Raw genomic sequence first — 45,743 nt, forward strand, 5'->3', positions numbered from 1 at the left:
CGCAGATACGGGACCGCCGAGTGCGGGCCGTAGGCGTTGGACTCGATGTCGCGCGCCACGGCGGCGCCTTCCACACCCCCGTCCCAGCCGTACAGCGCGACCAGTGCGCTGCTCAGCCCCTCGGCCGTGCGTGCGAGGGCCCAGTCGGGCCCCGACGAGGCGAACGGGCTCTGTGCGTCCGCGACCGCGTGGCCGCCCTCCCGGACCACCGCTCCCTCGGGCGCCTCGACCCGGTGCACCCGGATCTCCCACGGGCCGTGCAGCACACTCGTCGTCTCGATGCGGTAGGCGTGCTCGTCACCCGGCAGCCGTGCCGCCGACCACGAGGACGCGACGCGGTCCTCGCAGCGCAGCGGATGGATCCGGCGGCGCCGGGAAGGGGCGCCGTCCGGGGCGATCAGTGCCAGATGGCCGTCGACGGTGCGGGCCAGGGCGTGCGCAGCGGACTCGGGTGCCGTCGCCGTCGAGTAGGCGAACTTCGCGTAGTGCGGATCGTCCTCGCCCGCGTCCTCGTCCGGATCGGCGCCCGCGTCGAGGTCCGCGGGGCCGGGCGAATTGTGGTCGCTGCCGTGGTTGACGAGTCGGACGATGCCGTCGTGCCGGGTGCCGTGCAGCAGCCAGCCGGGTGCGGGCAGCGCGGTGTAGGTATCGGACTCCTCGACGGGCAGGGGGAGTTCGCGCGCGGTCCACACCTCGTGGTCCGGGGGAAGCAGCAGGCCGAGGAATCCCTTGCTCGCCCAGTACGGGGACGCGGGACCGGAGTACGGCTGGGTGGACGGCAGGAAGGTGCCGTACCAGCCGAGTGTCAGCAGTCCACGTTCGTCCGGTACCCCGCGCTCCGCGAAGTGCCGCAGCGTGCCGGAGGCGAGCCGGCGGGTCAGACCGGGCGCGAGCGGGGTGCAGTCGGACAGCGCGCCCATCCACACCGGGCCGAGCGCGGCGAACCTGTAGGCGAGGGAACGGCCCTGGTGGACGGGGGCGCCGTCGGCGCCGAAGAAGTACTGGTAGTCCTCCAGGTAGCGGCCGAGCCGCTGCCGGTAGACAGCGGACCGGCCGCCGTCGCCGTCCGGACCCGCGATCCGGGCCCACAGCAGCGGGTACAGATGCATGGCCCAGCCGATGTAGTAGTCGAAGTTGCGGCCGTCCCCGTCGGTGTACCAGCCGTCACCGACGTACCAGTCCTCGATCCTGTCCAGCCCCTCGTCGATGTCCGAGGCGCTGTACGGGGCGCCCACCGAGGCGAGGAACTGCTCGGACACCACTTGGAAGAGCCGCCAGTTGTTGTCCCAGGTACGGCCGCCGACGAATCCGGAGAGCCAGTCGACGACCCGCTCCTGGACCTTCGCGTCCAGCCGGTCCCAGATCCACGGCCGGGTCTCGTGCAGCGCGACGGCGACCGACGCCGCCTCCACCATCTGCTGCGAACAGTCCGTCAGACGCGGCCAGGCCTCGCCGCTCGCGGGGTTCGTGCCGGCCGCGAGGCCGGCCGCGTACCGCTCCGTCAGTGCGGGGTCGACCGCCCCGCCCGCGCCCGCGATCCGGCAGGCGGCGAGCAGGAACGACCGGGCGAACCCCTCCAGCCCGTCGGAGACGATCCCGGACCAGCTGCCCCGGCCGGGCAGCCGGTACTGCGCGAACCCGGGGGTCGCGTAAGGCGTCAGCGCGTCCAGCATCCGGTCGGCGGTCGCCTCCCAGTGGGCCCGGGTCCAGCCGGTACGAGACGACAGGATCCGGTCGGTCGGCGGCAGGTGCAGATGCGGGGCGACGGACATGGTGGTGCTGCTCCAAGGAATCGGTGTGGGTGGTTACCGGACGAGTTCGGCGCGGTGCGTATGGCCCCGGGACCCGCCGACGGCGACGGTGAGGACGGTCCCGGGTCCGGCGGCGAGAGCCACGGTGTCGTCGGACGACGCCATGGACCGCACACGGAAGGGAAGTTCGACCGACACCACGGCCTGGGTCCGGCCCGGGTCGGCGACCGCGACGGAGACGTGCGCGCCTCGCCGCCGCACGAGGACAGTCGCCGGACCGGAGGAGGCGATCCCGGCCGCCGAACCGGCGCCCCAGAAGTGCACGGCGGTCAGTCCGCTCCTGCGGTCCTCCACAGCCTGCACGGTGGCGTCGTTCGCGACGATCCGCACCGGCTGGGAGTGCGACCACACCGCGGTGGCCGCCGCCGACGCGCCGGGCAGCAGCACGTAGGCGTATCCCGCGTCGGTGGGGGAGATCCCGTGGTCCACCCAGAGAGTGACGTAGCGCCGGGTGACCGGATCGGTGCTGCCCCCGGTGTCCGCACCGGTGTTGATCGACCGCCAGGTGCCGGTGCGCTGCTCGCGCAGGGTGCGCAGGGCGGTCGTGCCGGGGAAGACGTAGCCGCCGGTGCCGTCGAGATGCGCCCATCGGGCCCGGTCGAATACGGCCGCCCGGCCCTGCTCCACGGGCTGCGGCACGCCGTCGACCAGCAGACGGTGGCGACCGTCCGCGCCGAGGCTGCGGTTCTCGACGACCGTCTCGACCGTCCGGCCGTCGCTCGCGGTGATGCCCGACCCGAGGGCGACCACCGCGTTGTCGAGGAGGAACCACGCCTTTCCGGTCCGCAGGGTGCTGCCCTCGGCACCCGCCACCTCCATCGCGGCTGCCGTGTGTCTGCCGTCCAGCACGGCACCGCCCGCGACGGCGTTGGCCGGCCGGTAGGTGGAGGTGCCGCCGCCCGTGCCGAGATCGGCCCTCTCACGCGTGTCGACCGTGGTGCCGGGGAGCCGGTACGGGTCGACGGTCGGCCAGAAGCCGTCGTTGAACTGCCCCAGGCCGTCGCCGTCGTACAGGTATGTCATGCCGTCGCCGGTGTACCAGCCGTGCAGGTTCTCGCCGTTGCCCGCCTCGTACGCGGAGATGCGCCTGGACGAGAGCGACAGGGCGAACGCCCAGCCGGGGCGGCGGTGCACCACTCGGTCCATGTCGGCGAAGACGAAGCTGCCTGTCGTGCGGGCCCCGGCCGGGATATCCGGGTCGTTCAGTACGGCCTTGGCCAGGGCGAGTTGGGGGAGGGTGGCCAGGGCGGCGAACGGGGTGGTGCGGTTGCGGGTAAGCCAGCCCCTGGCCAGGGCGCGCCAGCGGTCCGCCCGGTCCGCCGGTGCGCCCGAGGCCAGGAGCAGGATCGCCGCGACGGCTGCCGCGCCGTCCCGGTGGTCACCCGCGCGCTCCCGGGACACGGCACGCCCGCGCACCGCGTCCATCATCAGCCCGTCGAAGATCACCGGGGCGAAGCTCCGCTCCACGGCGTCGTACATCACCGAGACCTTCGGGTCGGCGACGGCCCACGGAGAGCCTGCGAGGAGGGACAACAGGTAGGCGGCGCCGCCGAGCAGCACGGTGCCGTACGAGCCGGTGTACGCGACCACGTCGTGCTGGACGAACGAGCCGTCCTCGTAGAACCCGTCGCCCGAACTCGTGAGACGGAAAAGGCTGTTGCGTCCGGCGTCGCGCACGTCGGACAGTGCGTCGCGGGCGGACCCCACCTTGGTGGCGTCCTGGCCCAGCAGCCCCCGCAGCGCGACGATCACGGCCTTGTCGGTGCGGTTGGCACCGGTCTCGGACAGGTTGGGGGAGTTGGTGCGGCGGTCGGCGTCCGGGCAGAAGCGGTCGACGACCGTCAGATAGTCCGCGAGGTCGCCGGCCGCCAGCCGCCCGCGCAGCAGGACGCAGGTGTCCATCAGCGCACGCGGCGCACCGATCTCCCAGAACCACCAGTTGCCGCTCTCCCGGGCCGCCGGATGGTAGGCGGTGTCGTAGGTGAACCGCAGTGCGGAGACGACGGCGTCCGCCGCCTCCGTACTGCCCGAAAGCGAGGTGCCGGGCGTGGCCCATGCAGTCGCGAGCGTGCGGAGCCGTGTATAGCTCTGCCCGAAGTTCCCCGGAGCGGTGAGGGGGGCGAGATCGGTCCAGAGCGCGGTGCGGCCGGCGCTGCGGTCCAGGGTGTCCCAGAGCCCCTTCGCCGTGCCGTCCAGTGCGGCCACCCCGGCGGCGAAGTCGGGGTCCGACGGGTCGAACGCGCCCCCGGTCAGGAGGGCTTCGGCCCGGGCCAGCAGACCGTCGAAATCCAACTCGGTGTCCTGAGAGGGGTGTTCCGGCTCCACGGCCCGCGCCCCGCCCGCCGTCAGGACTCCGGACACGGTGGCGCCGCCCGCGGCCAGGAGGGTCCTTCTGCTCAGCTGCATGGTGACTCCTTCTTCGTGCTCGGTCAGTCGCTGAGGGTGCTCGGGTCGACGGGCGGCTGCGGCAGGTTGAGGGCCGCGAGTTCGGCCCTGCCGACGGCGTCCACCGGGAACGCCCAGGTGTTCACGAAGAAGTCGGTCAGGTCGTGGCCCGCGATCCGGCTGGAGTAGGTGGCCAGCGCCCGGTACCGCTTGGCGTTCTCCGTGTAGTCGGACTGTGGGTTCTCCTCCCGCACCAGCTTGTGCAGCCGGGGCCAGAAGTCGTCCCCGAAGGCGAGCTCCAGCTGACGCAGCGGCACGAGCTTCTCGTACGCGCCGAAGGACTTCTCGTACGTCAGCCCAGCGGTGCCGAACTTCGCCCGGGAGGTCTGGAAGGCGGTGAGTCCGGTCGCCGGGTCGACGGTGAGCAGATTGGACGGCTGCTTGAGCGTGCGCTGGGCGGCCAACGAGTAGATGTTGACCGTGACCTCGGTCATGCCACCCGCCTTGTACGCCATCTGCTGGTGCAGGTGGCCGAGTTCGTGGTAGAGCCCCCAGCCGCGCGTACGCAGTCCCTCCACGGTGGTGGCCCGGTCGAGATAGGCCCTCGGGAAGCCGTTGTAGCCGTGTGTGGCATAGGCCCCGACGCCGGTGGGCACCTTGCTGACCTCGGTGAAGTGGTACGGCCCCGCCTTGCGCCGGTGCACCGGCTTCGAGCCGTCCAGCCCGCTGATCCGGGCATGCGAGTCGATGATCGTCTCGACCAGCCGGAGCAGTGCGGCGTGGTCCTCGCCGCGGTACAGCAGCGCGCCCTCGCGGGTCAGCGTCATGATGGTGTTCGGGCCGTGGAGCTCCACCCAGGGCGAGGTGGTCAGGGTGTCGAGCTGCTCCTGGTACCCGGCCTCCGTGGTGCTGCCCAGGGTGAAGACCGGCATGGGGACGGTGCCGGAACGGAACAGCACGCCCGCACGCTCACCCCGCCCGGTGAGCGTCAGATAGACCGGGCCGCCGTGCGGGTCGGTCACGGTGTTGGCGCCGACGGTGAGCGGGTAGCTGCGCGGCTCGGTGATCTCGCCGTAGTAGTCCCACGCACCGATCCAGAGGGTGGGAACCAGACCGTCGTACGGCTGGACGGTGAGTGAGAGCGGGGTGCCGGCGGGTGCGTACAGGCCGGTCGGCCGGAACTCCGAGCCGCGCAGGGCCTGCGCCAGCCGCAGCCGTTCGGCTTCGGCTGCGGGGCGGGCGGTGACGGTCAGCGAGACCGGGCGGACGCCGGGGCGGCGCGCCGCCGCCCGAGCGGTGGTGGCGGTGGCGCCGAGTGCGACCACCGCTCCGGCACCCGCGCCCGCGGCGAGGACGGCGCGGCGGCCGACCGAGGGGGAAACCGGGCTGGAGGAGGTGAACTTGCGCATGCGGAACTCTCCCTGCAGAAACGAATGAGGGGCGGAAGCGTGCGGAGTGGGACGGTGCGTTCCGTCAGCATGTAAGCGGTTGCTGTCGAGCCGCAAGAGGAGTCGGGAAGTTACTGTCATTTACTATGGCCAACTGCGGACAGGCAGGAAGTAACCGGTCACATACGGCTGGACCTGCCGGCCCGGGGTGCCACGGAATCGCGTACCACGATGTGGGTGCCGAGCCGCAGCGCGCCCGTCGTCGGCTCGCGCCAGTCGTCCTCGTCCCCGCCCGAGACGGCGAGCCGTACGGCCTGGCGGCCCATTTCCTCCAGGGGTACGTGGACGGTGGTCAGCCGGGGGCGAAGCTCCTGGGCGACGGGGATGTCGTCGTACCCCACCAGCGAGATGTCCTTGGGTACCCGCACACCGGCCTCCTCCAGTGCCTGGGCGGCACCGGCGGCGACCACGTCGTTGGCCGCGAAGACAGCGGTGAACTCCGGTCCGTCCCGCAATAGTTCGGCCATCCGCCGATAGCCGAAGTTACGGCTGAAGGCGCCCGGCTGGACCAGGTCGGGATCGACGGCGACGCCCCGCAGCTCCAGGGCGCGCCGGTGGCCGGCCAGCCGGTCACGGGTGGTGGAGAGCTTGGGCGGGCCGCCGAGGTAGAGGATCCGCTCGTGCCCCTGCATCAGCAGGTGGTCGGTGATGGCGAAGGCGCCGCCCTCGTTGTCGTACTCGACCGCCGCGGTGGGCGCTGCCTCGCCCAGGGGCGGCCGTCCGCACAGCACCAGCTTGGAGCCGCCCGCGTCCAGTTCGCGGGCCCGGCGGGCCAGCTCGGAGGTGTAGCCGCGGTCGGCGATCGATCCGCCGACCACCACCACCGCGTCCGCCCTGCGCTCGTGCATGAGGTCGATGAAGGCCAGCTCGCGCTGGGGGTCGCCCTGGGTGCAGCAGACCAGGCAGAGCCGTCCGCCGAGCGCCGCCTCCCGTTCCACACCCCGTGCGATGTAGGCGTAGAAGGGGTCGATGACCTCGTTGACGATGATGCCGACGGTGCGGTTGGAGACACCTGCCAGCGCGCGGGCGTGCGCGTTGACCACGTAGCCGAGCTCGCGCATGGCCGACTCGACCCGTTCCCGGGTCGCCTCCGCGACGGGGTAGTTGCGGTTCAGGACGCGCGAGACGGTGGCCGTCGAGACGCCTGCGCGCCGTGCGACGTCGGTGACCGTCGCTCGCCGCGGTCCGTCCGCGGCCGTGCTCTGCCGGCGCATCCGGCTCACCCCCTGGTGGCTGTTGTGTGACGCCGAGCCTAGAGCCTGTCGAGGGTCGGCGTTCATGCGATCCGCCCCAGGTCGGCCCGGTGCACCGGGTGGCCGAAGGGTTCACCCCGCGCGTACCGCGCCAGTTCGTCGACGGCGAGTGCTCCGAGCCTGCCCACCTCGTTGCCCTGGGCGCCCGCGAGATGCGGGGTGAGGAAGACGTTGGGCAGGTCCCACAACGGGTGTCCGGCGGGCAGGGGCTCGGGAGACGTGACGTCCAGGACCGCGTCGAGCCGCCCGCTGACCAGGTGGCCGGTCAGAGCCTCGGTGTCCACCAGGGTGCCGCGTGCCGTGTTGACGAGCAGGGTGCCGGGGCGCATCAGGCCGATCCGGCGCGCGTCGATGATGCCCCGCGTCTCCGGGGTGTCCGGGGCATGGACGGTCACCACGTCGCTGGTCGCCACGAGGGTGTCCAGGTCCACGCGGGTCACCCCGAGGAGCTCGGCCCCGGCGGCGCTCACGTAGGGGTCGTACAGCAACACCTGGGCGTCCAGGACCCGCAGCAGTTCGATCACCCGGCGGCCGATCCGGGACGCGCCCACGACTCCGACGGTCAGGCCGTGGGTACCGAGCCAGTGCTGCCGGTCGAGGTCGGCCCCGGTGCGGTGGGTGCGGCGGGCACGGTAGAGCCCCGCCAGCGGGAACACCCGCTTCGCGCCCATGATGATCGCGGCCAGGGTGAACTCCGCCACCGGCACGGCGTTGGCCGCGGCGGCCGAGGAGACCACGATCCCCCGGTCGAACGCCGACGGTGACAGAAACGTTTTCACCGTGCCGGCCGCATGGATCACGGCCCGCAGCCGCGGTGTCCGGTCCAGCAGGCCGGCGTCCACCGGCGGGCACCCCCAGCCGGTGAGCAGTACCTCCGCCTCGGCCAGTGCCCGCACGGCGCCGGGGGAGTCGAACTCGCTGATCAGGGACGGATCGAGGAGCTCCGCGGTCTCCTCGAGACGCGCCCGGACAGAGGGCGGGAAGACGTCGTCCAGCAGCCCGTGGCTCATGACCAGGACCGTGCGCGGGCGCCTTTCGGGCGGGGCCGCAGCATCGGTACCGGAACGAGCCGGCGCCTCTTCGGTGGTTCGCACCCTGCCTCCGGACAGTAATCGCGTTCTATGGAATGACCAGCACGCTAAGGAGCCTGGAGGGCGACCGTCAAGCTCTCCTCCTGGAGAACAGCCGTATTTATGCCGGTATGCAGGCTATCGAAGGCTCGGATCTCCCCTCCAGGGCATCGCGTAACAAAGACGTTCGCCCGGATCTCTTGACGCTGGGGTTAACCGCTTACTAACTTGCGGCCGCAGAAGGCTCACCACGCGCCACCCAGCCGAACAGGACGCACCATGGCTGACACAGCACCCCCGCTGCCGCGGGAAAAGCGGCGAAAGCGGGCCGAAGAACCCGCCCCGCCGGCCGAGCCGGCCGTCGTCGCCCCACGCCGGCTGACACTCGGGCAGCGGATCAAGCGCGACCGGGTGATGCTGCTGCTCACCCTGCCCGGCCTGCTCTACTTCGTCGTCTTCCACTACGTCCCGCTGCTCGGGTACGTGGTGGCGTTCCAGGACTACCAGCCGTACCTCGGATACATGCACAGCGTCTGGGTGGGCTTCGCCAACTTCTCCGCGGCGTTCACCGAACCGGCCTTCTGGAGCGCGACGTTCAACACGCTGGAGATCGCACTCGTCCAGCTGGTCTTCTTCTTCCCGGTGCCGATCGCCCTGGCCCTACTGCTGAACAGCATCGCCAGCGACCGCATCAGGCGCTTCGTGCAGAGCGTCGTCTATCTGCCGCACTTCATCGGCTGGGTCATCATCGTCTCGATCTTCCAGCAGATCCTGGGCGGCGCGGGGGTGCTGCCCGACCTCCTCGGCAGCATGGGCCTCCCGCGCTACGACATGATGAGCGACCCCGACGCCTTCCCCTGGCTGCTGACCCTCCAGGTGGCCTGGAAGGACGCCGGCTGGGGCACGATCATCATCCTTGCCGCACTGCTCAACATCGACCGGCAGCAGTACGAGGCCGCCGCGATCGACGGCGCCGGCCCCCGGCGCCGCCTGTGGCACGTGACGCTGCCGGGCATCGCCCCCGTCCTCATCCTGCTGCTGATCCTCAACCTCGGGCAGATCCTCTCCGTCGGCTTCGAGCAGATCCTGCTCCAGCGCGACGCGGTCGGCCCGGACGCCGGTGAAGTCCTCGACACCTACGTCTACTACCACGGCATCAAGGACAACGACTGGGGCGTCGCCGCCGCCGTCGGACTCGTCAAGGCGGTCATCGGCACCGCACTCGTGCTGGGCGCGAACAAGTTCGCCCACCGGCTCGGCCACGAAGGGGTGTACCGCGGTGCTGACCGCTGAGAAGACACGCGCCAGGAACCGGAGTACCGCACCGGCGCCCCGCCCCGCTCCCGTACGCAAGTCCGACGGCCGGCCCCCCTGGATGGAGCGGCCGACGCGCATCGGCCAGACCGCCAAGGCGGCAGCCGTCGTGGTGGTCGTCCTCGCCGTCGCCTACCCGCTCGTGGGTGTCATCGGCACGAGCTTCGCCTCGCAGACCGACATCATCAAGAGCTCCGGCCTCGTCCTGTGGCCGGACCACCCCACCCTGGACGCCTACCGCACGATCTTCACCGGGGGCGTCGTCACCCGGGCGCTGCTGGTCTCCGTGGGCATCACCGTGTTCGGCACCCTCGCCAGCCTGCTCGTCACCGTCGGCATGGCGTACGGTCTCTCCCGCCGCGACGTCACCGGGTCCCGCTTCATCCTGATGACCGCCCTGTTCACGATGCTGTTCAACGCGGGCATCATCCCGAACTTCCTGCTGGTCAAGGGGCTCGGCCTGTACGACACGTACGCGGCGCTCGTCATGCCCACCCTGGTCAGCGCCTTCAACCTGGTCGTCCTGCGGTCCTTCTTCATGAACCTGCCGGATGAGCTGTACGACGCGGCGAAGGTCGACGGTGCCGGTGACTTCCGCATCCTGGTGCGGATCGTCCTGCCGCTGTCCAAGGCCGTACTCGCCGTGATCAGCCTCTTCTACGCGGTGACGTACTGGAACGCCTTCTTCAACTCGCTCCTGTACCTCAACGACTCCGACAAATGGCCGCTGCCCATGGTGCTGCGCACCTACGTCCTCCAGGGCCAGAGCCTGAGCGCCGCATCCGCCGGCGAGGTGCTCGCCCCGCAGCAGGCCGTCCAGATGGCGGTTCTCGTGATCGCCGTCGTCCCGATCCTCTGCGTCTACCCCTTCCTCCAGCGCTACTTCACCAAGGGCGTGCTCACGGGCGCCGTCAAGGGCTGAGCGCAGCCACCGCCCCCCACTCCTTCCTCCCCTCTCCCACTTCCAAGGAGATTCAGGTGTCGAGCTCCACTCCCATCAATCGCAGAGCACTGTTCCGCATGGGTGCGGGCGTCGGTCTTGGACTGGCCGCCGCTCCGCTGCTCGCCGCCTGCGGCGACGGCGGCACGACGGCCAAGGCGGAGGCCAAGAGCGCCTCGCTGCTCCCGGACTCCGCGGTCCGCAACATCGGCCTCGAGCCCGATCTGGCCGGGACGGCCACCGGCGTCCCGCAGGGATTCTTCAGCTACCCGGCCAAGCCGCTGCGCGCCACCGGCAACACCCCGCTCAAGGGGGCGAAGCCGATCAGCGCGACGATGGAGACCTTCTCCCCGCCGCCGCCCTCGCGGGGGAAGAACGCCGCCTGGCAGGAGATCGAGAAGCTCCTGGGCGGACAGGTGGACATCACCGCCGTGCCCGCCGACGACTACGGCACCAAGTTCTCCACCATGGTCGCGAGCGACAGCCTTCCCGACCTCTTCATGTACCCCGAGGTCGGTGGCGTCGACAACAAGTCCGGGTTCCTCCAGGCCACGTGCGCCGACCTGACCCCGTACCTCGCCGGCGACAAGGTCAAGGACTACCCGAACCTGGCCGCGATACCGAAGGGCGCCTGGCAGGCCGCGATCTTCGGCGGAAAACTCTTCGGCATCCCGATCGCGCGCACGGGCACCGGCGGTGCCGGCTTCTACCGGCACGACCTGTTCGAGGAGATCGGCATCACGAGCCTCGACCAGATCACCGGCCTCGACCGGTTCGTCGAGGCGTGCAAGGAGCTGACCCGGCCCAAGAAGGACCAGTACGCGATCATCGCGGGTGTCACCAACGTCCTCGCCATGTCGGCCGGCGCACCGTACTCATGGCGGATGGACGCCAGGACCGGGAAGTTCACCAGCGACCTGGAGACCCCGGAGTTCCGCAAGGCGGTCGAGACGGCGCGGTCGCTCTACGAGGCGGGCTGTTTCTACCCGGGCACCCTCCAGATGTCCGGGGCGCAGAAGGCCCAGTACACGGACATGTTCAAGAACGGCAAGGGCGCCTACGTCTACGACGGCATGCCCACCTATCTGGCACCCGGTGTCGGCTACATCGCAGCCATGAAGGCGATCGACGAGAAGTACGACCCGAGGCCCTTCGTGCCGTTCGGCTCCGCGCCCGTCGCCTGGATGGACAACGTCAAGCTGGAGAACACCCACGTCAAGAAGGCGTCCGATGAGCGGGTGCGGCAGGTCCTCGCACTGGCCGACTTCGCCGCCTCGCCGTTCGGGAGCGAGGAGTACACCCTCATCAACTACGGGGTCGAGGGCAAGGACTTCACCCGCGACGCCAAGGGCAACCCCGCGCTCACGAAGCAGGGCACCCAGGACGTCACCGTGCCCTGGAAGTTCATGGCCTCCGCCGTGCCCGCGATCTTCAGCGCCGACTCGGAGCAGGGCGTCCGCCATGTGCACGAGGCCTTCACCAAGATGATCCCGATCATGGAGCCGGACCCGACGCTCCAGTACTCCTCGCCCACCTGGGACTCCAAGGGCTACGGCAGCCTCTACACGCTCAAGCAGGACGCGCTGAAGGACATCATCGCCGGCCGCAAGCCCATGTCGGCCTACGACCAGTTGGTCAAGGACTACCTGGCCAAGGGCGGCGAGCAGGCCCGCGGCGAGTTCGAGCAGGCCTTCCAGAAGGGCAAGAAGTGATGACCGCTCCCACCAGCAGACGCACGGCCCTCCGACTCGGCGGGGCGGCCGTCGCCGCGGCTGTCGCCGTACCCGTGCTCGGCCCGCCCGCCTCCGCCCGGCCGCACGGCTTCGACCCGGGGCCCGGCTCCGACGGGGTCGGCGACCCGCTCTTCCCGACCCTGGGCAACGGCGGCTACCAGGTCACCCACTACGACCTGATCTTCGACTTCACCCCGGTGACGTACGACTTCACCGCGACCGTGAAGATCAATGCCAAGGCCACCCAGGACCTCTCCGCCTTCAACCTCGACACCGACGGCCACACCATCGACTCCGTCACCGTCGCCGGCCGCCCCGCCACCTGGGCGCTCACGCCCGGCAGGAGCGGCCAGGAGCTGACCGTCACACCCGTCCGCCCACTTCGCGACGGGCAGGCGTTCACCACCGAGATCCACTACCGGGGCAACGGCAAGACGCCCCGACTCGGCCTCACCGGCTGGAAGTTCGGCACCGACGGCGGCTTCGCCTCGGCCGCCCAGTCCTCGCGCGCCGACACCTTCCTGCCCTGCAACGACACCCCGTCCGACAAAGCGACGTGGACCTTCCACATCAGCGCCCCCGAGGGCTTCGTCGCCACCGCCAACGGCGAGCTGACCCACAGGACCCCGCGCGCCGACGGCTCCACCGTCTGGCACTTCGCCCTCCGCGAGCGCATGGCGACCGAACTCATCGGCATCGCCGTCGTCAAGGGCACCTACCTGTACGGAAGCAGTCACCGCGGCCTGCCACTGCGGCACATCGTCCCGCAGGGCCAGGAGGAGAAGTACGGCCCGATCGTGGCCCGTACCCCCGACCATCTCGCCTGGCTGGAGGCGAAGTTCGGCCGCTATCCGTTCTCCGTCTACGGCGTCCACATCTACGACGGCTACACCGACGCCCTGGAGAACCAGACCCTCTCCCTGTTCTCCACCAACTGGTTCAAGCTCAACGCCAACGGACAGCCCGGCTACGAGACCACCATGGTGCACGAGCTCGTCCACCAGTGGTTCGGCGACTCCGTCACCCCGAACGACTGGCAGCAGGCCTGGCTCAACGAGGGCCCCGCGGTGTACTACGCCGGCCTGTACGGCGAGGAGCGCGGCTGGTCCGTGTTCGCCGACAAGATGAAGTCGACGTACGAGAAGCTCGACGCGGTCCGCGCCGCCGACGGCCCGCCCGGACTGCCCAGGGCGCTCGGCGGCACGAACATCTACGACGGCGGCGCACTCGTCCTGTACGCCCTGAGCCTGCAGATCGGCCGGCCGTCGTTCGACAAGGTCATGCGCGCGTGGGTGCGGCGTTTCAAGGACTCCACCTACACGAGTGAGGCCTTCATCCGGCACGCCGTCGACGTCACCGGCGACCGGTCCGTCGACCCGTTCCTGCGCGAGTGGCTCTTCGGAGCCGTCAACCCGCCCATGCCAGGTCACCCCGACTGGAAGGCCACCGCGTGAACCGCACCGTGAACGTCGCACGAGGAACCGCCGCTGCCGCCACCGTCGCCGTCCTGACCGCCCTCCTCGCAGCCCCGACCGCCCAGGCCGCACCCGGCACCCGCACGCTGTACGCGGCCCCGGACGGCCGCGGCACCTCCTGCACCGTCGCCCGGCCCTGCTCCCCGGGGGCGGCCCGGGACCTGGCCCGCACGGTGTCGGGACACGATGTCCGCGTACTCCTCAAGGACGGTACGTACCGGCTCGACGAGCCCCTGAGGCTCGGCGCCGCCGACTCGGGAGCCACCTGGACCGCGGCCCCCGGTGCTCGCCCCGTGCTCTCCGGCGGACAGGACATCACGGGCTGGCGGCAGAACACCGACGGTACCTGGAGCGCCCGCGTCCCCGAAGGCGTCACCCCGCGTCAGCTCTTCGTCGACGGCAGGCGCGCGACCCGTGCCCGCGGCGAGGCCTGCGCGGCCGCCACGTGCGACGCGACCAAGGCCGGCATGACGGGCGCGACCGCCACCGGAATCGACGGGTGGCAGCGCCCCACCGATGCCGAGGCCGTCATCCGGGTCCGCTGGCGCAACTACCACTGCCGGATCGCGGCCGTCAGCGGCGACACCATGACGTTCGCCCAGCCCTGCTGGACCAACTCGGCGAGCGGCACGGAGCGCACCGGACCCGCCTGGGACTCCACCACGGTCGACTCCGGCCGCTACGGCGGCGTCGCCTTCTTCGAGAACGCCCCCGAACTACTCGACCAACCAGGCGAGTTCGTCTGGAACTCGACGGACCGCACGGTCACCTACCTGCCGCGCAAGGGCGAGAACATGCGCCACGCGCAGGCCGTCACTCCGCACACCGAACAGCTGCTCGTCGTCGACGGTGCCCACGACGTCACCGTCAGCGGGATCGGCTTCGCGTATGCGGCGTACCGCCGGCCCGGCACCGACGAGGGCTATGCGGGCATGCAGGCCGGTCTCACCCTGACCGGAGCCACCGGCCCCGTAGACCACGCGGGCCGCTTCTACACCAAGCCGGCCGCCGCGGTCACCGTCCGCGGCGGTCGGGGAGTGAGCATCGACAACACCCGGTTCACCCACCTCGGCGGGGCCGGCACGATCCTGGAAGCCGGCACGAAGGACAGCTCCGTGACCCGCTCGTCCTTCACCGACCTGTCCTCGGGCGCGGTGTACGTCGGCGACACCGAGCCGATGCCAGGCGCCGAACTCACCGGGGAGCGCAACACCGTCGCGTACAACACCATCAGCCGCACGGGCGTCGAGTACACCGACGCGGTGGGGATCTGGGCCGGTTACGAGGCGGAGCTGACCGTCGACCACAACAGCCTGGACCACCTCCCGTACTCCGGGATCTCCGTCGGCTGGGGCTGGAACCAGACCGAGGCACAGACGTCCGTGCTGCGCGACAACAGGGTGACGAACAACCGCATCACCGACGTCATGGAGGTGGCGCAGCAGCAGCACGACGGCGGCGCCATCTACACCCAGGGCGCCCAGCCCGGCACCGTCCTGAGCGGCAACTACATCAACCGCTCCGCATACGGCAACACCGAGCGCGACGGCAACGGAATCTACCTCGACGAACAGTCCTCGCACATCACCGTCGAGAAGAACGTCATCACCCGCATCGGCTACAAGTGGGTCTCCAACTGGGTGGATTACGGCATCGAGAACACCGCGCGCGACAACTGGACCGACACCGCCGCACCCTCACTCGCAGGCCGCGGGTCCGTCATGACCGACAACCTCACCGGACTGGACCGGCTGCCCGCCGAAGCGCTCGCCGTAGCCGCCGGGGCGGGGTCCCGCAGCGGTCCGGTCGAGCAACTGCGCACCGACCTCGCGCGCACCGGTACGGCCACCCAGTCCTCCACCGAGGGCGCGGCGACGGCAGCCCTCGCCCTGGACGCCGACACCAACACGGACACCCGCACGCTCTCCGAGGCGGGAGCCTGGTGGCAGGTGGACCTCGGCGGCGTCCGGCACATCCGCCAGGTCGAGGTCTGGAACAACTCCTCATCCACCACGGCCGACTTCGACATCGTGACCGACGACGGGACGGTGCACGTCAGCGGGAAGGCGCTGCGTCCCACGCTGGTGAACCTGGACAGCCGGACCCGCTCGGTGAGGATCGTGACCTCCGGCACCGGCCGGGTGGCTCTCGCGCAGGTGCTCATCCACTGACACCCGCACAGCACACGGAAGCCGGACCGGCCTTTCGGGCCGGTCCGGCTTTTGGCGGTGCCGGTGCGCGCGACGCGGTCTGTCCGTCGCCGTCCGCCGGGCCGTCGAAGCGGAACCAGTCGATGGCGAACAGGTCTGCCGCCCCCGCCCGCCACACAGGATTGGTGAACACGGCGAACAGCCGTAACCCGCCTCCTGCCCCGGTCAGCCCTGCCGTCGGCGAGGTGGGGCGGTCCCACCCGCCGGTGACCGGGACGGTGACGCTCCCAAGGAGCGGTCCGGTCGGCGACCCGGCCCGGAACTCGACCGCGCCGCCGATGCCTCCGGAGGCGGCGTGGACCGTCACCGAGCCGACGTTCGCAGGCGACAGCGCGCCGAGGTCGATCCAGTCGCCGTCCTCGATCTCCGTGATCCGCCGCCCGCCGGAGTCGCCGGCCCGGTTCTCCGTCACCGCTCCGCCGTGTGCCCCGCCGGTCGTCGTGAACCACTCCGCTTCGCGGAAGGCGGGCTGCGGCCGGGTGACGGGGACCAGGGCGGGGGCCCGCGCGGGGGTGGCGTGCGCCGGGGGAGGTGAGCTCACCGGAAGGCAGAGGGTGAGTGCCGGGCAGAGGGCGAGGGCGGCCGCCGGAATCAGGACACGCGGGGGAAACAGGCTCCGCAGGACACCACGGATCGAGGGGCGACAGTTCATGGGGCGCTCCCTGTGCGGTAGGTTCCGAGGGAGGTAGAAAGCGCTTTCTGAGTGCGTTGCCCAGGGTAGGTTCACGCCTTCGGCGGGGTCAATGGGCCGGTACGGCCCACGTACGCGGCCTCGCCTGCCGCCTCGTCCGTCACTTCCCCCTCCGTCACCCGCCCCGCCGCCTTGCTCGCCGCCGCCTCACTCGCCCAGGAAGCCGCCGATCCGTTCCCGCAGGCCGCGCGGGTCCAGGCCGTGGGCCGCGAGATGCTCGTCCATCTGCCCGTACCGCCGCAGCTCCTCGCGGGCCACGCCGAGTGCCAGGATCCGGTGAGGGACGGCGGTGAGTGCGTCGTTGGCGGCGCCCGTCGAGGTGCCGGCCAGATACGGCTCGACGATCACGACGTCGGCGGTGGGCCGGTCACCGACCGCCCGGCGCAGTCCCTCGCCGTCGAACGGCCGCACGGTGGTCGCGTACAGCACGGTCACGTCGAGGCCCTCCGTTGCCGTGAGCACGTTGTCCAGCATCGGTCCGACGGCGATCACCACGCCGCCCGTTCCCTCGCGCACACTGGTGAACCCGCCCGTCCCGCCCACCGGTCGCGCCCGGTCGTTGGACTGCAGCGACAGGCGTACGTAGACCCTGCCGTCCCCGGCGGCCGCCTCCCGCAGCAGCGTCTCGGCTTCGTCGGGATGGCCCGGAACGTGCACGGTCCACCCGTCCAGGGTGTCCATGAGCGCCACGTCCCCGGGCGCCATATGTGTGAACCCGCCGGCCGGCCAGTCGTACGAGGCCCCGGCGCTCACCAGCACCCCGCCGACCCCTTGGTGGCCGAAATCCAGCTTCACCTGCTCGAACGGCCGCTCCACCAGGAAGCTCGCGAAGGTGTGGACGATCGGCCGCATCCCCGTGAGCGCCATCCCGGCCCCGGCCCCGATGAGCAACTGCTCCCGGATGCCGACGTTCACGACCCGGTCTGGATGGTCCTGCTCGGCCCGGCCGAATCCGTCGCGGCTGATCTCCGCCAGTACGAGCGCCAGGCGGGGGTCCTCGTCCAGCAGTCGTGTGGTGGTGGCGATGAAGCGGTCACGCATCGTGTCCATGGGGGTGTTCCTCTTCCTCGGTTCGGGGGTTTCGTCGGTTCTTCGTGATGCGGCTCAGCGCTTGGGGGCGACCCGGGCGACCACGGCCCTCGGCTGACCGGGGTGCGGCGCGGTGAAGGCCGCGTACAGCGCCTCGTGGTCCCGTCCGTCCACGTTCGCGACCGACCAGCCCGCTGTCGCGAACCGGTCGGCGATCCCGCCCGGGCGGCCGTACGTCGCCGAAGCGTTGTCGATCACCACGGTGTGCAGCTGCTCCAGGCCGGCCGGGCCCGCGTAGGCGATCGCCTCGTGATTGCTGCCCTCGTCCAGTTCGGCGTCACCGGTCAGCACCCACACCCGCGGTCCGGTCAGCCCCTGGGCCCGCAGCCCCAGCACGCTCCCCACGGCGAGCGGCAGCCCGTGCCCGAGCGACCCGCTTCCGATCTCGGCGCCGGGCACCAGCAGCCGGTCCGGATGGTGGCCGAGCGGCGATGCGTACGAGCCGAAGCCCGCCAGCAGCTCCTCGTCGAAGAATCCGTGCGCGGCGAGGACCGCGTAGTACGCCATCGGCCCGTGCCCCTTCGACAGCAGGAAACGGTCCCGGTCCGGTGCGTCGGCGGTTTCCGGGGTCACCCGCAGTACCCGGTCGTACAGCACCCACAGGGCGTCCAGGGTCGAGGTGGCGGCGGGGCCGTGCTTCTCGTCGCCGGTCATCAGGCTCATCAGCCGGGGCAGGTCGCGGTAGGCGGGCGCCGGTGCGGCGGTCGTGTTCGTCATGCCACTCAGCGTTCAACATCAAGCGCGGTTGAGGTCAAGCGGCGAAAGGGGTTCGTGACCACCGGTTGAAGTGCGGTATTGTTCTCATGCGCGTTCAGCCAGGGGGAAACCCCAGGTCAGACGGGCAGCGGGACGTGGCGCAGCTTGGTAGCGCACTTGACTGGGGGTCAAGGGGTCGCAGGTTCAAATCCTGTCGTCCCGACTCGTGAGAGTCGAGGTCAGGGCCGGTTTCGGAGCAATCCGAAACCGGCCCTTGATCATTTTTGGGGACCAGTTGGGGACCAGATGGAGGTCCGGCGTCCTTGACCGGGTCAGCGGGTCATGACGATGGGGCTCGGGAGTGAGCGTGGTGCGCGGAGCACGTTGAAGTGGGCCGAGAGCGCCGCCCCGGTGGCCGTGATCTTGTGGACGTCCGGGTGAAGGTAGCGCTGGGTGGTGGTCAGTGAACCGTGGCCGGCGATTCTGCGGAGGACGTGCACTTGGACCCCGGCGTCGGCGAACCAGGTCAGTCCGGTGTGCCGGAGGCCGTGGCGGCGCAGATGCTCGTAGCCGAGCTTGGTGACCACGTCGTCCCAGTGTGTGGCGTCGCGCAGGACGGAGGTGGAGATACGCCCGCCGCGCGGGCCCGTGAACAGGCGGGCGTCCGGGTTGGGGCCGGCGGACAGGATGCGCTGGGCGACGAGGGGGCGGATCTCCTCGACCATAGGAACCTTGCGGGCCCGCTTGCCCTTGGTGCCCTTGTCGGTCAGCCCGCCGGGCGCGGGTGTGGTCTGACGCCGCACGGTCCAGATCCACTGGGTGGTGTCGATGTCTCCGACGCGGCAGCCGGAGATCTCCCCGATCCGTGCGGCGGTGCACGCGGCGAAGGTGACCACGTCTCCACAGCCGCGGTACTCGTCGTGGGAGGCTGCCACGAGCGCGTCGGCCAGTGCGAGGAGTGTTTCCCAGTCGGGCAGGGCGAGCGCGCGTGGGTCGAGGAGTTCGTCCTCGGCCTGCTTGTAGAGCTTCTGCCAGCCGGCCACCCGGGCGGGGTTCACCTTGGTGATGCCGTCGCGCACTGCCTGCTCCATGACACGGACCAGGACGGCGATGGTGTTCTTGACCGTTGAGCGGCTGAGCTCGTCGGCGATGCAGTTCTGCACGGTGCGGTCGACAGCGCCGTTGGTGATCATCCGGACCGCGACGTGGCCCAGGGCGGGCACGACACGCATCCGCCAGCCTGACAGGTAGGGGTCGAGTGTTCTCAATTCCAAGCCGCGCAGGGCGAGGTCCATGAGCGACTCTGTCGGGGATCTTGGATGTTCGGGGGTCACTTGCCTTGTCGCCACCAGCTTTCCCAGGTCAGGTCCCGTGCGTCGAGGTAGAGCTGAAATGCTGTGAGTGGTCGCGGGTGGTCGGTGGCTGGAGGCGCGTGGGTCGCGAGGCGTTCGAGGTTGATGGCGATGGCGGTCAGAACGTGTTGCACGTGGGTCTTGGCGACGCCGTGGTAGCGGCTACGGCGCGCCCGGTGTCCGTTGACGAATTCACAGATGGTGCCCTCAACGCCGGAGCGGGCCGCGTAGCGGCGTCGCCACTGGGAATCGTGCTGGTCGGTGCGGTTGAGGGCTTGGAGTTCGTGCAGGTGACGGGGGAGGAAGTTCACTGTGCGTGCTGAGGCGCCCCTCGCGCAGAGGGACCGGTCGGGGCAGGGATCGCACTGGCGGGCTGCGAAGCGGACCACCGCGTAAGGAGCCATGGCAGGTGGTTCGAACCGGCGGTCACTGGTCTCTCCGTTCGGGCAGATGACGCGGCGGCGGTCGAAATCGATGCTGAAGGCTTTCCGGGTGAAGCCGGTCTGCTGTTTCTCCTGCCAGGATCCGGACGCCTTGACCGGGCCGACGAGCTGGACCTGATGGTCCCGGGCTGAGCGGTCGAGCAGGGCCGCGGAGGTGTAGCCGCCGTCGACGAGGTGCTCGGCGGGCAGCAGCCGGCGGGAGTGGAGCCGGGCATGGATGCCGGGCATGGCCTGACTGTCCCTGGTCGGGATGGTGGTGGCCACATCAGTGATCAAATTGACGCTGTCGTTGGCGTCGCAGGTCTCGGTGACGTGAACCAGGTAGCCGCTCCAGCGAGTGTTGCCCCGTATCGCCCGACGGGACTCGGGGTCGTAGGGCGAGATGATCCTGAGTGCTCCGCGGGGCTGTCCGTCTCTGTCGCCGCGGGACCGGAGGTTGCCGCGGGTGTCGATGAGGAAGTTCTGCACCATGATCTGCCGCAGGGCCTCGGAGCGGGGTCCGCGTGTGGCGGGCGGGAGGTGTTCCAGGAGCCGACGGGCGTCGGCCCCGGCCTGCTTAAGGCGGGTGGCGGGGTGGCTGGGCTGGCTCGCCAGACGCACCGGGCGGCCGTAACGTTTGGCCCAGTCAGCATTCACCAGCTCGTCGAGGACCTCTGGAGCACACCGGGCCGCTTCCTCCAGCGCGGCGCGTACCGCTTCGAGAACCAGTTCCAGGCGGGTCAGCTCGCGGGCGGCGGCCAAGACCTGAGTGGAGTCGGTGCGCTGCCGTCCGCGCTCCTTGAGTAGCCCGGCAGACCGCATCCGCTCCAGGGCCAGGTCGAGAAGGCTGTCAGCTCGATCGCCCTCGCGCAGGCGGTCGCGGAAGTCGGTCAGGACGCTGTGGTGGAAGCCCGGGTCGTCCAACTCCATGGCCAGGGCGTACTTGAAGTCGATACGGCAGCGCACCGCCTCGGCGACCTGCCGGTCGGAAAGGTTGAACAGGAACTGGAGCACGCACACGGTGGCCAGTTGGGCGGGCGAAAGGCCGGGACGGCCATCGCGGGAATACCAGGAGGCGAAGTCCTCATCACGCCACAACCCGTCGAGGTGGTCGCGGACCCACATCGCAGTGGTGCCACGAGGGTTGCTGGCACGGGCCATGCGCACGGTGAGCGCCGGGACCTCCGCACCAGGTCGAGGACGGATTGACACCGATCACCTCGGGAGACATGAGCGGGACTTGAACGAACTCCCGCAGTGTCCCGAGCAATCAAGGACGGCGTCCTTAAAACCCCAAGATCCCCGACAGAGTCGCTCACTGGCGCGAAGAGTTCCATGTGCCACTGGATGCTCCGGGCCACACTCTTAGGCAGGGGCACGGCACGTCTCGAACCTTTCGGCCCTTGGGAAGCGCGAAGCCCGGCGCGGCTTGTTGGTGGAGACCACCTGCTCGCGTAGCCCTGGTCGGCGCCGATCCGCGACCCGCAGTGGGGATCTGACGATCTCACGTCCCAGGTCGGAAACGGGTGGCCTTGGGCCGAGAATCCGTCTACCAGGAGCTTCGTCGTTCCGTGCAGCTTTCACTCATCAACATACCCACACCGCGGCCAGGTTGCCTTCGGCGTCGTGAGTGCGCTGATTCTGGCGATGTTCATGGCCATTCGCCAGAGGCCACCACGGCTGCCGATGGCGGGCCACGCGCAGATCCCGGCGGCCACCTATATGACGATCCGTCAGTAAATTTGCGACTGTCGAGACCAACCTGATGGAGGGCCACCCCGTCTCTAAAGCGAGCCGTTGAACGGAATGGGCAGGGCGCCGGGGTTAACGGCGTCGCTGACGGCTCCTGCCCGATTCCAAATGTCAGGAGTTCAAGTGGAGTTGAGCGCAAGATTCTTTCGTTCGGCCGTGGCCGCGGGAGCGGTCTCCACGGCCCTTCTGCTGGCCGGCCTCCCGGGCGGTGCGGCCCAGGCCGCGCCGTCCGGTGAGCAGCCCGACGGAAGTTTCAGGACGCTTTCCGAGGGCGTGAGCGGCGTCGGCAAGGACCGGGAAGTCAAGACGGTGACACTGGTCACCGGCGACCGGGTCCGACTGGACGGGGCCGGCAAGGTCGCCGGGGTGGAGCGGGCGAAGGGCCGGGAGCGGATGCCGTTCTCGGTCCGGATGGTCGGGGGTCACACCCACGTAGTGCCTGGTGATGCGCAGTTGCTGCTGGCGCAAGGCAAGCTGGACGTCAGGCTTTTCGACGTGACCCAGTTGCTGGCGGACGGCTACGACGATGCCGGCCGCTCCGATCTGCCACTGATCGTCACGTTCCGGGGCAAGAAGGCGCCCTCGATGAGTGCGTTCACCGGGGCTGGTGCGCGTGTCGGCCGGGCCCTTCCGGTCGTCAACGGCCATGCGGTGCGTCCCGTGAAGAAGCGCGGCGCCGATTTCTGGGACGCCGTGACCGACTCCGGCGCCGCCCGCAGGGCTGACGGATCGGCGGAGTTCACCGACTCAGCCGCTGTCGAGAAAATGTGGCTGGACGGCAGGCGCAAGGCCAGCCTCGACAAGAGCGTCCCGCAGATCGGTGCGCCGACGGCCTGGGCCGCCGGGTTCGACGGCACCGGCACCAAGGTCGCCGTACTGGACACCGGGATCGACACCACCCACCCCGACCTGGCGGGCAGAGTGATCGAGGAGCGGGACTTCTCCGACTCCCCCTCCGGTACTGCTGACAAGTTCGGCCACGGCACCCATGTGGCATCCATCACGGCTGGTACGGGAGCCGGGTCGGACGGCAAGTTCAAGGGCGTCGCCCCGGGTGCGAAGCTCCTGAACGGCAAGGTCCTGGACGACGCCGGCTACGGCTCGGACTCCGGCATCATCGCGGGCATGGAGTGGGCGGTGGCGCAGGGCGCCGATGTCGTCAACCTCAGCCTCGGTGGCGTCGACACGCCCGGCATCGACCCGCTGGAGGAGACGGTCAACCGGCTCTCCGCCGAGTCTGACACGCTCTTCGTCATCGCGGCCGGCAACGAGGGTAGGGACGGCGAGGGAACCGTCGGTTCGCCCGGCAGCGCCGATGCGGCGCTCACCGTGGGCGCGGTCGACAAGTCCGAGCAGCTCGCCGATTTCTCCAGCCGTGGCCCCCGCGTCGGCGACAGCGGGGTCAAGCCCGACCTGACTGCGCCCGGTGTCGCCATCACGGCCGCTGCGGCCGCCGGCAGTGTCCTGGCGGACGAAATCCCCTCCGACATACCCGGCTACCTCACCATCGACGGCACCTCCATGGCGTCCCCGCATGTCGCGGGCGCCGCTGCCATCCTGGCCCAGCAGCATCCCGACTGGACGGGGGAGCGGCTCAAGGCGGTCCTCACCGGCTCCGCGAAGCCGGGCTCGTACAGTTCCTTCCAGCAGGGCACCGGCCGCACCGACCTGGTCCGTGCGATCGAGCAGAGCGTCGTCACCGAGCAGAAGCCGATCGACTTCGGCAAACAGCAGTGGCCGCACACCGACGACAAGCCGGTGACCAAGAAGCTGACCTACCGCAACCTCGGTGCGGAGCCGGTCACCCTGGACCTGTCCGTCGAGGCGTTCTCGGTCGACGGCAAGCCCGCGGCCGAGGGCATGTTCGCCGTGTCGCCTCCGCAACTCACCGTGCCGGCGGGTGGCGAGGCGACGGCCGACGTGACGGCGGACACCCGCGCCGGTAGTGCCGACGGCTCCTTCGGCGGCTCGGTGGAGGCCATCTCGAAGGACGGCAAGGTCCAGGTGCGTTCCGCCGTCGGCGTTGAGCGCGAGATCGAGTCGTACGATCTGACGCTGAAGCACATCGACGAGAACGGCGAGCCGACCGACGACGCCGTCACCGATGTCGTGAGCTTCAGCAACGACTTCTACGGGACCTACGCCGCCGAGGAGGACGGCGAGCTCACGGTCCGGCTGCCCAAGGACGACTACAGTCTCAACGGGCTGATCCACCCATCGGACGAGTCCACCACCCACGCCGTACTGGTGCAGCCGAAGCTGAGCCTGGACAAGGACACCAGCGTCTCCGTCGACGCCCGGAAGGCACGGCCGGTGGACATCACCGTGCCCGACGCCGCGGCCAAGAACACCACAGCCATGCTGAACTACACCTACGCCCGGGCCGAGGGGCAGCGCGAGGGCAGGTTGGAATACCTCGCGCCCACCTTCGAGGGCACGGGGTTCGGGCAGCTCGGGCCCGACCTGCCCGCGGACAGGACATCCACCCTGTTCGCCGGTGACTGGACACGGCAGGGCGACGAGGGCCGGCCGGTCACCTACCACCTGGGCTGGAACCGCAGCGGCCGGCTGGGCGGCTTCGCCGCCGAGGTCGAGCAGGATCAGCTCGCCGAGGTCGACCTCCTGGCGGGCACACCCGCCGACGGCCGGACGGGCCAGTTCGAGGTGTCTCCCCACACGGCCGACGGGGACCTGGTCGTGGGCCTCAACAGCCAGAGGGGAGCCCTGCCGGTGCGCACCACCGAGTACATCCTCGACAACGGCGTCAAGTGGTCCCTGCGTATGTGGCAGACCACGGGCGAGGGCCGCGAGACGCGCTCCGAGCAGTTTCTGATGAGAATGCCGAGGACTTGGCAGGGCGGACAGAACTACACCGAGCGGTTCGACGTCGGCGTCTTCGGCCCGACCCTGAACGGTCCCACGGACCCCGGACCGGAAGTCCTGTACCCCGGTGTCGGGCGGTACGGCAATGTCATCAGGGCCTACCTGCCGCTGTTCGGCGACGGCGCAGGTCACTGGGGCATCTCCGACACCACTTCGGGGAAGAGCACGCTCCTGGCGGACGGCAAGGAGATCGCCGACGACTTCGAGACTTCGCCGACCGACGGCGTCACTGAGTACACCGTTCCCGCCAAGGCCAGCACGTACAAGCTGACCGTGGAAAGCTCCCGTGATCCCGCGGTGTATCCGGTCAGCACCCGCGTCAAGGCGGAGTGGACCTTCCGCTCCGCCACGACCTCCGAGGACGGCTTCACCAAGTTGCCGCTGTCGGTGATCCGGTTCTCTCCGGAACTGAGCCTGTCCAGCACGGCGGAGGCGGGCAAGCAGTTCGCGGTTCCCTTCACCGTCGAGGGCGCAGCAGCCGGCAAGCTTCCCGCGAAGCTCGCCTTCGAAGTCTCCTACGACGAGGGCGCCACCTGGCAGCCCACCCGTGCCGTCGACGGCACGCACCTGTCACTGAAGCACCCGGCGGAGGCGGGCTCCGTCTCCCTGCGAGCCAAGATGACCGACCGCGCCGGCAACACCCTGGTCCAGACGATCGACCGCGCCTACAACACCACCCGGTAACCCGGAACCGGTAGATCCGGACCTTGCACTCGGCTGCGCCCGGGGTGGCGTCACCACCCCGGGCGCAGCCGCGCGTCGGGGATCAGGGCTGTCGCAAGGTCGAATTTCAGGTGTGAACGTGCGGGTCGCTGGGGATGTCGAAGAGGTCGAGCGGGGCGGTGTGCGGGGCGAGTGCGATTGCTCGGCGGGCATCAGTGATCGAAGTACCCTTCCTGCGAAGGAAGTTCATGACGGTGTAATCGCGTGTGCCGCAGTCGTCGAGATGCAGGCCCACGACGCGCAGTCCCATGGCCGCGTCGCCGTCGTCGGCGCTGACCTGGATCCCGGAGGTGGGGCACGCGCCTGGTTCGGCCGGCGCCTCGCTCGCGGGGACCTTCGCCACTTCGAGCACCCGAGTAGTAGGTCAGGGTCTCGGTGCCCTCGTTGGTGACCTCGTAGGTGGCAATGACCCCGGAGTCCGTAGCGAGGCTGTCCGCGGAGACCAAGTGGCCGCCGGTGGGTGAGAGGGAAGCCGACGGGAGGGCCAGCGAGGTGATCCGTACGCCGTCCTTGCCCGGATCATCGGCCTGCGTACGGGACGGCGGTTCGGCCGCGCCGGCGTCGGGGCTCCCGGCGTCGGCGCGCTCCGTCCCGCAGCCGGTGAGCAGCAGAGCGGTCGCGGCGAGCGCCGACAGGAAAGGGGCGGTGCGTGCGACAGCCGGACGGAGGGGGGCTGGTGTGCGCATCCGCGCAGGAACGCGGCAACGTGGAGCAGGGTTCGCGGCATCGACTGAACATCGGCTCGACCGTCGACGCCACGAGAGGCCTTCCGCCCGGGCCGGACGGGGCCAGAGGGTGACGGCGATCCCGTCCTTCGCAGCTACGGCGACCTGAACGATCGGACCCGCCGGTCGCGGATCAACTGCGAGGTTCACGGATGGCTCCTACTGCAAGAACGGTCGGCCCTTCCCTGCGCTGATGCCGCCGGCCTGACGGAAAACCCCCGGCCCTGAACGACGGGACCGGGGGTCTCCCTCATGGAGCGCCGGGCATGCCTTGCAACTGCATCTCCCCGCAGGAAGCGGGGCGCCTTTCCATGGACTACCGACGCATCACCTGCCACCAGAAAGGTTGGTGGCCCGTGCGAGATCCGCTTTATCGCAGTTCGGAGGTGGACAGCACACGGCCGGCAGGTTTTCCGTCCGCTCACCGGGCGAACGCCTGGCCTCGTGGGCGTCGCCCGCTCGACAGTGCATGGGCGGGGGTGCCGATCTCTTCTGGGTGCCGGGCTCTCAGGCCCGCCGGAACAGCAGAGGACCGGCCCGGCAGGGGCCGGCTTGCGCAGCGTGCTCATGGTGGGTGAGCAGGTGGGAGTTCGCCGCGTACAGGCCCGTGCCCGAGGCTCCCGCCACCTGCGCCCACATGGTCCCGGGCGCTCGCCGGTTGCCCCCGGCACGGGCTGCGACGCGCCCCACCCGGTCAGCCCGGATGAGGCGCGAAGAGAAGAGAGTACCGTCGTCGTTACGGAACGCCGGGCGTTCACCGGCAATGGGTCACCGGAGGATCAGAACGTGAGCTTCCAGCTGTCGATGTAACCGGCATCGAGCGAGTACATGTCCTGCACCCTCAGCAGCCAGGTACCGTCGGCGAGTTCGGCGGAGGCGTCCACGGTGTACGTGGTGTGGATGTCGTCGCCGGAGTCATTGCCGACGTTCTTCAGCCGGTAGGCCGTGCCGTCGGGTGCGACCAGGTCGATGACCAGGTCACCGCGGTAGGTGTGGATGATGTCCACCGTGACCTGGAGCGCGCTGGGCGCGTTGCCGGGGCGGCCGGACACGATGAGCGGGGATGTCACCGCGCTGCCGTGGTCGGGGATGTCCACGTTTCCGGGATTGACGAAGAAGTCGCCGCCGGACGGGATGACGGTCCACGAGAACGTTGTCGAGGCGGTGTCCTTCTGGCCGCTGACGTCGACTGTGACCGTGGGTGTGAAGTCACCCACCGCGGTCGGGATACCGGAGATGACGCCGGTGGCGGAGTCGATGGACAGTCCGCCGGGCAGGTCGGTGGCCGAGTAGATCAGACCTGCGGCCCGGCTGGTGTCGGCGCTGATCCGAGCCGTGACGGGCTGGCCGACTGCGGCCTCCTGATCGCTCGGCGGGGTGATCGCGATGTGATCGACGAAGCGGGAGCCGACGTTGACGGCGGCCCAGGTGTTGCCCACCGCCTCGTAGGCTTCGCTGGACCGGCCGAACAGGTCGGCGGCGGCCTGGAGCGTCGCCACGCGGGCGCCCGCGTAGTCGGTGCTGGACGTCATGTACGTGGTCAGTGCCCGGTACCAGACGTTGGTGGCGTTGTGCAGGCCGATGCCGGGGACGGCCGAACCGTCGGCGGTCGGGCTGTCGTAGGCGACACCGTTCACGGTCTTGGCACCGCTGCCCTCGGCGAGCAGGTAGAAGAAGTGGTTGGCCGGACCTGAGGAGTAGTGGACGTCGAGGTTCTTGGTCGTGCGCGACCAGAAGTCCTGCGAACGGCCGTCCTTCGAGGGCTTGTCCATGTAGCGCAGCGGGGTGCCGTCGCCGTTGATGTCGATGAGTTCGCCGACCTCGTAGTCGGGGGTGTCGTCGGGGTTGTCCGCGTAGAACTCCACGGCTGTGGCCAGGATGTCGCTGGTGGCCTCGTTGAGGCCACCGGACTCGCCGCTGTAGATCAGGTCGGCGGTCGACGCGGTGACGCCGTGGGACATCTCGTGGGCGGCGACATCGAGGGCGGTGAGCGGGGCCGCGTTGCCCGTTCCGTCGCCGTAGGTCATGCAGAAACAGCTGTCCTGCCAGAAGGCGTTGACATAGTTGTTGCCATAGTGGACGCGGGAGTAGGCCGCGCGTCCGTCGTTGGCTATTCCGTTACGGCCGAACCGGTCGTGGTAGAAGTCCCAGGTCTTCCCGGCGCCGTAGGCGGCGTCCACGGCCGCGGTCTGGACGTCGGCCGGAGTGCCGTCGCCCCAGACGTCGTCGGCGTCGGTGAACAGGGTGCCGGTGCCGGATGTCCGGTGCCCGAGGTCGTAGGTCCTGTGATTGCGCTGGGTGTCGTTCAGCTCGAACAGCCCGTCGGTGCCCCGGGCGCTGGAGATGTTGACCTCACCGCTGAACTGACCGGTGCCGGTGCCGGTCCGAACGCCCTCGAACTCGCGCAGCGTCTTGCCACTGACGGCGTCGGTGACGACGTGCAGCTCGCTGGCGGTGCCATCGTCCTGGACGCCGGTGACGACGGTCTCCCAGGCAAGGGCGGGCTTCCCGTCGGCCGCCCACACGACGAGCCGCGGGGCGCCGTCCTGCTCGGTGTCGAGCGTGCCCTCACCGTCCGCGGCCTTCAGCGCGGACTTCGCGGCAGTCGCCGCCGGAAGGGTGGCCTTGGTGGTGGGCACAGCGATCGCCGCGTCCGTGGCCTTGGTGACGGTCCGGCTTCCGGACCGCTGGTGGACGATCAGATCGCCGCCGAGGACCGGGAGCCCCGCGTACGTGCGCTCGTACCGTGTGTGCACGGTGCCGTCGGCGTCCTTGAGGACGTCCTTCGGCAGCAGTTCCTCCTTGGCACCCAGCTTCAGCGCGTCACCCAGGGACGCACCGGCCTGCTTCGCGGACTTCAGCAGGCTGCCGCGCTGGGCGGGGGTGAGCTGGACGGGCTGCGCGCCCGGCCTCGGCTTCGCGGTGATCGTCACGGGCTTGGCCGGGTCGGGGTGGGGCTCGGCACTCACTCCGGAGACCGGAAGTGCCACGGCGAGCAGTGCCGCGGTGAGCACCAGCGCACCGGTCGCAGCGCGGTTGCGCAGTGGATCGCGTCCTACGGGGAAGAAGGTTCTGTTCGGACGTCTGTCGCTCGTCACTCGTACTCCTCTGGGCTGCGAAGCGATTCCTGGAGAGCGGCTGTGCGGTGCGGCGATCTTCCCAGGAGAACGCATGACATGTCTGCGCCGAACAGGATCAACGACTCGAAGTGCGCTCTTGCGATTCCGTTGGTTCCAAGGTCCGCAGATGATCACCTGCCGCTTTACACGGCTGGAACATTGATCGGCCGTAATGACTTCAGCCACATGCGCACACCGCGCGCCGGCGAACGCCGCCGCCCTCGATCCGGCCCCGGGGCTTCGTCGCCGTGAACAAGGACCGGCTGCCCCTCTTCCACTTCCCGTCCTTGGCGACCCGGCCTCAGCCCGCGGGCCCGACAGCTCTACAGCGGTTCCAGGATCTCCCTGAGCTCTTCAGCGGTGGGAATCCACTCCCCGGCCGCCGCGTTGGCCCTCACCTGATCCGGCTTCGTGGCCCCCGCGATGACGAACTACAGCCCGGGCACGCGGCAAGGCCACCGGCCGCGATGTCCAGGACGCTGCGACCGTACTTCCCGCCCCACGCGATCAGCGCCCCTACGGTGTCGAGCCGCGCCTTCGTCACCTGATACGAGCTCTCGGCGATGTGACTACTCAGGTGCTTGATTACGCGTGAGCAGGTGGTAGCCAGACGTTTCCGGCGAAGAGGTCGTGGAGGATGGTCACGGGGTTGAGGCCGTGTTTGCGGGCGGTGGAGAGGTGGGAACGCACCAGCAACCATCGGTTGGCGCCGTCGAGGGTGCGCCAGCCGCCGGAGACCTTCATCTGGATTCTGGCCATGCGGATATCCTGCCCGGCCTGGTTGTTGGTGAGGGCACCGTCAGGTCGTGCAGGAAGCGCAGGATGTCCTCGCGCCGGCGGTGCAGGCGGTCGATGAGCTGCCGGGCGAAGGTCTTCTTCGTCTTTGGCGGCGGGTCAGGGTTGGTGGAGCGTCCCGACTCGCACTGCCCGGTCGAACTGCGCTTCCTCGTCGACCAGACGCGGTCGGCGTGACACTTGCCCCTCTCTTCCCGGACCCGACAAGAGCGGTCGATGACGTCCTCGTCGACAACGGCTGGCGGGCCCACGCCCTCGAACACCACCTCACGGCCGCCGAAACCGGTGCCGCCATAACCGAGGGCCTGGTCGGGGGAGTGCGATGGGGGATGCCGCCGTACCCCGGTGGGCGCTCGTCGCGGAAAACCGGGAGTACGAACACCTCGATCAACTGCCGTACGTCGACCTAGGTCCTGTCCGATGGGTCGGGTGACCCGTCCGCCTGAGAATCGTTCCGAGAGGCGTGGGGCGAGGTGATCTGTCGGATCAGGAGTGGGCTCGGTTGGAGCCGCATCTGCCGATGAACGTAGGGCGGGGCGGTCGCTGGAAGAGTCACCGCAGGGTGATCAACGGCATTCTCTTCCGGCAACGGACCGGGATTCCTTGGCGCGATCTTCCAGCGCGCTTCGGGAAATGGAAGACGGTACATGACAGGCATCGGCGGTGGTCAGGGGACGGCACATGGGAGAAGATCCTGCGGGCCGTTCAGGCCGACGCTGATGTAGACGGACGGATCGACTGGAGCATGGTCAGCGTGGACTCGACCTCCTGTCGTGCCCACCAGCACGCCGCCGGTGCCCGTGCTGCAGCGCCGCGTATTCCAAGTCGCCCTGGCCAGCCGTTTGAGCATCGTTCCGATGAAGCTCTGGGCCGTTCTCGGGGCGGGCTAACCTGCAAGATCCACCTGGCTAGCGAGGGCGGCCGCAGGCCGCTCGCATTTCTGCTAACGCCAGGCCAGTGGGGTGATGCTCCGCAGATGATCCCGACCCTTGAACGCATCCGTGTCCCACGCACCAGTGGTGGACGTCCGCGCACGCGCCCTGATCACGTGGGCGGCGACAAAGCGTACTCATCCCGTCAGAACCGCCGGTATCTGCGGCGGCGTCAGATCAAGCACACCATTCCCGAGCGCACGGACCAGCGGGCCAATCGCCAGCGCCGTGGCAGCGCGGGTGGTCGGCCTACCGGCTTTGACAAGTCGATCTACAAACGCCGCAACGAAGTAGAGCGGACGTTCAATGCACTCAAGCGCTTCCGGGCCGTAGCCACCCGTTTCGACAAGCGTGCCTACGTCTTCCACGGAACGGTGACCGTTGCCTCGCTCCGCCTATGGCTCCGCTCGTGACGCGTCAGCAGCCCTGTTAAGGCCCTGTCTCCCGAAGCTGCCGCGAAGTGACAAGTAGCTCTCTGTCATCAGAGTGACGCTCGGTCAGACGGTGCGGGGCGGGCCCGGGGATGCCGTCGGCCCGTAGGGCGTCGAAGTCGGCGTGGGCCTGGGCGACGGCTTCGGGGTACGCCTTGCGCTTGCCGGTGGGGATGAACAGGTCGGGCGGAATCTGCTCGACGGACTCGCCGCCCGCGCGGCGCCGCAGCACGGTGTGGAGCCGACGCCGCGTCGCAGTCGACGTCACCGCTCACTGGCGTGCCCATGCACGGCGTGGTCCAAGGGCTATCGGAGCAGGGGTATGAGAACGCCGTCGACGATCTGTGCGATGTCCTCGCTATTGATCGGGCGATCGTGAACGACTCCCCAGTGGACGAGGAGGGCGATGGCGGCGGAGACCGCGATCGTGTGTCCGTCCTGGGGGTGGTTGGGTCGGGAGGGCAGGTCGCCACGCTGTGCCGCGTGGTCCAGCACGCCGGCCAGTGCCTGGTGCAGGGACTCGACGTAGCGCACGCGGATAAGGCTGCACAGCTCCGGCTCCTGGCGCGCCGTGTCCAGCAGGGCCGAGACCAGGTCCACCCGGGAGGTGTCCTGGCTACCGATGGCGCTGGCCAGGGTGGCGAGGAGTTCGTCGCGCAGGTGCCCGCTGCCGAGGATGACCGGCATGACGTCGTCGGTGAGTCCGGCATGGCTGAGGGCCTCCGCGGCGAGTTCGGCGCGCGAGGGCCAGCGGCGGTACACGGTCGCCTTGCCCACCCCGGCCCGCGCCGCGGCCTTGTCCATGGTCATGGCCGGGTAACCGCCCTCGGCGAGCAGCTCCGTCGCCGCGCGCAGGATCCGGGCGTCCCGGGCGGGATCGCGGGGCGGTCCGGAGAGGCCGGAAGGCCGCCGCAGCTGTCCACCGGGTTGTGGCATGGGACTCTCCTCGCGAACTAGGACCGATTTGTTTCGAGTATAGCCGGGCTGTTAACGTCACTGAATACCCGGAACATCTACGTCTCGGGTTGGGGGTGCTCGATTCCGACAGTGAGGTGGCGCAGTGAAGGCCGTAGGTTTCACCGAGTTCGGCGGCCGCGAGGTCATGCGGGTGCTGGAGCTGCCCGAACCGCACGCGGGACCGGGGCAGGTACGGATCAAGGTGGCCGCGGCCGCCGTCCATCCGGCCGACGTCAACATCCGCACCGGGCTCTCCGCCAAGTACAGCCCGGAGATGAACCCGCCCTCGGACGTGTACGTCGTGGGGTGGGAGATCGCCGGGACGATTGACGAGGTCGGAGAGGGAGCACGTCCGGAGCTGGCCCTGGGCACCGAGGTGGTAGCGGTCACGGAGCCGAAGCTGGACCAGGGCGGACAGGCACAGTACGTGGTCGTGCCGGCGGAATCGGTGGTCCGCGCACCCGAGGGCGTCGACCTGACGGCGGCCTCGACCCTGCTGATGGCCGCGCTGACCGCGCAGATGGGCCTGGACGCGCTGGCCCTGGCCCCGGGAGCGACGGTGGCAGTCACCGGCGCCGCCGGCGGAATCGGCGGCTACGCCGTGCAGCTGGCCAAGGCGGCCGGGCTGACGGTCATCGCCGACGCAGCGGACAAGGACCGCGACCTCGTCACGAACCTGGGCGCCGACCACGTACTCCCCCGCAGAGACGACTTCCCCCACACGGTCCGCCGGCTGCGCCCCGACGGCGCGGACGGAATCATAGACGGCGGTTCGGTGGGCGAGGCGGTGGCCGCGGCGGTACGCGACGGTGGCGCCATCGCGACCTTCAAGGGGTTCACCGGCGCCCCCGACCGGGGCGTGAGCTGGTTCCCCGTCTTCGTCTACGACCGCATCCGCGACACAGCGACTCTGACGCGGCTGCGCGACCAGGCTGAATCTGGTGTCCTCACGCTCCGCGTCGCGGGGACCTACCCGCTCGAACAGGTCACCGAAGTGCACAGGCTCATCGAGGAAGGCGGGGTGCGGGGACGGCCCGTGCTCGTGTTCTAAGCCGAGACCCCAGAACCCCGGCCACTTCAGTCCCGGCCGGCTCGGCGATGCCGTGCCGAGTCCGACAGTCCCGTGCCCGGACCCCAGAGAACACGATCAACCGAAAGAAGGCTCACCATGACATCCAACGACAAGGCCAAGGTGCTGGTCACCGGGGCGACCGGAATGCAGGGCGGCGCTGTCGCCCGCGCGCTCCTGCGCGCGGGACACCCCGTCACCGCGTTGGTGCGCAAACCCTCCTCGGCTCCCGCGCAGGCCCTGGCCGCACGGGGTGCCGTCCTGGCCACCGGGGATCTGGAGGACGCAGCCTCCCTGGAAGCGGCCGGTGCCGGACACGACGCGGTCTTCTCGGTGCAGCTGGCCAGTATCGACCCGGCCGACCCCGCCGAGAGCCGCCAGGCCGGCAACATCGTCACCGCGGCCCAGCGAGTCGGCATCACCCAGCTCCTGCACACGTCGGTGTCGGCGACCAGGTGGCGTGCCCAGCACCCGGACTTCGAGATCAACGATCCGGTGATGAAGGAGTACTGGGACCAGAAGGAAGAGACCGAGGAAGCGATCCGGCGCTCAGGGCTGCAACGCTGGACCATCTTCAAGCCCGCTTGGTACATGGAGAACTTCCTCCTGCCCCGCCGGGAGTACATGGCCCCCGAGCTGCCTCAGGGCAAGCTGGTCACCGCCATGAGCCCGCAGACCGAGCTGGCGCTCATCTGCGCCGACGACCTGGGTGCCGCCGTGGCAGCCGCCGTCGCCGCACCCGACAGGTTCCACGAGGCCGAGGTCGACCTCGCCGGCGATGCGCTGACCTACCCGCAGATGGCCGACGTCCTCTCCCAGGCCACCGGCCGCGAGATCACCACCGACTTCATCTCCCTGGGAGAGAAGACGCAGCGTAGCGGTGTATCCGCAGCGTTCGGCGACCGCTGGAACGACCGTGTCGGCTATCCCGCACGCCCCCACCACGCCGCCGCCTACGGCCTGACCACGACGCCCTTCGCACAGTGGGCAGCACGGCAGGACTGGAGCACCGTGACGGCTGAACGCAACTGAACTGACGCAGCCCTCCAGCGGGCAGCCGGCCATCACCTGACTGAAGACGCCTCGTCCTCGTCGTCGTCTTCGTCAGACCGTGGCCGGCTCGCCGCTGCGTGGGCCGGCCAGCCCGGACAAGCCCCCCAGCTTTGCTACAGAGAGCTAATTTCACTTCGCGGCAGCTCCCCGGAGGACAGGGCCGTTAAGGAATGTCCTGGCCCATCGCCCGCATCACGTCCGCGAGCCACACTAAGTGGTAACCCACGGCCCGATCCTGGCGAGCAAGCAGATGCGTCACGTGCTCCCATGACTCCGAAAGCTGCCCAATCGTGAGGGCAAGGGGTTCGGCGTCAACGCTGTACAGCTCGCCGGCTGAGACGGACCAGAAGGCCATGGGCGCCATCTTTACTCAGTCACGCTGGCCACGACCCATCGGACAGGCCCTAGACCTCGACGTCATGGCCGGAGTGTTGTCCCGGCTCGGTTACGGTACCGCGCGCCGGATCTCCGACTGCACGACCGAGGGACTGCGCACGGAGCTGGCCGACTGGGTCGAGTCCGACGACCGCGGCGAGGGCACTCTGGTCCTCTGTTACACAGGCCACGGCGATCGCAGCGCCGACGACCGCCACTACCTCCTGTGCAGGGACAGCCGCCCCGGGCGCCTCAAGGACACGGCCCTGGCCACCGAGGACGTCGTCGGCATCGTGACGGAGACTGGCCTGCGGCGCCTCTTGCTGATCATCGACACCTGCTACGCCGGTCAGGGCTCCGTTGATGCCGTTCGCGAACTGGCCCGCAGCCTGACCGCGACGCGCGAGGCTGACCAGCACCGCCTCGCGTCGTTCTCCGTCATCGCCGCCGCCCGGCCACTCGAACTTGCCGCGGACGGCGCCTTCGCCGAGGCCCTGCGCGACGCCGTCGACGACCCGACCCTCGGTGGCCCGCGCCGGCGCCAGCTGTTCGTGGAGCAGGTCGTCGACCGGGTCAACGACCTGCTCGCCGAACGCAGCCCCGGCCAGCACGCGACCTTCGGCACCCTGTGCGGCGACGAGGTCCCGCTGTTCCCGAACCCCCGGTACGCACAGGACATTCCGGCGGAGGGCGTCGACCTCTCCGAGCAACGCGTCGCGCTTGGCGCGGAAGGGCGACGGCGACGGGAGGAACTGGTCAGCCACTTCGGACCACGGGGTCGGGGAGCCGAATGGGCCGCCGAGCGGGGGATGTACTTCACCGGGCGGCATGAAGCGTTGCGAGCCCTGACAGCGTGGGTGAACGGAACGGGAAGGAGGAGGACGACGAGTACGTCATGCACAGAATGGTGACCGCGGACATCCGGCACGCCGGGCGGTGTTCAGTGCCCAGCGTCAACTCGTGGTGACCGGCAGCCCCGGCGTGGGTAAGTCCGCACTGCTCGGCCGCCTTGTCGTGGAGAACTCCGAGGTTACCCGGCGGCCCGACCTGAGCGAACTGACCGGCCTGTCCGATCCACGAGACCTTGAGTGGCTTCTCGGCGTTTTCCAGGAGAAGGGGCGTATCCACGCGGCGATCCACGCCCGTCACAAACTGTTGTCCGACCTGGTCGCGGCGGTCGCGGACGCGGCCGGGATGCCGGGCGGCACCGGTCGGGAAGAACTGCTGCATGCTCTGGCACAGCGGTCCGAACCGCTCGTCCTCGTGATCGACGCCTTGGACGAGGCGGGCACCGCGAGCGGCGACGGCGGGGGCGGCGAGGCCGAACACATCGCCTCGGTGCTCCCGCACCCCTTGCGGAGATCCCGTGTGTACGGCTCCTCGTCGGTACCCGACCGAGGGTTGTCGAAACCCTGGGCCGCCGGTTCACCACCCTGGATGGACGACCCGCAGTGGGTCCGGACAGACGCCCAGGGACATCACGTCCTGTCCTGGCAGGGCGACACCCCCGCTCCGAGGGTGTGGACCCTGCGTTCACCGACGGGTCCGCCGAGCCGGCGGAAGCACCACGATCGGCTGTGGCCCACCCTGAGCGCCGGTCAGTACGCGGCCGCCAGTCGTTCTTCGTCCTCGACAGGTTCCTCGACGCTGTCACGGGGGACGATGTGACTCCTCCGCGCGGGCACGCGGCCTCGAATCACCGCACAGTGGGCCACCCGGAATTGCCACCCCTGCGATACAGCTGGCGGGACGTGCTCCGGGGCCCGACCCATGTGACCTTCCTCGACAAAGACCCGCGTGACCTGCGGCTCCCGAACCGTCTGACACCAGGACTCGGCCGGCTCCAGGGCAAGGACGTGATCGTCGGCCCGCACACAGACTGGTTCAGAGCATGGTCGTTGGACGGAGAGCTGATCGGGCAGTGGAGCACGCACGGCAACGGGGCACCGGTGCAGTACGTCGAACACGAGGGAAACCTGCTTGCCGCGGTGCCACACGCACAAGGCGGTGAAATCCAGGTCCACTCCTTCCCGGATGGCGCACCCCGTTTCTCTCTGCTCGGGTCCGCCGTCCCTCCACCGAATGGCCATCACCTGGGCCTGTGGCGCGGCGAACCGGTGATCGGTGCCCTGCTCGACGGGGGAATCTCGGTGTTCCACGCCCTCTCGGGCAAGCCGCTGTGGCGCTACGAGGACATGAGCCACCGCCGGGCTTACCCGATCCTCCGGCTGCTCACCGTGCACGGCCGCCGCCTCGCACTCGTCGTCCGCCCCGACCAGAGCCTGACCTTCCTGGACGCCGATGCCGATCGAGTAGCCTTCCGTGTCCATTTCGGTGCCAGGGCGGACGCCGTTGCCCTCGCGGGCGAGGACCTCCTTGGTGTCCTCACCACGAAGGACTTCACCTGTCTCCGTCTCCCCGCCCACTGAAGCGACATCCCACCGACCTCGCCACCCTCCCCCGTTCTGATGTCCCGGATACGGTCGGATTCCGAGAGCCCGGCCGCCCCACCCTCGTCCGACAGACACATCTGTCGGACGAGTCACCCTTGTGCGGTTTCGGCCTGCTGTTGCGGCGATCGCTGGCCAACTGAACATGCCCTATGGGGACCAGTTGGGGACCACACGATGTCCGCACACCTGAACGGCACGCACGTCGCCGCGCGCCATGCTCCCTAATTTCTAGCTGTATGTGCAGACAAAAGGGATGACCTCTACTCCTGGGGGTCAAGGGGTCGCAGGTTCAAATCCTGTCGTCCCGACCGTGCGGAAACGCAGGTCGGAGGTCGTTCTCTCATTCGTGAGAGGGCGGCCTTTCGTGCGTCTGAGGAAGTGTGCGGCCTCCTCCGCTGTCCAGGCCCGCCGTTCCGGCGGCGGTCGGCGCACGACCGGGGGAGCGGCTGGGGCGCGGGGAGGCGACCCCGGCGGAGTGCGTCGCCGAGCGCGGCCTTCGCGGCGAGCCGTCCAGCCAGGCGGCGCCGGTCGTGAGGCCGAAGCTGGGCCGACCACCATGGCGCGCGCTACCGCGACCACTTCCGCAGCGACCTCGTCCCCGCGTTCGGCACCCTCAAGCGCCGAGGGCTTGTCGTACCCCGCTCCTATGCTCGCCCGATGACGGATTATGAAGGCACCCACCCCACGGTTCCCGTCCGAGTGGGGGACCGGTACGCACAGATCGACGAACAGCTCGCACCCGCGATTCAGGCGATGTGGGAGTGCGGGTTCGACACCTTCACCTGCTGCCAGGACGTAGGCGAGAGCAACACGGACTGGCCGGAGAAGCTGCCGCACATGGCGGAGTGGGTGGAGTCCAGGCGCGGCTGGACGCTCATCGACTTTCCTGTGGACAGCGGCCTGGCCTTCCTCTCGGCCGTGACGAACGCCGGGCTTCGGGACGCGTTCTACGTGCGGACAACGCACTGGGCGGCTCCGGACGCGTGGGACGTGACGGTCAGGCCGATGGACGTGGCGATGTTCCGGGCGGAGCTGCCGTCGCAGTTCCGCCTGCAGCTTCTCCAGGTGAGCTTCCCGGCGTACGACCTGCCGGAAGTGACCCGTCGGCTCCGCGAGCACGCCGCGGGCCGCTCGGTGCCGCCCGCCCCCGCCGACTGGAGCACCATCGGCCGATAGGGGATCGGCGAAGCCAGTGGGGGCGGGCCGGCACAGCGCTCCATTTGGCCATTCGGCGACGCGGCCGTCTCGGCCGGTCCCACGGCCGGGTCAGCCCGGCTTGACCGCCAGCGTGGCGAAATAGTTCGACATGTATGGGGCGGATGCGTTGGACTGGTGCGGCGCCTCCGCGAAGCCGGTGAGGACGAACCCCGCGGCGAGTTGCCCGCCGATCTGGTCGTTGAGGGTGTGGCTGTATTCAAGAGGGGCATCCGCGCCGAACTTCGCGGCGCGTTCCTCGGCGGAGTACTGCGCGACGTCGCTGTAGGGCAGCTTGTGCACGACGATCAGCTCGCCGCGCTCGTCGAGCGCCTCGTGGTCGAACAAGTACACATCAGGGTTGAGGAAGCCCACGAGCAGAGTTCCGCCCGGCCGCAGGACGCGGAAGCATTCACGCCATGCCGGTGCCACGTCCGGTACGAACTGGTTGGAGACCGGATGGAACACGACGTCGAACGTCGCGTCACCGAAGGCGCCGAGGTCGCGCATGTCGCCCAGGACGGTGTGCAGTTCGAGCCCGTCGCGCGCAGCCACCATCCGGTCCTGGCCGAGCTGGCGGGGTGAGTTGTCGAATACGGTGACCCGTGCCCCTGCGGCGGCGAGGATCGGACCCTGCTGGCCACCGCCGGAGGCCAGGCACAACACGTCCTTGCCGGCCAGGTCCGCCGGCAGCCAGGAGCGGTCGACCGGCTCACGCCCGATGAGGACAATCGACCAGTCGCCCATGCGGGCGCGCTCGACATCCTCGGCACTCACCGGCCTCGACCACTCGTTGCCCTCTTGGACACACTTGTCCCATGCTGCCCGATTGTGGGCAACGGGGTCGACATCAATGTCCTGCACGTTCAACTCCCTGCTACAGCCGAGCGGACACCAGCCGCACTGACAGTTCGGTGCCGCCGGCCAACACGATTGCCAGTGCGGGCTCAACGAGATCAGCAGGCATCGAGGTGTCCACGGGCCCGTCGGTTGCCGCGCAGCGGGTGCGTAGGGGCCGGCCGCCGGGGGTGAGCGGAGAGCGCCGCCCCGGCGGCCGTGGTCCTGTCTGCGCCCGAGGGGCAGGGCCTCTCCTCCGGACGGTGCCGACCACCGCCAGTCGCGTCCGGGCAGTACACCTAGCGCTTGATGCCCACGCCCGCCAGCAGGCTGATCTGCGCGTCAGCGATCTCAGCCCCTTGTGTGGCGGACTCGGCGGGCCGCCAGCGGTGGCAGCAGCAGATGCCGGGGTCGACCAGGTCGAGTCCGTCGAAGAAGCGACGGACGTCGCTGTGCGAACGGAACTGCACCGGAGACCCGGACTTGGTGTAGACCTCCGCGACCTTGTTCCAGGTGACGGGGTCGAAATCGGGCGTGCAGTGGTTCATGGCAAGGGCACTGCCCGCCGGGAGCGGGTCGAGCAGTCGGCGGACTATGGCGTACGGGTCGTGCGGGTCGGTGATGAAGTGCATGAGCGCGTTGAGGGAGAGGGCGATGGGCTGGTCGAAGTCCAGGACCCCGGCGTCCTCCACCGAGCGCATCAGCGCATCGGGGTCGGTGATGTCGGCCTCGACATAGGCCGTGCGTCCCTGTGCCGTGCTGCGCATGAGGCGTTCGGCGTACTTGAGGACGAGAGGGTCGTTGTCCGCGTACACGACGCGGGCGTCGCGTGCGACGGACTGGGCGACCTGGTGCAGGTTGGGCTCGGTCGGGATGCCGGTGCCGATGTCGAGCCACTGGCGGATGCCGTGCTCCTGCGCCAGCACCCGGGTGGCCCGGTGCATGAACGCCCGGTTCTCGCGCGCGGTCACGTAGATGCCGGGGTGAGCCTGGGCGGCGACCAGGGCCGCCTCCTTGTCGATCTCGAAGTGGTCCTTGCCGCCGAGGAAGTAGTCGTACATCCGGGCCGAGTGCGCCTTGCTCGTGTCGAGATCGCGGCCGGCCTGCCTGGTGGTCATGTTCTCCCCTTCATGCGTGGTCTGCGGGCCCGCAGTCCAGGGACGGGACGGGTGTCGTCGTCCCTTCTGCTCGCCGTCGGATCACCCGGCGGCCAAGTGGTCGGCAAGGCCCTCTTTGACCCCGCGGACGAACGCGGCGATCTCCTCGGGCGTGTAGATCAGCGCCGGCCCGGCCGGGTCGGTGGACTGGCGTACGGCCACGCGGCCGTCGGCCAGTTGCTTCGTCTCGACGCACTGGCCGCCGTTCGGACCGCTCCAGGGGCGTTCCCAGCCGTGTTCCCCGAGATGGTGGGCCGGCATGCCGTTGTAGATGCCCTCGTCGGTGACCGTCATGAGTACTCCTTGCGCATGCGGTTCAAGAGCGCCGTGCTGGCTTCGGACGACGTCAGCAGCGCCATGCGGGTGTGTGCCTCGAGATGGGAGACGACGTCCGCGCGCTGGTCCAGGTAGACCGAGGCGGACAGGAGCTCGCTGTAGACGATGTCGGGCAGTTCGGGTTCCTCGAACCGGAAGTATGTGAACGGGGCACACGCTCCGACATGCGCGCCCGCGGTGAAGGGCACGATGTCGAGGCTGACGTGCGCGAGCTCGGAGACGTCCAGGAGTCGCTCGACCTGCTCCCGCATCACGTCGGGGCCGCCCACCACCCGGTGCAGCACGGCTTCCTCCATGACCACCCACAACGTGGGGGCGTCCTCCCTCTCCAGCAGGCTCTGGCGGCGCAGCCGCAGCTCCACGCGGCGTGCGAGCTCCTCGTCACTGCCGTTCGGCAACCCGCCCCGGAGCACGGCGTGCGCGTAGTCGGGGGTCTGCAGAAGTCCGGTGACGTACTGGGGCTCGTACGTGCGGAGGGTTTTGGCGCCGGACTCCAGGCTGACGTAGGCCGTGAACCAGCTGGGGACGGCATCGCGATAGGAGTGCCACCAGCCGGGCTTGTTGGCCTGTTCGGCCAGTTCGACGAACTCGTCGATCTCCTGGCGGTCCGCGCCGAAGGTCTCCAGGAGCTTCTCCGCGTAGAGAGGCTTCAGCGCGACCTCGGCCTTTTCCAGCCGGCGGATCGTCAGGGTCGTCATGCGCAGAGCCTTCGCCGCGTCCTCCAACGAGGCACCGGCGGCGAGCCGCATCTCCTGCAGTCGACGGCCGAGGATCATGCGCAGGACTGTCGGCGCGCTCGCGCCGGAACGGGCTTCGCTCACGCCCAACCTCCTGGTGAACCGTCAACAAAGGCATTCTTGCAGCGATTTGATGTTGACGCCAGAGCGATACCCGCGCTGCTGAAATTATCAGGGAGTCGGTTGCAGCATGAGCTCTGTCACGCGCATAGTGGACGTGTGAGCGGCCAAGTCACAGGAATGACGCAGGATCCGGTCCGGAGAGGGCGCGTGAAATCGATGCCGTCGTCGGCACCCCACTGCCGGGCGCACGCCTAGGCGTGCGCCTCTCACCGCTCGATCCGCTGTTCCGCATCCCCCCACTGCGCCCCGCCTCCGGAAGGCGCTGGAAGGCGACATCCGTGACTCTGTCCACGCCCTCGGTCCCGGCTTCGGCCCCTGCCTTAGCGCAGGCCGTGCCGCGCCGGGAGTACTGGTTCGGCCTGCCCGCCCTGCGCACCAGCGCGAAATCCGCCCGCGACACCGTGCGTGACCGGCTCCGTGCCTGGCAGTTGCCCGGAGACACATGCTGCGACGCGGTGCTGCTGGTATCCGAGCTGACCACGAACGCTGTACTCCACACCGCAGGCAGCCATGTCCTGTGCGGCCTCACACTGACCGACGACGAGCGGCGCCTGCGCATCGAACTGCACGACGAGGGCACCACCCCGGTCCGCCCGTCCGAGCGCCTCGTCGGCCCCGACGAGGAGAGCGGGCGAGGTCTTCTGCTCGTTCGGCAGCTCGCGGACAACTGGGGCTCCGCACGCTCGACGCGGGCCGAAGGCAAGGTCGTCTGGGCTGAGTTGACGGCTCACCCCTGACACCGTGGGAACCGGACGACGCCGCACGCGGTGCCGGTCCCGTCAGCGATGGTCCGGATGGAGCGTGACCCCGACCGTCCGGCGGGGAAGCGGGCCGCCTGCCCGTCCGACGGCAGCGACCGCGCGGTCCCGCCGCATCCCCTTGGCGGGGGCGGTACCCCTCCTCCCCGATCCGACTGCAGAGGGCGCCCATGACTCCCCACGGTGAATCCGCTTCTCCCGTCGTGCTGTACGTGTGTGCCGACCGAGCCCCGCGGGCGCCGGGGGAAGCCACGCAGCGTGCGCAGGCGGAAGGCCGCGCGTTCGCCCGGGAGCGCGGACTGACGATCGCCGAGGTCGTCACCGACACGTACGGTGAGCCCGACCCGGCCCGGCGCAGAGGGTGGCGGCGTGTGAGGCAGCTGGCACAGACGGGCGACGTCACCGCGGTACTCGTCCGCTGGCCCAGCGCCATCGCCCCGGAGTCCGCGCGCGAACTCCGGCACCGCGAGGCTGCCTGGCTCCACGATCAGGGCGTGCGCGTCCGCTACACCTGGGCGCCCTTGTCCTCAAGGGGCCGCGAGGCCGGGTGACACGACGGGATACGGACGCCACGACGGCTGGCGCCCGGCCCGGTGTCGGGGGCATCCGCCCCCGGGCTCTCCCCCGGACGTCGGGGGCATCCCCGGCCCGCCCGCGCCGACGTCCGAGGCATCCGCCCCTCGGCTCTCCGTCCTGACGTCCGAGGCACCCGCCCCGACCGACTGACCGACCGACCGGCCCGCCCGTTCAGCCCGCCAGTTCCCCGAGCAGTTCCCACGTCCGGCGCCGGTCGGCCTCCCCGGCCAGGTCCGTCCCCGAGAACACCACCTCGGTCGCCCCGGCGTCCCGGTAACGCCGAACCTCGGCGGCGACGGTCTTCTCGTCGCCGATCACGGCCACGTCACCGGCCCGTGCGGCACCGGAGAGCCCGATGACCCGCGCGTACGACGGGAACTGCTCGTAGAACGCGAGCTGCTCGGTGGCCGTCGCCCGCGCGGAGTCGGGATCGCCGGTGACGACGCCGTGCACCAGGGCCACGATCCGGGGCGCGGGGCGGCCCGCGGCCTCGGCGGCGGCGGTGACCGCCGGGACGATGTGGTCGGCCAGGGCCCGGGGTCCCGCGAGATAGGGCAGGATCCCGTCCGCCAGCTCCCCGCTGACCCGGAGGGCCTGCGGCCCCATCGCGGCCACGAGCAGGGGGACGCCGCCCTCGGCCCCGGGGACACGGGCGGGGAGCGGGGTGGTCGCGGTGATGAGCTCGCCGTGGAAGTCGGCGTCGCCCGTCCCGGTCAGCTGTCGCAGCGCGGTGAGGAACTCGCGCAGGCGGGCGATGGGCCGCTCGTAGGGGATGCCGAAGCCCGCCTCGGTCAGTGTCTTCGTGCCGAGGGCGAGACCGAGGTGGTAGCGGCCGTGCGTGGCCGCCTGCGCCGTCTGGGCCTGGCTGGAGACGATCAGCGGGTGACGTCCGAAGACGGGGATCGCGGACGTTCCCACCTGCAGCTCCGGGACCTCGCGCCCGACGATCGCCGCGAGCTGCGGGGAGTCGGCACCGAAGGTCTGCCCGAACCAGGCGGACCGCAGCCCCGAGGCGGCGGCCTCCCGGGCGAGGTGCACCGTGGCATCGATCTGGTTGTCGGATCCGGTCGCGCTGAGTGCTACTCCTACAGTCATGTCAGGGAAAAGCAGGGGGAGTCGGCCGTGCATTCCGACCTCTTCATGACAGCTTCGTGTCCGCTGCGTGAACCCGTTCGAGCCCGGCCGGTGCGCCCCGGTCCGCGTACCCCGGGACCCCTCCGTGGCGGTCGGGCGGACCGTTTGCATGATCAAAAGAGCGACGGGTTAGCATATGAGCGCCCCCTAGCTCGAAAGATAAGCCTGTGACTGTCAATGACGACTCGTTCACCAACTGGATGCACCGCGAGGAGATCGCGGAGTCGATGATCCCGATCATCGGGAAGCTGCACCGCGAGAGGGACGTCACCGTCCTCCTGCACAGCCGCTCCCTGGTGAACAAGTCGGTGGTGAGCATCCTCAAGACCCACCGATTCGCCCGGCAGATCGACGGCGAGGAGCTCTCGGTCACCGAGACCCTGCCGTTCCTTCAGGCCCTCACCACGCTCGATCTCGGTCCCTCGCAGATCGACATCGGCATGCTCGCCGCGACGTACAAGACCGATGACCGCGGTCTTTCCGAGGCGGAGTTCACCGCCGGTGCCGTCGCGGGTGCCACGGGGGCCAACAAGATCGAGCGTCGCGAGTCGCGCGATGTCGTGCTGTACGGCTTCGGCCGCATCGGCCGACTGCTGGCCCGGCTGCTCATCGAGAAGGCCGGCTCCGGCAACGGTCTGCGGCTGCGCGCCATCGTCGTCCGCAAGGGGGCCGGTCAGGACATCGTCAAGCGCGCCTCGCTGCTGCGGCGCGACTCCATCCACGGCCAGTTCCAGGGCACGATCACCGTCGACGAGGCGAACAACAAGATCATCGCCAATGGCAACGAGATCCAGATGATCTACTCCGACGACCCGACGTCGGTGGACTACACGGCGTACGGCATCAACGACGCCATCCTGATCGACAACACCGGCAAGTGGCGCGACCGCGAAGGCCTCTCGAACCACTTGCGCCCCGGTGTCGCCAAGGTCGTCCTGACCGCGCCGGGCAAGGGCGACGTCCTCAACGTGGTGCACGGCGTCAACCACGACATGATCAAGTCGGACGAGCAGATCATTTCCTGCGCCTCCTGCACCACCAATGCCATCGTCCCGCCCCTGAAGGCGATGGCGGACGAGTACGGCGTCCTGCGCGGACACGTGGAGACCATCCACTCGTTCACCAACGACCAGAACCTGCTGGACAATTACCACAACTCCGACCGACGTGGCCGCTCCGCGCCGCTCAACATGGTGATCACCGAGACCGGTGCCGCCTCCGCCGTCGCGAAGGCGCTTCCCGGCCTGGGGGCGACGATCACGGGCAGCTCCATCCGAGTGCCGGTGCCGGACGTCTCGATCGCCATTCTCAGCCTGAAGCTCGGCCGCGAGACCACGCGCGAGGAGGTCCTGGACCACCTCCGCGACGTGTCGCTGACCTCGCCGCTCAAGCGGCAGATCGACTTCACGACCGCTCCCGACGCGGTGTCGAGCGACTTCATCGGCTCGCGCCACGCCTCCATCGTCGACGCGGGCCCCACCCAGGTGGACGGCGACAACGCGATCCTCTACCTCTGGTACGACAACGAGTTCGGCTACTCCTGCCAGGTCATCCGGGTCGTGCAGCACGTCTCCGGAGTGGAGTACCCGACATACCCCGTGCCGGTTCACTGATCCGGCAGCCGATCCGGCACCTGCCGGTCCTGGAGCTGCGCGCCCAGCAGAAGTGTCACGCGGTCGTGGTCGGCGACGGGGTCGAGACCTGCGACCAGGACCGTACCGGCGTCGGGGACCCG

Annotated in this window: 35 protein-coding genes, 1 tRNA gene and 2 pseudogenes (1 of these 38 cut by a window edge); 18 read left to right on the forward strand and 20 right to left on the reverse strand. The window is 69.6% G+C overall.

Going from position 1 to position 45,743, the window contains the following annotated elements; genetic code table 11:
• The 5 genes from ABT025_RS16015 to ABT025_RS16035 all read right to left on the reverse strand — a co-directional run.
• On the reverse strand, nt 1-1,772 hold the 5' portion of the coding sequence (locus ABT025_RS16015; RefSeq protein WP_350994287.1) for a DUF2264 domain-containing protein. The gene continues 160 nt to the left of window position 1, outside the view; the window shows 1,772 of its 1,932 coding nt (coding positions 1-1,772); it begins with the start codon at nt 1,770-1,772; the stop codon falls past the left edge of the window.
• Between the two features lie 33 nt (nt 1,773-1,805).
• The gene (locus tag ABT025_RS16020; RefSeq protein WP_350994289.1) at nt 1,806-4,217 is read right to left on the reverse strand and encodes a polysaccharide lyase 8 family protein; all 2,412 of its coding nucleotides are present in this window, start codon (nt 4,215-4,217) and stop codon (nt 1,806-1,808) included.
• 23 nt (nt 4,218-4,240) lie between these two features.
• Nucleotides 4,241-5,605 carry a M60 family metallopeptidase gene (locus ABT025_RS16025; protein WP_350994291.1) on the reverse strand — a complete coding sequence of 455 codons (1,365 nt, stop codon included), beginning with the start codon at nt 5,603-5,605 and terminating at the stop codon, nt 4,241-4,243.
• Nucleotides 5,606-5,763: 158 nt separating this feature from the next.
• Nucleotides 5,764-6,858 (reverse strand): LacI family DNA-binding transcriptional regulator, encoded by a 1,095-nt coding sequence (locus tag ABT025_RS16030; protein ID WP_350994293.1) that lies wholly within the window; start codon nt 6,856-6,858, stop codon nt 5,764-5,766.
• A 62-nt stretch (nt 6,859-6,920) separates the two neighbouring features.
• The gene (locus ABT025_RS16035) at nt 6,921-7,907 is read right to left on the reverse strand and encodes a hydroxyacid dehydrogenase (protein ID WP_350994295.1); all 987 of its coding nucleotides are present in this window, start codon (nt 7,905-7,907) and stop codon (nt 6,921-6,923) included.
• Nucleotides 7,908-8,246: 339 nt separating this feature from the next.
• Here ABT025_RS16035 and ABT025_RS16040 point away from each other — a divergent pair, with 339 nt between their 5' ends.
• The 5 genes from ABT025_RS16040 (at nt 8,247) to ABT025_RS16060 (ending at nt 15,600) form a co-directional block, all read left to right on the forward strand.
• Nucleotides 8,247-9,260 carry an ABC transporter permease gene (locus ABT025_RS16040; RefSeq protein WP_350994297.1) on the forward strand — a complete coding sequence of 338 codons (1,014 nt, stop codon included), beginning with the start codon at nt 8,247-8,249 and terminating at the stop codon, nt 9,258-9,260.
• Between the two features lie 82 nt (nt 9,261-9,342).
• Nucleotides 9,343-10,203: a carbohydrate ABC transporter permease gene (locus ABT025_RS16045; protein ID WP_350994365.1), complete on the forward strand. Its 861-nt coding sequence runs from the start codon at nt 9,343-9,345 to the stop codon at nt 10,201-10,203.
• A gap of 56 nt (nt 10,204-10,259) precedes the next feature.
• Complete coding sequence (locus ABT025_RS16050; RefSeq protein ID WP_350994299.1) at nt 10,260-11,933, forward strand: extracellular solute-binding protein; 1,674 nt, start codon at nt 10,260-10,262, stop codon at nt 11,931-11,933.
• The gene (locus ABT025_RS16055; protein ID WP_350994301.1) at nt 11,933-13,408 is read left to right on the forward strand and encodes a M1 family metallopeptidase; all 1,476 of its coding nucleotides are present in this window, start codon (nt 11,933-11,935) and stop codon (nt 13,406-13,408) included. The genes ABT025_RS16050 and ABT025_RS16055 overlap by 1 nt, the downstream gene beginning before the upstream one ends.
• The gene (locus ABT025_RS16060) at nt 13,405-15,600 is read left to right on the forward strand and encodes a right-handed parallel beta-helix repeat-containing protein (protein ID WP_350994303.1); all 2,196 of its coding nucleotides are present in this window, start codon (nt 13,405-13,407) and stop codon (nt 15,598-15,600) included. The genes ABT025_RS16055 and ABT025_RS16060 overlap by 4 nt, the downstream gene beginning before the upstream one ends.
• Here the strand turns inward: ABT025_RS16060 and ABT025_RS16065 are convergent.
• From ABT025_RS16065 to ABT025_RS16075, 3 genes are all read right to left on the reverse strand, one after another.
• On the reverse strand, nt 15,590-16,291 hold the full coding sequence (locus ABT025_RS16065) for a carbohydrate-binding protein (protein WP_350994307.1): 702 nt from the start codon (nt 16,289-16,291) through the stop codon (nt 15,590-15,592). The two genes, ABT025_RS16060 and ABT025_RS16065, sit on opposite strands and share 11 nt — an antisense overlap.
• A gap of 186 nt (nt 16,292-16,477) precedes the next feature.
• Nucleotides 16,478-17,380, reverse strand: a complete 903-nt coding sequence (locus tag ABT025_RS16070) for a transketolase family protein (RefSeq protein ID WP_350994309.1) — start codon at nt 17,378-17,380, stop codon at nt 16,478-16,480.
• A gap of 54 nt (nt 17,381-17,434) precedes the next feature.
• On the reverse strand, nt 17,435-18,136 hold the full coding sequence (locus ABT025_RS16075; protein ID WP_350994311.1) for a thiamine pyrophosphate-binding protein: 702 nt from the start codon (nt 18,134-18,136) through the stop codon (nt 17,435-17,437).
• Between the two features lie 128 nt (nt 18,137-18,264).
• Between ABT025_RS16075 and ABT025_RS16080 the strand changes: the two genes are divergently transcribed.
• A tRNA-Pro gene (locus ABT025_RS16080) sits at nt 18,265-18,338 on the forward strand.
• Nucleotides 18,339-18,447: 109 nt separating this feature from the next.
• On the opposite strand, the gene ABT025_RS16085 is transcribed toward ABT025_RS16080, so the two are convergent.
• The gene (locus ABT025_RS16085) at nt 18,448-19,410 is read right to left on the reverse strand and encodes a tyrosine-type recombinase/integrase (protein ID WP_350994313.1); all 963 of its coding nucleotides are present in this window, start codon (nt 19,408-19,410) and stop codon (nt 18,448-18,450) included.
• 35 nt (nt 19,411-19,445) lie between these two features.
• Nucleotides 19,446-21,050, reverse strand: a complete 1,605-nt coding sequence (locus ABT025_RS16090; RefSeq protein ID WP_350994315.1) for an IS1182 family transposase — start codon at nt 21,048-21,050, stop codon at nt 19,446-19,448.
• Between the two features lie 699 nt (nt 21,051-21,749).
• Between ABT025_RS16090 and ABT025_RS16095 the strand changes: the two genes are divergently transcribed.
• The gene (locus ABT025_RS16095; RefSeq protein WP_502971955.1) at nt 21,750-25,208 is read left to right on the forward strand and encodes a S8 family peptidase; all 3,459 of its coding nucleotides are present in this window, start codon (nt 21,750-21,752) and stop codon (nt 25,206-25,208) included.
• Nucleotides 25,209-25,428: 220 nt separating this feature from the next.
• Here ABT025_RS16095 and ABT025_RS16100 read toward each other — a convergent pair.
• The 3 genes and pseudogenes from ABT025_RS16100 to ABT025_RS16110 all read right to left on the reverse strand — a co-directional run.
• Nucleotides 25,429-25,933: pseudogene (locus ABT025_RS16100) on the reverse strand (DUF4232 domain-containing protein); the annotation flags it as partial.
• An 818-nt stretch (nt 25,934-26,751) separates the two neighbouring features.
• Nucleotides 26,752-29,070 (reverse strand): M4 family metallopeptidase, encoded by a 2,319-nt coding sequence (locus ABT025_RS16105; protein ID WP_502971956.1) that lies wholly within the window; start codon nt 29,068-29,070, stop codon nt 26,752-26,754.
• Between the two features lie 606 nt (nt 29,071-29,676).
• The gene (locus ABT025_RS16110; protein WP_350994319.1) at nt 29,677-29,850 is read right to left on the reverse strand and encodes a hypothetical protein; all 174 of its coding nucleotides are present in this window, start codon (nt 29,848-29,850) and stop codon (nt 29,677-29,679) included.
• 209 nt (nt 29,851-30,059) lie between these two features.
• Here ABT025_RS16110 and ABT025_RS16115 point away from each other — a divergent pair, with 209 nt between their 5' ends.
• A complete protein-coding gene (locus ABT025_RS16115) occupies nt 30,060-30,296 on the forward strand; it encodes a hypothetical protein (RefSeq protein WP_350994321.1) in 237 nt (78 codons plus the stop codon).
• Between the two features lie 53 nt (nt 30,297-30,349).
• Nucleotides 30,350-31,231, forward strand: coding sequence for an IS5 family transposase (locus ABT025_RS16120; RefSeq protein WP_350994323.1), 882 nt, complete (start codon nt 30,350-30,352; stop codon nt 31,229-31,231).
• Between the two features lie 324 nt (nt 31,232-31,555).
• Here the strand turns inward: ABT025_RS16120 and ABT025_RS16125 are convergent, their stop codons facing one another.
• On the reverse strand, nt 31,556-32,185 hold the full coding sequence (locus ABT025_RS16125) for a TetR/AcrR family transcriptional regulator (RefSeq protein ID WP_350994325.1): 630 nt from the start codon (nt 32,183-32,185) through the stop codon (nt 31,556-31,558).
• Between the two features lie 124 nt (nt 32,186-32,309).
• Between ABT025_RS16125 and ABT025_RS16130 the strand changes: the two genes are divergently transcribed.
• The 6 genes from ABT025_RS16130 to ABT025_RS16155 all read left to right on the forward strand — a co-directional run bounded on the left by ABT025_RS16130 (nt 32,310) and on the right by ABT025_RS16155 (nt 38,332).
• Nucleotides 32,310-33,257: an NADP-dependent oxidoreductase gene (locus ABT025_RS16130; protein WP_350994327.1), complete on the forward strand. Its 948-nt coding sequence runs from the start codon at nt 32,310-32,312 to the stop codon at nt 33,255-33,257.
• 117 nt (nt 33,258-33,374) lie between these two features.
• Nucleotides 33,375-34,307: an NmrA family NAD(P)-binding protein gene (locus ABT025_RS16135; RefSeq protein WP_350994329.1), complete on the forward strand. Its 933-nt coding sequence runs from the start codon at nt 33,375-33,377 to the stop codon at nt 34,305-34,307.
• 374 nt (nt 34,308-34,681) lie between these two features.
• Nucleotides 34,682-35,614, forward strand: coding sequence for a caspase family protein (locus tag ABT025_RS16140; protein ID WP_350994331.1), 933 nt, complete (start codon nt 34,682-34,684; stop codon nt 35,612-35,614).
• A 49-nt stretch (nt 35,615-35,663) separates the two neighbouring features.
• Nucleotides 35,664-36,371, forward strand: a complete 708-nt coding sequence (locus tag ABT025_RS16145; RefSeq protein ID WP_350994333.1) for a P-loop NTPase family protein — start codon at nt 35,664-35,666, stop codon at nt 36,369-36,371.
• A gap of 53 nt (nt 36,372-36,424) precedes the next feature.
• Nucleotides 36,425-37,132 carry a hypothetical protein gene (locus ABT025_RS16150; protein WP_350994335.1) on the forward strand — a complete coding sequence of 236 codons (708 nt, stop codon included), beginning with the start codon at nt 36,425-36,427 and terminating at the stop codon, nt 37,130-37,132.
• 681 nt (nt 37,133-37,813) lie between these two features.
• Complete coding sequence (locus ABT025_RS16155) at nt 37,814-38,332, forward strand: hypothetical protein (protein ID WP_350994337.1); 519 nt, start codon at nt 37,814-37,816, stop codon at nt 38,330-38,332.
• A gap of 90 nt (nt 38,333-38,422) precedes the next feature.
• Here ABT025_RS16155 and ABT025_RS16160 read toward each other — a convergent pair whose 3' ends face one another.
• The 4 genes from ABT025_RS16160 to ABT025_RS16175 form a co-directional block, all read right to left on the reverse strand.
• Nucleotides 38,423-39,214 carry a class I SAM-dependent methyltransferase gene (locus ABT025_RS16160; RefSeq protein ID WP_350994339.1) on the reverse strand — a complete coding sequence of 264 codons (792 nt, stop codon included), beginning with the start codon at nt 39,212-39,214 and terminating at the stop codon, nt 38,423-38,425.
• Between the two features lie 272 nt (nt 39,215-39,486).
• Nucleotides 39,487-40,305 (reverse strand): SAM-dependent methyltransferase, encoded by an 819-nt coding sequence (locus ABT025_RS16165; RefSeq protein WP_350994341.1) that lies wholly within the window; start codon nt 40,303-40,305, stop codon nt 39,487-39,489.
• Between the two features lie 81 nt (nt 40,306-40,386).
• Nucleotides 40,387-40,638, reverse strand: coding sequence for a DUF397 domain-containing protein (locus tag ABT025_RS16170; RefSeq protein WP_350994342.1), 252 nt, complete (start codon nt 40,636-40,638; stop codon nt 40,387-40,389).
• Nucleotides 40,635-41,501: a Sco1979 family transcriptional regulator gene (locus ABT025_RS16175; protein ID WP_350994344.1), complete on the reverse strand. Its 867-nt coding sequence runs from the start codon at nt 41,499-41,501 to the stop codon at nt 40,635-40,637. Before ABT025_RS16175 ends, ABT025_RS16170 begins: the two co-directional genes overlap by 4 nt.
• Before the next feature lie 371 nt (nt 41,502-41,872).
• On the opposite strand from ABT025_RS16175, the gene ABT025_RS16180 reads away from it, so the two are divergent.
• Both ABT025_RS16180 and ABT025_RS16185 read left to right on the forward strand, forming a co-directional pair.
• Nucleotides 41,873-42,277 carry an ATP-binding protein gene (locus tag ABT025_RS16180; protein WP_350994346.1) on the forward strand — a complete coding sequence of 135 codons (405 nt, stop codon included), beginning with the start codon at nt 41,873-41,875 and terminating at the stop codon, nt 42,275-42,277.
• Nucleotides 42,278-42,468: 191 nt separating this feature from the next.
• Nucleotides 42,469-42,849 (forward strand): hypothetical protein, encoded by a 381-nt coding sequence (locus ABT025_RS16185; RefSeq protein WP_350994348.1) that lies wholly within the window; start codon nt 42,469-42,471, stop codon nt 42,847-42,849.
• Nucleotides 42,850-43,045: 196 nt separating this feature from the next.
• Here the strand turns inward: ABT025_RS16185 and ABT025_RS16190 are convergent, their stop codons facing one another.
• Nucleotides 43,046-43,969 (reverse strand): LLM class F420-dependent oxidoreductase, encoded by a 924-nt coding sequence (locus tag ABT025_RS16190; RefSeq protein WP_350994350.1) that lies wholly within the window; start codon nt 43,967-43,969, stop codon nt 43,046-43,048.
• A gap of 206 nt (nt 43,970-44,175) precedes the next feature.
• Between ABT025_RS16190 and ABT025_RS16195 the strand changes: the two genes are divergently transcribed.
• On the forward strand, nt 44,176-45,621 hold the full coding sequence (locus ABT025_RS16195; RefSeq protein WP_350994352.1) for a glyceraldehyde-3-phosphate dehydrogenase: 1,446 nt from the start codon (nt 44,176-44,178) through the stop codon (nt 45,619-45,621).
• Nucleotides 45,622-45,626: 5 nt separating this feature from the next.
• Here the strand turns inward: ABT025_RS16195 and ABT025_RS16200 are convergent.
• Nucleotides 45,627-45,743, reverse strand: a pseudogene (locus ABT025_RS16200) (ABC transporter ATP-binding protein); the annotation flags it as partial.

Origin of the sequence: Streptomyces sp. NPDC002809 (genome assembly GCF_040295435.1) — a bacterium.
In the GTDB taxonomy this organism is placed as follows: Bacteria; Actinomycetota; Actinomycetes; order Streptomycetales; family Streptomycetaceae; genus Streptomyces.

Excerpts from the sequence above, each read along its gene's own strand:
- ABT025_RS16020 (WP_350994289.1), bottom strand. The coding sequence starts at position 4,217 with ATGCAGCTGAGCAGAAGGACCCTCCTGGCCGCGGGCGGCGCCACCGTG.
- ABT025_RS16025 (WP_350994291.1), bottom strand. The coding sequence starts at position 5,605 with ATGCGCAAGTTCACCTCCTCCAGCCCGGTTTCCCCCTCGGTCGGCCGC.
- ABT025_RS16030 (WP_350994293.1), bottom strand. The coding sequence starts at position 6,858 with ATGCGCCGGCAGAGCACGGCCGCGGACGGACCGCGGCGAGCGACGGTC.
- ABT025_RS16035 (WP_350994295.1), bottom strand. The coding sequence starts at position 7,907 with ATGAGCCACGGGCTGCTGGACGACGTCTTCCCGCCCTCTGTCCGGGCG.
- ABT025_RS16040 (WP_350994297.1), top strand. The coding sequence starts at position 8,247 with ATGGCTGACACAGCACCCCCGCTGCCGCGGGAAAAGCGGCGAAAGCGG.
- ABT025_RS16045 (WP_350994365.1), top strand. The coding sequence starts at position 9,343 with ATGGAGCGGCCGACGCGCATCGGCCAGACCGCCAAGGCGGCAGCCGTC.
- ABT025_RS16055 (WP_350994301.1), top strand. The coding sequence starts at position 11,933 with ATGACCGCTCCCACCAGCAGACGCACGGCCCTCCGACTCGGCGGGGCG.
- ABT025_RS16065 (WP_350994307.1), bottom strand. The coding sequence starts at position 16,291 with ATGAACTGTCGCCCCTCGATCCGTGGTGTCCTGCGGAGCCTGTTTCCC.
- ABT025_RS16070 (WP_350994309.1), bottom strand. The coding sequence starts at position 17,380 with ATGGACACGATGCGTGACCGCTTCATCGCCACCACCACACGACTGCTG.
- ABT025_RS16075 (WP_350994311.1), bottom strand. The coding sequence starts at position 18,136 with ATGACGAACACGACCGCCGCACCGGCGCCCGCCTACCGCGACCTGCCC.
- ABT025_RS16085 (WP_350994313.1), bottom strand. The coding sequence starts at position 19,410 with ATGGACCTCGCCCTGCGCGGCTTGGAATTGAGAACACTCGACCCCTAC.
- ABT025_RS16090 (WP_350994315.1), bottom strand. The coding sequence starts at position 21,050 with ATGGCCCGTGCCAGCAACCCTCGTGGCACCACTGCGATGTGGGTCCGC.
- ABT025_RS16095 (WP_502971955.1), top strand. The coding sequence starts at position 21,750 with ATGTCAGGAGTTCAAGTGGAGTTGAGCGCAAGATTCTTTCGTTCGGCC.
- ABT025_RS16110 (WP_350994319.1), bottom strand. The coding sequence starts at position 29,850 with ATGGCCAGAATCCAGATGAAGGTCTCCGGCGGCTGGCGCACCCTCGAC.
- ABT025_RS16125 (WP_350994325.1), bottom strand. The coding sequence starts at position 32,185 with ATGCCACAACCCGGTGGACAGCTGCGGCGGCCTTCCGGCCTCTCCGGA.
- ABT025_RS16135 (WP_350994329.1), top strand. The coding sequence starts at position 33,375 with ATGACATCCAACGACAAGGCCAAGGTGCTGGTCACCGGGGCGACCGGA.
- ABT025_RS16140 (WP_350994331.1), top strand. The coding sequence starts at position 34,682 with ATGGGCGCCATCTTTACTCAGTCACGCTGGCCACGACCCATCGGACAG.
- ABT025_RS16155 (WP_350994337.1), top strand. The coding sequence starts at position 37,814 with ATGACGGATTATGAAGGCACCCACCCCACGGTTCCCGTCCGAGTGGGG.
- ABT025_RS16165 (WP_350994341.1), bottom strand. The coding sequence starts at position 40,305 with ATGACCACCAGGCAGGCCGGCCGCGATCTCGACACGAGCAAGGCGCAC.
- ABT025_RS16170 (WP_350994342.1), bottom strand. The coding sequence starts at position 40,638 with ATGACGGTCACCGACGAGGGCATCTACAACGGCATGCCGGCCCACCAT.
- ABT025_RS16185 (WP_350994348.1), top strand. The coding sequence starts at position 42,469 with ATGACTCCCCACGGTGAATCCGCTTCTCCCGTCGTGCTGTACGTGTGT.
- ABT025_RS16190 (WP_350994350.1), bottom strand. The coding sequence starts at position 43,969 with ATGACTGTAGGAGTAGCACTCAGCGCGACCGGATCCGACAACCAGATC.